The organism is Streptomyces sp. NPDC005784 (genome assembly GCF_042871525.1).
Classification (GTDB): domain Bacteria; phylum Actinomycetota; class Actinomycetes; order Streptomycetales; family Streptomycetaceae; genus Streptomyces.
In genome coordinates this window covers 205014-260280 of record NZ_JBIAIQ010000004.1, presented here as the reverse complement: position 1 = coordinate 260280, position 55267 = coordinate 205014, and the positions used below count along the sequence as shown (strand labels likewise).

52 protein-coding genes and 1 pseudogene (1 of these 53 running past the window's edge) are annotated in these 55267 nt (G+C 71.5%); 26 read left to right on the top strand and 27 right to left on the bottom strand.

The window, feature by feature from the left end; translation table 11 throughout:
- Positions 1–66: pseudogene (locus ACFYR3_RS09055) on the top strand (hypothetical protein) (its annotated part extends 174 nt beyond the left edge of the window); the annotation flags it as partial.
- 39 nt (positions 67–105) lie between these two features.
- Here ACFYR3_RS09055 and ACFYR3_RS09050 read toward each other — a convergent pair.
- Together ACFYR3_RS09050 and ACFYR3_RS09045 are read right to left on the bottom strand one after the other, a co-directional pair.
- Positions 106–1182 (bottom strand): sigma-70 family RNA polymerase sigma factor, encoded by a 1077-nt coding sequence (locus ACFYR3_RS09050; protein ID WP_355851792.1) that lies wholly within the window; start codon positions 1180–1182, stop codon positions 106–108.
- A 139-nt stretch (positions 1183–1321) separates the two neighbouring features.
- Positions 1322–2635 carry an MFS transporter gene (locus ACFYR3_RS09045; protein ID WP_355851795.1) on the bottom strand — a complete coding sequence of 438 codons (1314 nt, stop codon included), beginning with the start codon at positions 2633–2635 and terminating at the stop codon, positions 1322–1324.
- Positions 2636–2697: 62 nt separating this feature from the next.
- On the opposite strand from ACFYR3_RS09045, the gene ACFYR3_RS09040 reads away from it, so the two are divergent.
- The gene (locus ACFYR3_RS09040) at positions 2698–3660 is read left to right on the top strand and encodes a LysR family transcriptional regulator (RefSeq protein ID WP_355851798.1); all 963 of its coding nucleotides are present in this window, start codon (positions 2698–2700) and stop codon (positions 3658–3660) included.
- Positions 3661–3899: 239 nt separating this feature from the next.
- On the opposite strand, the gene ACFYR3_RS09035 is transcribed toward ACFYR3_RS09040, so the two are convergent.
- A complete protein-coding gene (locus ACFYR3_RS09035; RefSeq protein WP_356785531.1) occupies positions 3900–4661 on the bottom strand; it encodes an alpha/beta hydrolase in 762 nt (253 codons plus the stop codon).
- Positions 4662–4955: 294 nt separating this feature from the next.
- Here ACFYR3_RS09035 and ACFYR3_RS09030 point away from each other — a divergent pair, with 294 nt between their 5' ends.
- Together ACFYR3_RS09030 and ACFYR3_RS09025 are read left to right on the top strand one after the other, a co-directional pair.
- On the top strand, positions 4956–6110 hold the full coding sequence (locus ACFYR3_RS09030) for an adenosine deaminase (RefSeq protein ID WP_389282191.1): 1155 nt from the start codon (positions 4956–4958) through the stop codon (positions 6108–6110).
- Between the two features lie 143 nt (positions 6111–6253).
- On the top strand, positions 6254–6607 hold the full coding sequence (locus ACFYR3_RS09025) for an ATP-binding protein (protein ID WP_355851807.1): 354 nt from the start codon (positions 6254–6256) through the stop codon (positions 6605–6607).
- 205 nt (positions 6608–6812) lie between these two features.
- Here ACFYR3_RS09025 and ACFYR3_RS09020 read toward each other — a convergent pair whose 3' ends face one another.
- The 5 genes from ACFYR3_RS09020 to afsQ1 form a co-directional block, all read right to left on the bottom strand.
- Positions 6813–7016: a PspC domain-containing protein gene (locus tag ACFYR3_RS09020; protein WP_261709148.1), complete on the bottom strand. Its 204-nt coding sequence runs from the start codon at positions 7014–7016 to the stop codon at positions 6813–6815.
- Between the two features lie 113 nt (positions 7017–7129).
- Positions 7130–7681: a VanZ family protein gene (locus ACFYR3_RS09015; RefSeq protein WP_355851811.1), complete on the bottom strand. Its 552-nt coding sequence runs from the start codon at positions 7679–7681 to the stop codon at positions 7130–7132.
- Positions 7682–7744: 63 nt separating this feature from the next.
- Entirely contained in the window at positions 7745–8350 is a 606-nt protein-coding gene (locus tag ACFYR3_RS09010; protein WP_355851913.1) for a hypothetical protein, read from the bottom strand.
- 452 nt (positions 8351–8802) lie between these two features.
- On the bottom strand, positions 8803–10392 hold the full coding sequence (locus ACFYR3_RS09005; protein ID WP_355851814.1) for a HAMP domain-containing sensor histidine kinase: 1590 nt from the start codon (positions 10390–10392) through the stop codon (positions 8803–8805).
- Entirely contained in the window at positions 10389–11066 is a 678-nt protein-coding gene (afsQ1, locus tag ACFYR3_RS09000) for a two-component system response regulator AfsQ1 (RefSeq protein ID WP_355851816.1), read from the bottom strand. Before afsQ1 ends, ACFYR3_RS09005 begins: the two co-directional genes overlap by 4 nt.
- 296 nt (positions 11067–11362) lie before the next feature.
- Here afsQ1 and ACFYR3_RS08995 point away from each other — a divergent pair, with 296 nt between their 5' ends.
- Entirely contained in the window at positions 11363–12157 is a 795-nt protein-coding gene (locus ACFYR3_RS08995; RefSeq protein ID WP_389282188.1) for a SigE family RNA polymerase sigma factor, read from the top strand.
- Positions 12158–12479: 322 nt separating this feature from the next.
- Here ACFYR3_RS08995 and ACFYR3_RS08990 read toward each other — a convergent pair whose 3' ends face one another.
- Positions 12480–13118: a uridine kinase gene (locus tag ACFYR3_RS08990; RefSeq protein WP_355851822.1), complete on the bottom strand. Its 639-nt coding sequence runs from the start codon at positions 13116–13118 to the stop codon at positions 12480–12482.
- Positions 13119–13358: 240 nt separating this feature from the next.
- Here ACFYR3_RS08990 and ACFYR3_RS08985 point away from each other — a divergent pair, with 240 nt between their 5' ends.
- Positions 13359–13766, top strand: coding sequence for a hypothetical protein (locus tag ACFYR3_RS08985; protein WP_355851825.1), 408 nt, complete (start codon positions 13359–13361; stop codon positions 13764–13766).
- Between the two features lie 177 nt (positions 13767–13943).
- Here ACFYR3_RS08985 and ACFYR3_RS08980 read toward each other — a convergent pair whose 3' ends face one another.
- The 4 genes from ACFYR3_RS08980 to ACFYR3_RS08965 all read right to left on the bottom strand — a co-directional run bounded on the left by ACFYR3_RS08980 (position 13944) and on the right by ACFYR3_RS08965 (position 18357).
- A complete protein-coding gene (locus ACFYR3_RS08980; RefSeq protein ID WP_355851827.1) occupies positions 13944–14849 on the bottom strand; it encodes an aldehyde dehydrogenase family protein in 906 nt (301 codons plus the stop codon).
- Positions 14850–16307 (bottom strand): aldehyde dehydrogenase family protein, encoded by a 1458-nt coding sequence (locus ACFYR3_RS08975; RefSeq protein ID WP_355851830.1) that lies wholly within the window; start codon positions 16305–16307, stop codon positions 14850–14852.
- Positions 16308–16313: 6 nt separating this feature from the next.
- The gene (gene deoC / locus ACFYR3_RS08970; protein WP_389282392.1) at positions 16314–17309 is read right to left on the bottom strand and encodes a deoxyribose-phosphate aldolase; all 996 of its coding nucleotides are present in this window, start codon (positions 17307–17309) and stop codon (positions 16314–16316) included.
- A 136-nt stretch (positions 17310–17445) separates the two neighbouring features.
- On the bottom strand, positions 17446–18357 hold the full coding sequence (locus tag ACFYR3_RS08965) for a class I SAM-dependent methyltransferase (RefSeq protein ID WP_355851833.1): 912 nt from the start codon (positions 18355–18357) through the stop codon (positions 17446–17448).
- Between the two features lie 73 nt (positions 18358–18430).
- Here ACFYR3_RS08965 and ACFYR3_RS08960 point away from each other — a divergent pair, with 73 nt between their 5' ends.
- The 3 genes from ACFYR3_RS08960 (at position 18431) to ACFYR3_RS08950 (ending at position 20257) form a co-directional block, all read left to right on the top strand.
- Entirely contained in the window at positions 18431–18871 is a 441-nt protein-coding gene (locus ACFYR3_RS08960) for a helix-turn-helix domain-containing protein (RefSeq protein ID WP_355851836.1), read from the top strand.
- Between the two features lie 52 nt (positions 18872–18923).
- Positions 18924–19595, top strand: coding sequence for a PH domain-containing protein (locus ACFYR3_RS08955; protein WP_389282185.1), 672 nt, complete (start codon positions 18924–18926; stop codon positions 19593–19595).
- Between the two features lie 167 nt (positions 19596–19762).
- Positions 19763–20257 (top strand): PH domain-containing protein, encoded by a 495-nt coding sequence (locus ACFYR3_RS08950; protein ID WP_355851841.1) that lies wholly within the window; start codon positions 19763–19765, stop codon positions 20255–20257.
- A gap of 148 nt (positions 20258–20405) precedes the next feature.
- Here the strand turns inward: ACFYR3_RS08950 and ACFYR3_RS08945 are convergent, their stop codons facing one another.
- The 4 genes from ACFYR3_RS08945 to ACFYR3_RS08930 form a co-directional block, all read right to left on the bottom strand.
- Positions 20406–21626 (bottom strand): hypothetical protein, encoded by a 1221-nt coding sequence (locus ACFYR3_RS08945; RefSeq protein WP_355851844.1) that lies wholly within the window; start codon positions 21624–21626, stop codon positions 20406–20408.
- Between the two features lie 173 nt (positions 21627–21799).
- The gene (locus tag ACFYR3_RS08940) at positions 21800–23431 is read right to left on the bottom strand and encodes a phospho-sugar mutase (RefSeq protein WP_389282182.1); all 1632 of its coding nucleotides are present in this window, start codon (positions 23429–23431) and stop codon (positions 21800–21802) included.
- A 94-nt stretch (positions 23432–23525) separates the two neighbouring features.
- On the bottom strand, positions 23526–24350 hold the full coding sequence (locus ACFYR3_RS08935) for a purine-nucleoside phosphorylase (RefSeq protein WP_355851850.1): 825 nt from the start codon (positions 24348–24350) through the stop codon (positions 23526–23528).
- 297 nt (positions 24351–24647) lie between these two features.
- Entirely contained in the window at positions 24648–25085 is a 438-nt protein-coding gene (locus ACFYR3_RS08930; protein ID WP_261709132.1) for a gamma-glutamylcyclotransferase, read from the bottom strand.
- A gap of 107 nt (positions 25086–25192) precedes the next feature.
- Here ACFYR3_RS08930 and ACFYR3_RS08925 point away from each other — a divergent pair, with 107 nt between their 5' ends.
- Together ACFYR3_RS08925 and ACFYR3_RS08920 are read left to right on the top strand one after the other, a co-directional pair.
- Positions 25193–26641 (top strand): NAD(P)H-quinone dehydrogenase, encoded by a 1449-nt coding sequence (locus tag ACFYR3_RS08925; RefSeq protein ID WP_355851853.1) that lies wholly within the window; start codon positions 25193–25195, stop codon positions 26639–26641.
- Between the two features lie 203 nt (positions 26642–26844).
- Positions 26845–27777, top strand: coding sequence for a DeoR/GlpR family DNA-binding transcription regulator (locus ACFYR3_RS08920; RefSeq protein ID WP_389282390.1), 933 nt, complete (start codon positions 26845–26847; stop codon positions 27775–27777).
- Between the two features lie 96 nt (positions 27778–27873).
- Here the strand turns inward: ACFYR3_RS08920 and ACFYR3_RS08915 are convergent, their stop codons facing one another.
- Together ACFYR3_RS08915 and ACFYR3_RS08910 are read right to left on the bottom strand one after the other, a co-directional pair.
- Positions 27874–28419, bottom strand: coding sequence for a helix-turn-helix domain-containing protein (locus ACFYR3_RS08915; protein WP_355851859.1), 546 nt, complete (start codon positions 28417–28419; stop codon positions 27874–27876).
- Positions 28420–28998: 579 nt separating this feature from the next.
- Positions 28999–30771 carry a biotin carboxylase N-terminal domain-containing protein gene (locus tag ACFYR3_RS08910; protein ID WP_356785522.1) on the bottom strand — a complete coding sequence of 591 codons (1773 nt, stop codon included), beginning with the start codon at positions 30769–30771 and terminating at the stop codon, positions 28999–29001.
- A gap of 355 nt (positions 30772–31126) precedes the next feature.
- Here ACFYR3_RS08910 and ACFYR3_RS08905 point away from each other — a divergent pair, with 355 nt between their 5' ends.
- On the top strand, positions 31127–31714 hold the full coding sequence (locus tag ACFYR3_RS08905; RefSeq protein WP_356785521.1) for a hypothetical protein: 588 nt from the start codon (positions 31127–31129) through the stop codon (positions 31712–31714).
- Between the two features lie 376 nt (positions 31715–32090).
- Here ACFYR3_RS08905 and ACFYR3_RS08900 read toward each other — a convergent pair whose 3' ends face one another.
- The 4 genes from ACFYR3_RS08900 to ACFYR3_RS08885 form a co-directional block, all read right to left on the bottom strand.
- Positions 32091–32711 (bottom strand): nucleoside triphosphate pyrophosphatase, encoded by a 621-nt coding sequence (locus ACFYR3_RS08900; RefSeq protein ID WP_355851868.1) that lies wholly within the window; start codon positions 32709–32711, stop codon positions 32091–32093.
- 149 nt (positions 32712–32860) lie between these two features.
- Positions 32861–32989, bottom strand: coding sequence for a morphogenic membrane protein MmpB (gene mmpB / locus ACFYR3_RS08895; protein ID WP_355851871.1), 129 nt, complete (start codon positions 32987–32989; stop codon positions 32861–32863).
- Between the two features lie 174 nt (positions 32990–33163).
- Positions 33164–33373: an acyl-CoA carboxylase subunit epsilon gene (locus ACFYR3_RS08890; protein WP_355851873.1), complete on the bottom strand. Its 210-nt coding sequence runs from the start codon at positions 33371–33373 to the stop codon at positions 33164–33166.
- A 31-nt stretch (positions 33374–33404) separates the two neighbouring features.
- Positions 33405–34997 carry an acyl-CoA carboxylase subunit beta gene (locus ACFYR3_RS08885; protein WP_355851876.1) on the bottom strand — a complete coding sequence of 531 codons (1593 nt, stop codon included), beginning with the start codon at positions 34995–34997 and terminating at the stop codon, positions 33405–33407.
- 137 nt (positions 34998–35134) lie between these two features.
- Between ACFYR3_RS08885 and ACFYR3_RS08880 the strand changes: the two genes are divergently transcribed.
- Together ACFYR3_RS08880 and ACFYR3_RS08875 are read left to right on the top strand one after the other, a co-directional pair.
- Entirely contained in the window at positions 35135–36001 is an 867-nt protein-coding gene (locus ACFYR3_RS08880) for a biotin--[acetyl-CoA-carboxylase] ligase (protein WP_356785518.1), read from the top strand.
- A gap of 598 nt (positions 36002–36599) precedes the next feature.
- Positions 36600–37682, top strand: coding sequence for an adenylate/guanylate cyclase domain-containing protein (locus tag ACFYR3_RS08875; protein ID WP_355851919.1), 1083 nt, complete (start codon positions 36600–36602; stop codon positions 37680–37682).
- A 110-nt stretch (positions 37683–37792) separates the two neighbouring features.
- On the opposite strand, the gene ACFYR3_RS08870 is transcribed toward ACFYR3_RS08875, so the two are convergent.
- A complete protein-coding gene (locus ACFYR3_RS08870) occupies positions 37793–38320 on the bottom strand; it encodes a hypothetical protein (RefSeq protein WP_355851882.1) in 528 nt (175 codons plus the stop codon).
- 610 nt (positions 38321–38930) lie between these two features.
- On the opposite strand from ACFYR3_RS08870, the gene ACFYR3_RS08865 reads away from it, so the two are divergent.
- From ACFYR3_RS08865 to ACFYR3_RS08840, 6 genes are all read left to right on the top strand, one after another.
- On the top strand, positions 38931–39923 hold the full coding sequence (locus ACFYR3_RS08865; RefSeq protein WP_389282177.1) for a hypothetical protein: 993 nt from the start codon (positions 38931–38933) through the stop codon (positions 39921–39923).
- Between the two features lie 13 nt (positions 39924–39936).
- Positions 39937–40764, top strand: coding sequence for an enoyl-CoA hydratase-related protein (locus ACFYR3_RS08860; RefSeq protein WP_355851888.1), 828 nt, complete (start codon positions 39937–39939; stop codon positions 40762–40764).
- Between the two features lie 185 nt (positions 40765–40949).
- Entirely contained in the window at positions 40950–42104 is a 1155-nt protein-coding gene (locus ACFYR3_RS08855; RefSeq protein ID WP_355851891.1) for a sensor domain-containing diguanylate cyclase, read from the top strand.
- Between the two features lie 252 nt (positions 42105–42356).
- Complete coding sequence (gene hutH / locus ACFYR3_RS08850) at positions 42357–43895, top strand: histidine ammonia-lyase (RefSeq protein WP_355851922.1); 1539 nt, start codon at positions 42357–42359, stop codon at positions 43893–43895.
- Between the two features lie 265 nt (positions 43896–44160).
- Positions 44161–44364, top strand: a complete 204-nt coding sequence (locus ACFYR3_RS08845) for a cold-shock protein (protein ID WP_261702157.1) — start codon at positions 44161–44163, stop codon at positions 44362–44364.
- A 135-nt stretch (positions 44365–44499) separates the two neighbouring features.
- Positions 44500–46350: a DEAD/DEAH box helicase gene (locus ACFYR3_RS08840; protein WP_389282174.1), complete on the top strand. Its 1851-nt coding sequence runs from the start codon at positions 44500–44502 to the stop codon at positions 46348–46350.
- Between the two features lie 235 nt (positions 46351–46585).
- Here ACFYR3_RS08840 and ACFYR3_RS08835 read toward each other — a convergent pair whose 3' ends face one another.
- Both ACFYR3_RS08835 and ACFYR3_RS08830 read right to left on the bottom strand, forming a co-directional pair.
- Positions 46586–47338, bottom strand: coding sequence for a DUF2625 family protein (locus ACFYR3_RS08835; protein WP_389282172.1), 753 nt, complete (start codon positions 47336–47338; stop codon positions 46586–46588).
- A gap of 38 nt (positions 47339–47376) precedes the next feature.
- A complete protein-coding gene (locus ACFYR3_RS08830; protein WP_355858641.1) occupies positions 47377–47709 on the bottom strand; it encodes a hypothetical protein in 333 nt (110 codons plus the stop codon).
- 110 nt (positions 47710–47819) lie between these two features.
- Here ACFYR3_RS08830 and ACFYR3_RS08825 point away from each other — a divergent pair, with 110 nt between their 5' ends.
- From ACFYR3_RS08825 to ACFYR3_RS08805, 5 genes are all read left to right on the top strand, one after another.
- The gene (locus ACFYR3_RS08825) at positions 47820–48164 is read left to right on the top strand and encodes a hypothetical protein (protein WP_356785512.1); all 345 of its coding nucleotides are present in this window, start codon (positions 47820–47822) and stop codon (positions 48162–48164) included.
- A gap of 233 nt (positions 48165–48397) precedes the next feature.
- Positions 48398–49651: an Ig-like domain-containing protein gene (locus ACFYR3_RS08820; protein ID WP_355858647.1), complete on the top strand. Its 1254-nt coding sequence runs from the start codon at positions 48398–48400 to the stop codon at positions 49649–49651.
- 156 nt (positions 49652–49807) lie between these two features.
- Positions 49808–51283 carry an ABC transporter permease gene (locus ACFYR3_RS08815; protein WP_356785510.1) on the top strand — a complete coding sequence of 492 codons (1476 nt, stop codon included), beginning with the start codon at positions 49808–49810 and terminating at the stop codon, positions 51281–51283.
- A 41-nt stretch (positions 51284–51324) separates the two neighbouring features.
- The gene (locus ACFYR3_RS08810; protein WP_356785508.1) at positions 51325–52008 is read left to right on the top strand and encodes an ABC transporter ATP-binding protein; all 684 of its coding nucleotides are present in this window, start codon (positions 51325–51327) and stop codon (positions 52006–52008) included.
- A gap of 112 nt (positions 52009–52120) precedes the next feature.
- Positions 52121–52891, top strand: a complete 771-nt coding sequence (locus tag ACFYR3_RS08805) for an antibiotic biosynthesis monooxygenase (RefSeq protein ID WP_355858656.1) — start codon at positions 52121–52123, stop codon at positions 52889–52891.
- A gap of 69 nt (positions 52892–52960) precedes the next feature.
- On the opposite strand, the gene ACFYR3_RS08800 is transcribed toward ACFYR3_RS08805, so the two are convergent.
- Positions 52961–53890, bottom strand: a complete 930-nt coding sequence (locus tag ACFYR3_RS08800) for a helix-turn-helix domain-containing protein (RefSeq protein WP_389282168.1) — start codon at positions 53888–53890, stop codon at positions 52961–52963.
- A gap of 174 nt (positions 53891–54064) precedes the next feature.
- Between ACFYR3_RS08800 and ACFYR3_RS08795 the strand changes: the two genes are divergently transcribed.
- Entirely contained in the window at positions 54065–55105 is a 1041-nt protein-coding gene (locus ACFYR3_RS08795) for an NAD(P)-dependent alcohol dehydrogenase (protein WP_355858661.1), read from the top strand.
- Positions 55106–55267 lie beyond the last annotated feature (162 nt).

The following is a 55267-nucleotide window of genomic DNA, read 5'->3' as shown; positions in this document are numbered from 1 at the left end:
CCGCCCGGCCTCGCCACCGTCGACGCGCTGGCGCGCATGGAGCTGGTGGCCCGCCGGGCCGGAGGCCGGATACACCTGCGCGACCCGGACCCGGCGCTGCGCGCCCTACTCGATCTGGTCGGCCTCCGCTTCGAGACCTCCGACAGCTCCGGGTCCACCGGTTCCCCGTGCTCTGAGGGCCTCGGCTCCCTCGGGTCCGTCGAGGTGGAGGGGGAGTCCGAAGAGCGGGAACCAGCGGGCCGTGTCCAGGAAGCAGTGGAACCCGGTGATGCGGCCCTTTGAGATCTCCAGCGCCTGCACCGCCCAGGGCGTGTAGCCGCCCGCTTCCTCGTCCGGCTTGTACTGCGCGAAGCCCGGCAGGCCGTTGACCTCGACCGGGATCAGGCGCGAGCCGGCGCAGGCCGCGCCCAGCGTCGTCATGAAGCCGGTGATGTCCTCGGTGCCGCGCAGCCACAGGTCGAACGGCGGCATCGTCATGATCGCGTCCTCGTGGAGGAGCGCCGTCAGAGCCGTCATGTCGTACCCCTCGAACGCCGCCACATAGCGCTCCAGGAGCTTCTGCTGCTCCTCGTCGAGGGGGTCGGAGGTGGCGGCGTCCGCGCCCGCCCCGTCGTTCTCGGCGAGGGTGGCACGGGCCCGCTGGAGCGCGCTGTTGACCGACGCGACCGTGGTGCCGAGCAGCTCGGCGACCTCGCTCGCCTTCCACGCGAGGACCTCGCGCAGGATGAGGACCGCGCGCTGCTTGGGCGGCAGGTGCTGGAGAGCCGCCATGAAGGCGAGGCGCACCGACTCCTTGGCGACCGCCGCCTCCGCCGGATCACCGGCCGCCGGCAGCACGCGGGCGTCCGGCACCGGCTCCAGCCAGGTGTTGTCCGGGCGCGGGGTGAGCGCCGCCTGGGCGAGCGGTGAGGGAGCCGTGAGATCCATCGGACGAGCCCTTCGATTGCCCGCGTTGAGCATGTCCAGACACACGTTCGTCGCGATCCGGTACAGCCAGGACCGCATCGAGGAGCGGCCCTCGAACTTGTCGTAGCTGCGCCAGGCCCGGACCATCGTGTCCTGCACCGCGTCCTCGGCCTCGAAGGACGAGCCGAGCATCCTGTAGCAGTACCCGGTCAGCTCGACCCGGTGCTTCTCCAGCCGGACGTCCAGGTCCGCGGTCGTCGCCGTACCCTCGCTCATGGCCAACCCACCCCTGTGGCTGTTTCCGTTCAGCGCGTCATTGCGCCGGCACTTCGGAAGCTACCGCAGCCCACTGACAATGGCGTGCGGAGCGGGGAAAGGCGCAGGTCGAAGGGGGTGTGTCGGAGGGGTTCCGGGATCAGTGGGCGAGTGCCGGCCCGCGGCGGGAGGCGGTGCGGGCCGCGTGGGAGCCGAACAGGGTGATGGAGACGACGCCCAGCACCGCGAACAGCCCCATGGCCACCGTGCCCGCCCAGCCCCCCGCGTGGAAGGCGACCGCGCCGAGCGTGCTGCCGGCGCTTGAGCCGATGTAGTACGCGGACTGGTAGAGCGCAGACGCCTGCGCCCGCCCCTTCTTCGCGGTGTGGCTCACCGACGACGACGCCACCGCGTGGCCCGCGAAGAAGCCCGCGGTGATCAGGACCAGGCCGAGCAGGACCAGCGCCACCGAGTCGCCGAGGGTCAGGAGCAGACCGGCGGTCGTGGTGCCGCCCGCCAGATAGAGGGAGCCGCGGCGGCCGAGGCGGCCGGCCAGCCGGCCCGCCGTCGACGCCGACACCGTGCCGACCAGGTAGACCAGGAAGATCGAGCCGACGATGCCCTGCGGGAGCGAGAAGGGCGCCTCGCTGAGGCGGTAGCCGATGACCGTGTAGACCCCGCCGAACACCATCATGAACAGCGCGCCGATCGCGTACAGCCGGCACAGCAGCGGGTTCGCGAGATGGTCGCGCACAGTGCGGGCCAGCACCCGGGGCCGCAGCGAACCCCGCGCGAAGTGCCGTGGCGCCGGAAGCAGCAGCCGGAAGGCCGCCGCGCAGACCACGGCGATCAGTCCGATCGTGCCGACGGCCACCCGCCAGCCCCACTCCTGCGCGACCCAGCCGGTGATGACCCGTCCGCTCATCCCGCCCACGCTGTTGCCCGCGACGAACAGACCGATCGCGGTGATCAGCGCCTTGGGGCGGACCTCCTCCGCCAGATACGCCGTCGCCGACGCCGGAAGCCCCGCGAGCGCCGCCCCCTGCACCGCCCGCAGCGCCACCAGCGCGCCGATCGACGGCGCGAAGGGGACCAGGAGACCGACGGTGACCGCCACCGCCAGGGACGCCGTCATCAACGTACGCCGTCCGAAACGCTCCGACAGCGCGCTCATCGGGAGGACGAACAGCGCCAGGCCGCCCGTCGCGGCCGACACCGTCCAGCTCGCCTCGCTCGCGCTCACCCCGAAGTCCGCGGAGACCAGCGGGAGCAGGGCCTGCGTCGAGTAGAGGAGCGCGAAGGTCGCGACGCCCGCGAGGAAGAGCGCGAAGCTCATCCGGCGGTAGCCGGGCCCGCCGGGGGCCATGCGGGAGTCGGTGACGGTGACGGGGACCGAGGCGACAGCGGAGTCGGCGGCAGGGACGGAGGCGGCGGCGCCCACGGTGGTGGACGCCCCGGTACTGGCGGAAGGCATGCCTCGAACGTAGGGACCCGCCGTTCATCCGTCCAATGCATGGAATCGCCATAATCGTTCCCATGGCGCATCAGCAGAGGTCAGAGGCCCACCTGTCACCGTTCAGTGACACAGAAGACAGCGCGCACTTTTCGAGACTGCTCGCCCCACGCCTCGCGTACTTCGCCGGCGTCGCCCGCACCGAGCACGTCACCCGGGCCGCGGAGCAGATGCGGGTCCCGCAGTCGACGCTGTCCAGGGCCATGGTCCGGCTCGAACAGGACCTGGGCGTCGACCTGTTCGCACGGCGCGGCCGGACGGTGTCGCTGACCCCCGCGGGCCGCACCTTCCTCTCCTCCGTGGAGCGCGCCCTCGCCGAGATCGAGCGCGCCGCCGACGAGGTGCGCGCGGACGCCGACCCGGCCACCGGCAAGGTCGCGTTCGGCTTTCTGCACACGATGGGCTCGGAGACGGTGCCGGGGCTGATCCGCGCGTTTCGCGCCGACCATCCACGCGTCCGCTTCAGCCTCGTGCAGAACTACGGGGAGGCGATGCTGGAGGGGCTGCGCTCGGGCGAGCTGGACCTGTGCCTCACCTCGCCGGTGCCGGACGCACCCGATCTGGTGGGCCACCGGCTCGACGAGCAGAAGCTCCGCCTGGTCGTGCCCGCCGACCACCGCCTCGCCGCCCGCAGGCGCGTCCGCCTCGCCGAGGCGGCCGACGAGACCTTCGTGACTCTGGAACCCGGCTACGGGATGCGCCGTATCACCGACGACCTCTGCCAGGAGGCGGGGTTCCGGCCGCGTATCGCCTTCGAGGGGGAGGAGGCGGAGACGCTGAGGGGCCTCGTCGCCGCCGGACTGGGGGTCGCCCTGTTGCCGCCGCCGGCCGTCGCCCGCCCGGGAGTTGTCGAACTCACGGTCACCGCCCCGCGCGCCGTGCGCGAGATCGGCGTCGCCTGGCTCGACGGCCACCCGGACACCCCGCCGGTGGCCGCCTTCAAAAAGTTCCTGCTGTCCCGCCGCGGGCACCTGCTGCCCGACTGAGCCCGCCGAGCGGCTCCTCCCCGAGTGACCCCGTCAGCCAGGCCCCAGGGCCTGTCTGGCGATTCCCGCCGGGCCCGCGGCGCCCGGCACGTACTCCCGCGAGCGCTTCGAGCAGGGGGGACCCCCACGCCGCGTTGTCGGGCACGCCCGAGTACGTCCAGTACGAGGGCGACTCTCCGTCTTGCGACGCACGGCTCCGGACGCCGCGGCCTGATCCGACGCGAATCGTCAGGCAGGCCCTAGCGGCGCAACGACTGCCCGAAGCCCGCCGCCAGCGGCATCCGCAGGCCCAGTGGAGGCGGCGCCGCGAAGGCGTCCTCGACCGGGCGGGAGAAGGCGTGCCCGAACAGCGCGCCCAGCACGAAGTCCTCCGCGAGGGCGAGGACTTCGTGCCGGTGCTGGTGCAGCGCGTGCCCGTCCGAGTGGACCTCGAAGCGGCAGATGCCGCGGTTGGCCTTCTTCGCGCGCGCCGCGAGCCGGAAGGACAACTCCGGGTCGGTGCGCTCGTCGTTGGTGCCGTGCACGATCAGCACGCGCCGCCCGGCCAGCTGTTTCACCGGTTCGGGTGGCGCGGCGACATCGTCCTCGGGCAGCCAGGGTGCCAGCGCCAGCACGGAGTTGACGGCCGAGTGCCCGCCCGCGCGCAGCGCGGCCCGGCCGCCCATGTCGATGCCGGCCAGACACACGGGGACGTCGCCGTAGCGGCGGACGACCTCGTCCGCGGCCCAGGACGCGTCCGCCGCGAGATGGGCCTCGCTGCCGTTCCAGCCGCGGACCCGGTAGTGCACCACGTGGGTGACCAGGCCTTCCGCGCGTCCCACGCGGGTCAGCCGACGCCCCAACGCGCGTACGGAGGCGGTCGCCATCATGGGGGAGGGTCTTCGGGCCGAGGTCTCCTCGCCGCCCGGCAGCAGCAGAACAACCCCGCTGACCGCCGTCGGCTCCGGGCCGAGCGACCTCCCCAGCCGGGCCCTGCGAACCGGCGTCGCTTGCTGTGCCATCTCTCTCCTTGCGTGGGATCCCGGCCCCTAGGCCCGGGCGGGAAACGCACCGTGTGTGCCGGAGACGCTACGTGGCGCAGTACGCTCGGCGTCCGCCTTCGGCAGCGGTCAGGGCTTGGCCGTCATGAGGCTCCTTGGAGTTGAGTGAGAAGCCACCTCGTTCGCGAGGGGGAGGAGTCACGACAGAACAGTGTCAGAAGCAAGGGTGTACGCCACCCGTCTGCGCGGTCACCGTTACGTATCGGCGGACGGGTACGGCAGGAGATCTACGCGCGTAGGGGCTAGAGTGCGAAAATGACGAGCCAGATCCGGAACACCCCGAGCTCGGAGCAGATCCGCCGGGCGCCCAAGGTCCTGCTGCACGATCACCTCGACGGGGGACTGCGCCCCGGCACGATCGTCGAACTCGCCCGGGAGACGAGCTATTCGAACCTCCCCGAGACCGATCCCGGCAAGCTGGGGCTCTGGTTCCGTGAGGCCGCCGACTCCGGTTCACTGGAGCGGTACCTGGAGACCTTCGCCCACACCTGCGCCGTCATGCAGACCCGCGAGGCCCTGGTGCGGGTCGCCGCCGAGTGCGCCGAGGACCTCGCCGAGGACGGCGTCGTCTACGCCGAGGTGCGGTACGCGCCCGAGCAGCACCTGGAGGGCGGGCTCGGCCTCGAAGAGGTCGTCGAGGCGGTCAACGAGGGCTTCCGGGAAGGGGAACGGCTGGCCCGGGAGAACGGCCACCGCATCCGCGTCGGCGCCCTGCTGACCGCGATGCGGCACGCGGCCCGCGCCCTGGAGATCGCCGAACTCGCCAACCGCTACCGCGACTTGGGCGTCGTCGGCTTCGACATCGCGGGCGCCGAGGCAGGCTTCCCGCCCACCCGGCACCTCGACGCCTTCGAGTACCTGAAGCGCGAGAACAACCACTTCACGATCCACGCCGGTGAGGCGTTCGGGCTGCCGTCCATCTGGCAGGCCCTCCAGTGGTGCGGCGCCGACCGGCTCGGGCACGGTGTCCGCATCATCGACGACATCGAGGTGCGCGAGGACGGCTCGGTGCAGCTCGGGCGGCTCGCGTCGTACGTCCGCGACAAGCGCATCCCGCTGGAGCTGTGCCCCAGTTCCAATCTCCAGACCGGTGCCGCCGACTCGTACGCGGCCCACCCCATCGGGCTGCTGCGGCGCCTGCATTTCCGCGCCACGGTCAATACCGACAATCGCCTGATGTCGGGTACGAGCATGAGCCAGGAATTCGAGCACCTTGTCGAAGCGTTCGGTTATTCGCTCGACGACATGCAGTGGTTCTCGGTCAATGCTATGAAGTCAGCATTCATTCCTTTCGATGAACGACTGGCCATGATCAATGACGTGATCAAGCCCGGATATGCAGAACTGAATTCCGAATGGCTGTTCCGGCAGACTGCCTCCACCAGCGGTTCTGTAGCAGATCAGGCCTGATCGGGGCGGGCGGAAATCGGCCGGGTCTTCACTTCTTCTCCATGGCTCGGCCGCTTTTCGATGTTTGCGGAGGGCGGGTTTGCGTGTTTACGGTCTTGGATCGCTCACATCCCCGTCTCACCCATCCCAAGGACGCACTCACGATGAAGCAGTCTGCTGCCAAGACCCTCGGTGTCGCCGCTCTCGGCGCCGCTTTCGCCGCTGTCGGCGCGGGCGCCGCGAACGCCGCCCCGGCCGCGCCGGACACCTCCGCGGCCCTGGACACCGTCACCAGGACGCTGCCCGCCGAGACCGTCGCCTCGGCGCTGCCCGCTGCCGGTCAGGCGCTCGCCCAGGGCCAGAGCGCCCTCGGCACCGGCGTGGCCGCCTCGCAGCCCGCCGCCGCTGGTCTGCTCGCCGACAGGCCTGCCGCGCCCATGACCGGACTGCTCGGTGGGCTGCCGCTGCAGGGCCTGCCCACGCACGGTATGCCCGTGAACGGGATTCCGCTGGGCTGACGCTCTCGGCTCTCGGCTCTCCGCTCTCCGTCGGACGGAGGTCCCCCGCCTGTCCGAGCCCGGGGCCCTTCGGCTGTACGGAACGAGGGTCGGCGGTACGAATGCCCGCTGCCCGTACTCCGGCTGTACGAACGCCGGTGGGGCGCACCCTTGTCGGGTGCGCCCCACCGGCGTTCGCCGCGTGTCCGCCGGGTGCCCGCCCGGGTCACCAGGCGGTGCGGGAGGCCTTGTCCTCGGAGGGGAAGAGGATCCACAGCGCTATGTAGAGCAGGAACTGCGGGCCGGGAAGCAGGCAGGACAGGACGAAGACGACACGCATCGTCGTCGCGGAGGTGCCGAAGCGCCGTGCCAGCGCAGCACAGACTCCGCCGATCATGCGGCCGTTCGTGGGGCGGGCAAGGGCGGTCATGGTGGCTCCTTCGCGAACCGTCGTCGAGTGCCGGTGGACCGGCTTCGTCGTCCTCATCGGTGCCTTCACCGATGTCTTCAACGCTACGAGGACGAAGCGGGCGAAGCGTCGCTCTACGGAGCGATCCCGACCCTGGGAATCGTCGGGGTCCGACCCTGAGCGGGCTCCTCCCGAAGGACGGCGGCGCGGCGTCGCGTCTCCGCCCGGCGACGGAACCGGGCCCTGGCGGCGGGCGCGATCGCGAGGTGCGCGAGGGCCACGCCGACGGTGTTCAGCATGATCGAGTCGATGTCCACGACCTGGCCGGGGACACCGGTCTGGAGCAGCTCTATGCCCAGCGACAGCAGCGCGCCGGCGGCGGTCGTCCGCAGGAGGGAACCGAGGGGGGAGACCGCGAGCCTGCCCCCCGCCATCGGGAGCAGGACGCCCAGCGGGGCGAGCAGGCCGAGGCCCGCGGCGATACGGCGGGCCGCCACCTCGGGGCCCAGTGCGAGGTCGGCTCTGATACCCGCGAAGGGACGCAGGTTGGCGGCGCTCACCCAGGGGACGTCCAGCGGACGCAGCGTGATCCAGGCGACGAGCGCCAGGTGTGCGACAAGGAGGACACCTCCTGCCACACGGACGCGGGTGACGGCGCTGCCGCCGTCTGAACCTTGACGCTGCACGCCCCCCAAGACGCGGGGTCCGGCACGATCGGTTCCGTGGCCGGGGTTTTCGCCCCCGTCACGTCACGAGCCCTGGACCGCCGTCGACGCCGGGGACTCGTCGCCCGGGGCGGCACGCACCTCCGGGGTGCACTCGTAACTGCGCAGGGGAGCGGGGGCGGGACCGCCCAGGACGACGCTGCCGTCGTCCCGCGCCGCGGCCGAGTCCGAGAAGGTGCAGACGATCTGGGCGAGGGCCGTCGAGGTGAGGTCCTCCGGCGAGGTGCTCAGCCGGAGTGTGTCCTCCGGGTCCCCGTCGTGGGGCCCGCTGACCGTCATGCCGCCGCGCACGTCCGTCGTGTACCCGGCCTGCTCCTCGGGCGTCGACGGTGTCTCCGCGAGTTCGTCCAGCAGCGCCTGGGCCACCAGGACCCGGCGCGCCGCCTCCGCCGTGCCGTCCGGGATGCGCACCGACCGGTCGACGGTCACCAGCTGCGCCGAGCAGAGCAGGAAGACCTGGACCGGCACCCCGTGCGCGGACTGGCTGGAGATGTCGGGGCCGGAGAGGGCGCAGGGCACCCGCGAGGGCGCCGGACCGAAGTCGGTCGGCACCTGCGTGGAACGGATACCGCACCCCGTGACCAGCACGGCGAGCAACGGAAGGGCCAGCCAGGGCCGCACCCTCCGCAGCCGCGAGCGTCTGGACCGGCGTCCGGGTCCCGCGGAGTCCGTCGCCCGGGGGTGCCCGTCCTGCGGGGAGCCGGTGGTCCGGGGGCGGTTGGTCCCCGGCGAACCGGTGGCCTGCTGGCGGATGGCCTCCGCGGAGTCCGTCGCCCGGGGGCGCGCGGCTTGCGGGGAGCCGACGGCCCGAGGGTGGCTGGTCCCCGGCGAACCGGCGGCCTGCTGGCGGATGGCCTCCGCGGAGCCGGTGGCCTGTGTGGAGGTGGCCTGTGCGGATTGGGGTGCCGACGGGCGGTTCGTCCCTGGGGAGTCGGCGGCCCGCGCGCGGGTGGCCTCCGTGGAACCGGTGGCCTGCGGGCGGACGGTCTTCGGGAGGTCGGTGGCGTGCCCTGGGGTTGTCTGCGGGGAGCCGTTGGCCCGGGACGGGTGGGTGGGCCGTGGGTCGGTGGGGTGTGCGGTGGTCATCCGGCGGTGCCTTCCGTGCCGTTCCCGTGCGCGGAGCCGTCACGGCCCTGCGGGTCGTCGGCGAGCAGTTCCGACGCGTCCTGGGGCAGGCGCAGCGTGAAGACCGCCCCGCCCTTGGGCGCGTTCGCCGCGATGATCTCGCCACCGTGGATGTGAGCGTTCTCCAGGGCGATGGAGAGGCCGAGGCCGCTGCCCTCGGAACGCGGGCGGGACGCGCTGGCCTTGTAGAAACGGTCGAAGACGTGCGGCAGGACGTCCTCGGGGATACCGGGGCCGTGGTCCTGCACCTCGATGACCAGCTCCTCGCCCTCGCCCTCCATACGCACCGACACCCGCACCGGCGAACCGCCGTGCTTGAGCGCGTTGCCGATCAGGTTCGCGAGGATCACGTCGAGTCGGCGCGGGTCGAGCCGGGCCGTCATGCCGCGCTCGGCGTCCAGGTCGACGGCGTCCAGCCAGGCGCGCGCGTCGATGCACGCGGTGATCTGGTCGGCGATGTCCACGTCGTCGAGGATGAGCCGGGCGGTGCCCGCGTCGAAGCGGGTCACCTCCATCAGGTTCTCGACGAGGTCGCCGAGGCGCCGGGTCTCGCTGACGACGAGCCGTACGGCCGGCTCGATCATCGGGTCGACGCTGCCGGTCTCCGCGTCCAGTTCCTCCTCGAGGATCTCGGTGACGGCGGTGATCGCGGTGAGCGGCGTACGGAGTTCGTGGGACATGTCGGCGACGAAGCGGCGGGACGCCTCGTCCCGCGCGCTCATGTCCGCGACCCGCTTCTCCAGGGCCTCCGCCGTCCGGTTGAACGTCCGTGACAGATCGGCGAGTTCGTCCGTGCCGGAGACCCGCAGCCGGGTGTCCAGCTTGCCCTCGCCGAGCCGGCGGGCCGCGGTGCCCAGCCGGTGGACCGGCTTGAGGACCGTGGTCGCGGCGGCCTGGGCGAGCAGCGCCGAGCCGATCAGCGCAAGCCCCGTCGCGATCCCCAGTGACCAGGCGAGGGAGTTGAGATCCTTGGCCTCCGGCTCCAGGGACTTGAGCATGTAACCGGTCGTGCTGCCGTCGATCACCCGCGCGCCGCCCACGAGATACGGCTTGTCGTGTTCGGTGATCCGCTGCCAGTACAGGTGGTACGCGGACGTGTTGGTCGAGGACAGCGGCTGCTGCTTGTTCACCGCCTTCTGGAGGGACTTGGGCACGTCCTCCAGTGTGAAGGTGTCCAGCTCGGAGTTGCCGGTGATCATCCTGCCGCCCGCGTCCTCGGCGGTCAGCAGCACACTGAAACGCTGGCTGCTGTTCGCCATCTGTCCGGCCGTGCGCTGGAGTTCGTCCTGCGCGGGGTGCACCGGCAGCATGCTCGCGTGGTTGCGCATCTCCTGCTGGAAGTCGCGCAGCACCGCGTCCTGGGTACGCGTCAGCACCGCCTCGCGGTTGAGCCAGTACGCGATGCCCGACGCGGACACGGCCGCGGTGAGAGCGACGAGTCCGAACACCACGACCAGGCGCAGCCGCAGACTGGTGAAGCGCAGACCGGACAGCAACGCCTTGCGCGCCGCGGCCCAGCCGCGGAGCTTGTCCTGCGGTTTGGTCACTGAGGGTTGTCCAGCCGATAGCCGACGCCGCGCACGGTACGGATCAGGGTGGGCGAGGACGGCACGTCCTCCACCTTGGCGCGCAGCCGCTGCACACAGGCGTCGACCAGGCGCGAGTCGCCCAGGTAGTCGTGCTCCCACACCAGGCGCAGCAACTGCTGGCGGGACAGGGCCTGTCCGGGCCGGCGGCTCAGCTCCAGGAGCAACCGCAGCTCGGTGGGCGTCAGTTGCAGATCCTCGCCGTTCTTGGTGACCGTCATCGCGGCACGGTCGATGACCAGCGAGCCGAACGCCGCCGAGTCGTTCGCCTCCCGCTCACCGCGGCGCAGCACGGCACGGATCCGGGCGTCGAGCACCCGGCCCTGCACCGGCTTGACGACATAGTCGTCCGCGCCGGACTCCAGTCCGACCACGACGTCGATGTCGTCGCTGCGCGCGGTCAGCAGAATGATGGGCAGCTGGTCGGTGCGCCGGATGCGCCGGCACACCTCGAATCCGTCGATGCCGGGCAGCATCACATCCAGCACGATCAGGTCCGGCCGCTGCTCGCGCAACAGCTTCAGACCGTCCTCGCCGGTGGCAGCGGTGGCCACACGGTGTCCCTGGCGGGTCAAAGAGAGCTCCAGGGCCGTACGGATGGCGTCGTCGTCCTCGATCAGCAACAGGGAAGGCACGGACGTCATTCTGGCCCATGTCATGCTCGGGTATCGACCGTTGGAGCGCTCCCACTCGTCTCCTGCGTGCAACGAAGGCCCTCGCGGGCGGCGGCCGGGGCCCAAGTGGCCATCTGCGTAGTCGTACCGCTCTTCTCTGTGATCGCGCTGTGCCGCGCCCGGGAACGGGCCCTGTGACAGGTCTGTGACAGTCGGCGGACACGGCCATGAAGTGGGCCCGGCAAGCTTTTGGTCACAAGGCAGGACGCACGACGGAACGAACCGAAGAACCGGGACTCCACGACGGGGGGCGCGAGATGAACACGCTGCACAGCACCAGCACTGGCGCAGTTGTCACGCGGCTCCATGACGTCAACAGGGCCACGGAGAAGTCCGGCGCCGTGATCGGGCGGGGGTGCGATCGCGGCGCCGGGCGTCAACACACGACGTACATGACGGTGGTTGACGCCTTCACGGGGGAGAACCCGGCGGCGACAGCCGCTGTGGGTACGGCCGGGGGGAAGGCTCACGGGGGAGCCGCGTACGGGGAGGTCACGGGGGAGCGTCACTCCGGGGCGGGGACGGGGGACGCCGAAGCGGCGTTCACCGCCTACGTCCAGGAGCGCCGCGCCTCCCTGTACGCAACCGCCTACCACCTGACCGGTGACCGCTTCGAGGCCGAGGACCTGCTGCAGAGCGCGCTGTTCTCGACGTACCGGGCCTGGGACCGGATCAGTGACAAGGCCGCGGTCGGGGGCTACCTCCGACGCACCATGACCAATCTGCACATCAGCGCGTGGCGCCGCCGCAAGCTGAACGAGTACCCGACCGAGGAACTGCCGGAGACGCCCGGTGACACGGACGCGATGCGCGGCACCGAGCTGCGCGCGGTCCTGTGGCAGGTGCTGGCCCGGCTGCCCGAACTCCAGCGCACGATGCTGGTCCTCCGTTACTACGAGGGCCGCACCGACCCGGAGATCGCGGAGATCCTCGACATCAGTGTCGGCACGGTGAAGTCCAGCATCTGGCGGTCGCTCCGCCGGATGCGCGAGGACGAGGTCCTCAGCTTCGGCCGTGACGAGGAGGAGTCCTTCGGGGAGCTTGTCGCCTGAAGGTCTGAGGGGGAGCGGTAACGAGTAACAAGTAGGACGGGGAGCCGGTTCCGGGGGGAGCCGGTGACGGGGGTGTCGGTTCCGGGGGGAGCCGGCACGCAACGGGGTCACGGGGAAACGGGTCACGGGGAGACAACCGTGTCACGGGGGACCACGGGGGAAACGGAAGAAGGTCCAGGCGGACGGGGGTTCGCCTGGACCTCTTTTCATTGCCCGGTTGCCCGGCAGGTTGCCCGGGAGCCGACGGGCGCGGCCCCACCGGGAGTCGGGCCCGTGGGACCCGTCCACCGGGCGGTGCTGCCCGCTCGGGGCGAGGCTTTTGCTACGCGACTGTCGTGCGGGCGGACGCCTGTCGTCCGGTCGCGGCGGCGGTCAGCCGGCCGAGTGCCTCGTCCCGGTCGCAGGGGTGGGCGCCCAGAGCCGCCTGGCGGGCCACGATGGAGCGCTCGGCACGCATCAGCCGCCAGCCGCGGCGCAGCAGGAAGGGCACCGACTTGCGGCCCTCCTTCAGATCCCGCACGAAGCGCCGCCGGAACGTGGTGAGGGCGCCCCGGGACAGGCACAGCGCGTCGGCGAGCACGCCGAGTTCGCGGCAGCGCTCGACGATCTCGGCGGCGAAGATCCCCTCCGCGATGAACAGCGGTGCCGGCTCGATGCTCAGGGCCTCGGTCCCGGTGCGGGCGCTCAGCGAGATGTCGTAGACGGGGATGGTCGTACGTCCCGTACGGCACAGTTCCTCGATCGCGGCGACGGCGGTGTCCGCGTCCCAGGACAACGGGTGGTCCCAGTCGATGTCCTCGCTGCCCTCGACCTGGGGCAGTGTCGGGTCCGTGCCCTCCTTGTAGAAGTCGTCGAGGCGGAGCACGGGGAGCCCGGAGTCGGCGGCGAGAAGGGACTTCCCGGAGCCGGAGGGACCGCAGAGCAGCACCACGCGGGCGGGTATCGGGGGAGGGGAACCCAATGGTCTGTACCTTCTGTGACGGGTCCGGCGGCGCCGCACGTCGGTGCGGCTCCCGGCCATTATCGCTGGCTCCGGCGCCCGGCTCCGACGCCCGGACCGACTGGCGCTGATATGCCTGTTGACCCGCAGGGGCGAATCGGATGCCAGGACCGTCCCGAACGCGACCTCCCTCAACTACTCTGCGTGTCGCTTCAATTGCTCTCCGATTTCCGCTCTCCGCTAGTCAAAGAGGAAAACCTGATGGCGCGACACGCAGCCCAGCAGAACACCCTGGCCCGTACGACCGCGCGGATCGCCGTGGCGGTCGGTGTGGTCGCTGCCGGTGCGGCCGCGGCCTCCCCGGCCTTCGCGGTCACGGCCCCCGACGTGGACGCTCTGCGCACCCGGCCCGCCTCGCTCGGTGACGTCGACCCGCAGGCGGGTCTCCAGGCCCTGACCGGCACCGTGGGGTATGTCACGGGCCCGGTCTCGGCCCTCAAGCCCAACCCGCTGGCCGGCACCGGCGTGGACCCGCTCGACAACGCCGTGGGCACCCAGCTCGCCGACTTCAAACCGCTGTCCTCGAAGGCCCTGACGGGGCCGGTGGCGGAGGCGCAGTCGATCGGCGACATTCCGGTGCTCGGGCAGGTGACCGGGCTCCCGCACTAGAAGCCCCCACATGGGCCGTCGGCGGCCCATGGGCATGAGAGAGCCGCGCTCCCCCCGGACGGAGGGGAAGCGCGGCTCTCTCGTGCGCGGGGCCCCGGGGACACGGATCGGGGCCCCGACATCTCAGCGCGTCGGCGTGTCAGCGCGTCAGCACGCCGAGAGGCGGGTGGGCGCGGCTCAGTAGGACGAGCCCGAGGCGCCCAGGGAGCCAGTCGGGTGCCAGACCGTCTTGGTCTCCAGGAAGGCCGTGAGGCGCTCGGTCCCGGGAGTCCGCACGTAATCCACAGGCTGTGGACGAAGAACGCGCTTCAGGTTGTCCGCCGCGGCGATCTCCAGCTCTTTCGCCAGGACGTCGTCCGCGCCGGCGAGGTCGATCGCGTTGACGTCCTGGTGCGCGGCCAGCGGGGCCGCGATCTCCGCGGTCCTGCCGGACAGGATGTTGACCACTCCGCCCGGCAGGTCGGAGGTGGCCAGCACCTCGCCCAGCGACAGGGCCGGGAGCGGGGACTTCTCACTGGCGATCACGATCACCGTGTTGCCGGTGGCGATCACCGGGGCGATCACCGAGACCAGACCCAGGAACGACGACTCCTGCGGGGCGAGCACGGTGACGACACCGGTCGGCTCCGGGGAGGACAGGTTGAAGAACGGGCCCGCGACCGGGTTGCCGCCGCCCACGACCTGGGCGATCTTGTCGGTCCAGCCCGCGTACCAGACCCAGCGGTCGATCGCCGCGTCGACGACGGCCGCCGCCTTCGCCTTCGACAGGCCCTCCGCGTCGGCCACTTCGCGGACGAACTGCTCCTTGCGGCCCTCCAGCATCTCGGCGACGCGGTACAGGATCTGGCCGCGGTTGTACGCCGTGGCGCCGGACCAGCCGCCGAACGCCTTGCGCGCGGCGACGACCGCGTCACGGGCGTCCTTGCGGCTCGACTGCGGCGCGTTCGCCAGCCACTTGCCCTTGGAGTCGGTCACCTCGTACACCCGGCCGCTCTCGGAACGCGGGAACTTCCCGCCCACGTACAGCTTGTAGGTCTTGAAGACGCTCAGACGCTGCTGCTCGGACTTCTCGGCTGCACTCATTTATCGCTCGCCCTCCGGGCTCGACGGGGCGAGGTACGCCTCCAGGCCGTGACGACCGCCCTCGCGGCCGAAGCCCGACTCCTTGTACCCGCCGAACGGCGAGGTCGGGTCGAACTTGTTGAACGTGTTGGACCAGATGACACCCGCGCGGAGCTTGCTCGCGACGGCGAGGATGCGGGAGCCCTTCTCGGTCCAGATGCCCGCCGAGAGGCCGTACGGGGAGTTGTTGGCCTTCGCGACCGCCTCGTCCGGGGTGCGGAACGTGAGGACGGACAGCACCGGACCGAAGATCTCGTCACGGGCGATGGTGTGCGCCTGCGTGACGTTCGTGAAGAGCGTCGGGGCGAACCAGTAGCCGGAGGAAGGGAGTTCACAGGCCGGGGACCAGCGCTCGGCACCCTCGGCCTCGCCCTGGTCGACGAGTGTGGTGATGCGGGAGAGCTGCTCGGCGGAGTTGATCGCGCCGATGTCCGTGTTCTTGTCGAGCGGGTCGCCGAGGCGCAGCGTCGACAGACGGCGCTTGAGGGAGTCGAGCAGCTCGTCGTGGATCGACTCCTGGACCAGCAGACGCGAGCCCGCGCAGCAGACCTGGCCCTGGTTGAAGAAGATGCCGCTGACGATGCCCTCGACGGCCTGGTCGATCGGGGCGTCGTCGAAGACGATGTTCGCGCCCTTGCCGCCCAGTTCGAGCGTGACCTTCTTGTGCGAGCCCGCGATCTGGCGGGCGATCGCCTTGCCGACGGCGGTGGAGCCGGTGAAGGCCACCTTGTCCACGTCCGGGTGCGCGACGAGGGCCGCGCCCGCGTCGCCGTACCCGGGAAGGATGTTGACGACGCCCCTGGGCAGGCCTGCCTGGCGGCAGATGTCCGCGAAGAACAGCGCCGACAGGGGAGTGGTCTCGGCGGGCTTCAGGACGACCGTGTTGCCGGTCGCGAGGGCCGGGGCGATCTTCCAGGCCAGCATCAGCAGCGGGAAGTTCCACGGGATGACCTGGCCGGCGACACCCAGCGGGCGCGGGTTCGCGCCGAAGCCCGCGTGGTCGAGCTTGTCGGCCCAGCCCGCGTAGTAGAAGAAGTGCGCGGCGACCAGGGGGAGGTCCGCGTCGCGGGTCTCCTTGATCGGCTTGCCGTTGTCCAGCGTCTCCAGGACGGCCAGCTCGCGGCTGCGCTCCTGGATGATCCGCGCGATGCGGAACAGGTACTTGGCACGCTCGGAGCCCGGCAGCGCGGACCACTTCGCGAAGGCCTTGCGGGCGGCCTTCACCGCGCGGTCGACGTCCGCCTCGCCCGCCTGGGCGATCTCGGAGAGGACCTCCTCGGTGGAGGGGGAGACGGTCTTGAAGACCTTGCCCTCGGCGGCCTCGGTGAACTCACCGTCGATGAACAGGCCGTAGGAGGGCGCGATGTCGACGACGGAGCGGGACTCGGGCGCCGGTGCGTATTCGAATGCGGAAGCCATGATGGATCAGTCCACCGTCACATAGTCGGGGCCGGAGTAGCGGCCGGTGGCCAGCTTCTGACGCTGCATCAGCAGGTCGTTCAGGAGCGAGGACGCGCCGAAGCGGAACCAGTGGTTGTCCAGCCAGTCCTCACCCGCCGTCTCGTTCACCACGACCAGGAACTTGATGGCGTCCTTGGTGGTGCGGATGCCGCCGGCCGGCTTCACGCCGACCTGCACCCCGGTCTGGGCGCGGAAGTCGCGGACGGCCTCCAGCATCAGCAGTGTGTTCGCGGGCGTCGCGTTCACGGCCACCTTGCCGGTGGAGGTCTTGATGAAGTCGGCCCCGGCCAGCATGCCGAGCCAGCTCGCCCGCCGGATGTTGTCGTACGTCGACAGCTCGCCGGTCTCGAAGATGACCTTCAGGCGGGCGGCACCCGAGGCCTCCTTCACGGCGACGATCTCGTCGTACACCTTCAAGTATCTGCCCGAGAGGAAGGCCCCGCGGTCGATGACCATGTCGATCTCGTCGGCGCCCGCGGCGACGGCGTCACGCACGTCGGCCAGCTTCACACCGAGGGCGGCGCGGCCCGCGGGGAAGGCGGTCGCGACGGAGGCGACCTTCACCCCGGAGCCGGCGACGGCCTCCTTCGCGACGGCCACCATGTCGGGATAGACACAGACCGCCGCCGTGGAGGGCGCCGTGCGGTCGGTCGGGTCCGGGAACACCGCCTTGGCGCCGAGCGCCCGGACCTTGCCCGGGGTGTCCGCGCCTTCCAGCGTCGTCAGGTCGACCATCGAGATGGCGAGGTCGATGGCGTACGCCTTCGCGGTGGTCTTGATGGAACGGGTGCCGAGCGAGGCGGCTCGCGCCTCCAGGCCGACCGGGTCGACGCCGGGCAGCCCGTGGAGGAAGCGGCGCAGCGTGCTGTCGGACGCGGTCACGTCGCCGAGTGCGTGGGTGGGGGCACCACCCTGCTCGAGCGGAGCCGAGAGCTTGGGGGAGGGTGCAGAGGTGGGCATGGTCACCAGACGAGCATATCTACGCGCGTAGCGGCTGTACAGCCCCGGGTATGACCAAGGGATTTTTTGCCCGCCGGGGCCGCCGCCCGGGCGGCGGGGCGACCGCGCTCACGTGGGGGAACGGGGAGTAGCGGTTCTACCCGGCGGGGTTGGGGCCGGATGCGTGGGCGTCGATCTGCCAGCAGGCCGCTGTGAAGCGGACCTCTGTGCCATGCACGAACGGGTTGAACGCGGCACGGACCGTGTCGACGACCCGCGCCCGGGTCCGTTCGTCCGTCCCGGGCAGGGCGAGGCCGACCGGGCCGAATCGGCTGAAGTACGGGACCAGCTCCTCCTCGGGCAGGACGCAGGCCGGATCGACGGGCCGGATGTCGATCCCGGCCCACCCGCTCTCCTCCAGCAGCCGGCGCACCCTGTCCGCGTCCGACAGGGCGAACTGACCCGGCGCGTCCGGCCGGCGCTTCGGCAGGTCGGGCAGGAGCGGTGCCGCGGCGTGTTCGGCCGTCGTCATGAAAGGGTTCTCCGCGATGTCGCGCCAGACGATGAACCGCAGTCGGGCATCTTCCTTCGCGGCCCGCCGCAGGTTGGTGAAGGCCCGTACCGGATCATCGAAGAACATGACGCCGAAGCGCGAGACGACCGCGTCGAAGACCGTCGGCTCGAAGACGTGGTCCTGCGCGTCGGCGCGGACGAAGGAGGCCCCCGCGCCCTCCCGAGCCGCACGGGCCCGGGCGGCCTCGACCATCGGCCCGGAGATGTCGACGCCGACACACTCGCCCCCGGCGCCGAGCCGCCGCGCGAGGGCCACCGTGGTGCCGCCCGTGCCGCAGCCGACGTCGAGCACCCGGCCCCCGTGCCCGGCCGGAACCGCTTCGACGAGCAGCTCCTCCAGCGGCGCGAACAACGCGTCCACCACGTCCTGGGCCTCGACCCAGGCGTTCCCGGCCGGGCCGTTCCAGCGCGCGGCCTGTCCGTCGCCCGCCTTGCCCCCGGCCTCGCCGTCCGCCTCGCGGTCCGTCCTGTCGTCCGCCCCGCCGGTGGGTTCCATGGCGCCTCCTGTGCTTGCCCTCACGACCTGGAGATGACACCGTCCTACTTCAAGCCGACTTGAGGTCAAGAGGATGCCGGACCTGGATATCGCCGAAGTGGCACGCCGCGCCAAAGTGCCCGCTTCGACCCTGCGGTTCTACGAGGACAAGGGGCTCATCGCCCCGACCGGCCGGCGCGGTCTGCGCCGCCAGTTCGACCCCGGTGTGCTGGAACGGCTGGCGCTGATCGCCCTCGGGCGCTCCGCCGGGTTCTCGCTGGACGAGATCGCCCGGATGTTCGCGCCGGACGGGCACCCGCGCATCGACCGTCAGGTGCTCGCCGACAAGGCCGACGAACTGGACCGGACGATCCGCGAACTCGGAGTGCTGCGCGACTCCCTGCGGCACGCCGCCGCTTGTCCCGCGCCGAGCCACATGGAATGTCCCACCTTCCGCCGGATCCTGGGGGCCGTCGCGTCCGGCGCGGTCGCGATGCCGGGGAAGGGATCGGCGCGAGGACTTTCGCGACCTTAGTGAGACCCCACCGAGCTCAAGCGCGTGGCGCACGTCGTGCACAATCGGGACCATGACCACCCCCGACCACCAGTCACCCCTTCCGGACGCCTCGCGACCCGAGGCCAGGGACCGGATCTACCGGTCGCCCGCCGGTATCGCGGGCGGCGTCCTTCTCCTGTTCCTCGTGGGCTGGCTCGGCGTCGACGCGCTGATCTCCGGACACGGCCGCACCCCTTGGCTGGCGCTCGCCGGGCTGATCCTTGCCGTCCCTGTGGTGGCCGCCTTCACGCTGCGCCCCGCCGTCTACGCGAACGAGGACCGGCTGCGCGTCCGCAACCCGCTCCGCGTGATCGTGCTCCCCTGGGGCAAGGTCGCCTCGCTGCGCTCGCACTACTCGAACGAGGTGGTCGACACCTCCGGCACGAAGTACCAGCTGTGGGCGGTGCCCGTGTCGCTGCGCGCACGCAAGAAGGCGGCCAGGCAGCCGGTGCCGGGCGCGACCGGCCGCGAGGGCCGTCTGTCGTCGCTGGGCCGTCCGTCCGCCCTCGGCCGGGGAGCCGTCACCGACGCGCCGACCCGCCCCGAGACCGACCGGATCATGGACGAACTGCGCGGGCTGGCCGAGGCCAGGGCCACCGCGGACAGCGCGCAGGGCGAGGTCACGGTGCGCTGGGCGTACGAGGTGATCGGCCCCGTACTCGCGGGTGCCGTGGTTCTGGCCATCCTGCTGATCGTGGGCTGACCAACCCCTTCGCGGGGCCGTGCCCCGCCTCGGACGCGAACGCCGTTCCCCCATCCGGAGACGAAGCCGAGGGCCTGCCGTAACACCGCCCCGTGGCCCGAGTCTCTGGGAAACGATGAACACCGACGTCCGGCGGACACTGCCCGGACTGGCTGGCCGGTTTCCTGATGGTGCCGTGGGGCTTCCTCGTTTGCTGGGCCGCGTTCACCGACGAGGACCCCGGCCTCTGGAGGCAGGTCGTCAGCTTCCTCCTCGGTCTGTTCGGCGCCGTCCGCATCCCCGTGAAGCTGTGCTGGCGCATCACCGCCGACCGCACCGGGCTCTGGCTGAACGGCCTGCGCGGGACCACCCACATCCCGTGGGACGACATCCGGTCGGTCCGCCGGGAGTCCCTCGAGCTCAAGCTGCGCTGGCGCGGCGACGGGTCCTGGGCGGTCGCCGCACCCCGCTGGGCCTGGTTCCAGCGCGTAAGCGGTGTGACCCACCCGTACGACGCCCTGGCCGCCGAGGTCACCGCCATGCACGCCGACCCCGCCCTGCGCCCCACCGGCGACAGCGAGGAGCGCGAGCGGGGACGCCCCCTGTGGCCGCTGGCGGTGCCGTTCGTCCTTGCGTGGCTGACGGCCGTGCTGGTCGCTCTGGTGGGGTTCCCGGACCGGTGAGCCGGGGCGTGACCGCCGGAGATCCCGCGAGGCGGGGACGGCCCTCCCGCAGCCGCTCGGTGCGACGGCGGCTCCGGCCGTGCACACGCCCTCGGCAGCGGAGTCGGACGTGGGCCGGCCCTAGGACGGCCGACGCCTCGGACAGGCCCTAGGGTGCGCTCGGCCACACCAGCAGCATGTACGCGCCGCAGTACGCCGAACCGAGCACCGCGGCCGTGAGGAACAGGGACCGGAAGCGACGTGAGGCGCGGGCCAGGTGCAGGGCCGGGGGGAGCAGCAGCGGGAAGCCGGGGAGCAGGAAGCGGGCGCGCGGGAAGTAGACGCCGCCGCTGCCGAGGACGATCAGCAGCAGGATCCCGGTGAAGACCAGCAGCGGGAGCGGCTGGCGGTCCGCCGCGGAGAGCGCGTACAGCACCACCGCCGCCACCAGGGTCACGGTCACCATCACCAGGAACAGTTCGGGCGAGGAGTTCTGCGCCAGCACCTCCCGCATCCGGCGCACGGTCTCCGCACCGCCGTCCCACTCGTTGTGCCACAGCCGCTGTACGGCGAAGTAGCCGTCCCAGCGGCCCACCCGCAGGCCCACCCAGCCGACGTACGCGAGCCAGCCGGCCGGGGCCAGGGCGGCCGCCGCGAGCGCCCGGACCGAGAAGCCCCGGCGCAGCGACAGCAGCGCGGTCACGGCGACGGCGCCGGCCACCGCGACACCGGTGGGCCGGGTCAGCCCCGCCAGCGCCGCCAGCGAGGCGGCCCACAGCAGACGTCCGGTGAGCACCGCGTACAGCGCCCACGCGGCGAACGCCGTGAACAGCGACTCCGTGTAGCCCATCCACTCGACCGGGCCCACCGGCAGGGCCGCCCACAGCACGGTCAGCAGCACCCCAACGCGGCGGCCGTGCAGATGACTGCCCACCACGTGGATGCCCCACGCGGCGAGGAACGAGCACCCGACCCCGATCGCCAGTCCGGTCGTCGCGCGCGAGCCGGGTGTCAGGGCCGCGACCGCCTTGACCAGGACCGGGTAGAGAGGGAAGAAGGCCAGGTTGTTCGCGTCGAACGCGTGGCCCAGGTGATGCGCGTAGCCGTGGTCGGCGATGCCGAGGTACCACTTCGCGTCCCACTGCGCCGCGAGGAGCGGCCAGACGCCGTGATGTCTGCGGTGGGCCCAGAGCGCGAGCGCGATCAGGCCGGTGAGGCGGACGGCCGCGTAGCCGAGGAGAGCGGGGGCCGCGTGCCGCAGAGAGGCGCGGAGCGCGGTGAGGAGTCCGGCCGCGCCCGGCGCGCGCCGGGCGGTCGGAACGCCGGGGGCGCTCCCGCCCGGGACGCTGTGGGGCGGGGCGGACGTCGGCCGGGACTCGGTCGAGGGCACGCGGCAGCTCCTGGGACTCGATGGTGCGCTACCTGTAACCGTTCCTCGGTCACCCGGCGGCGCACGGGAGCGCTGCGTCAACTGCCGTGCGGAAGTCACCCGTAAGGGGGTGGATGTGCGTGTCATGGCCCGGCGGGAGGCGGCGGACGGGCCGCCTCCCGCCGGGCTGGGGCTCAGATGCCGGCCGCGGCCGACAGGTCCCGCTTGATCGCCGTCAGCAGCTCGGCGGCCCTCGCGTGGGCCGCCGCGAGATCGGCGTGGCCGCCCACGGGCAGCACGACCTCCAGGTAGCACTTCAGCTTGGGCTCGGTGCCGCTCGGGCGGACGATGACCCGCGCGCCGTCCAGGGTGTAGCGCAGACCGTCCGTGGGCGGCAGCCGGTCCGTCCCCTCGTTCAGGTCCTCGGCCTTGGTGACGGCCAGGCCCGCGAGCTCCGCGGGCGGCCGCTCGCGCATCCGGCGCATGGCGTTCGCGATGACCGACAGGTCCTCCACCCGGACCGAGAGCTGGTCGGTGGCGTGCAGCCCGTACGCGACGGCCATGTCGTCGAGCAGGTCGAGCAGGGTCCGGCCCCGCTCCTTGAGCTCGGAGGCCAGCTCGGTGATGAGGAGGGCGGCGGTGATGCCGTCCTTGTCCCGTACGCCGTCGGGGTCGACGCAGTAGCCGAGCGCCTCTTCGTACCCGTACCGCAGACCCTCCACGCGGGCGATCCACTTGAAGCCCGTGAGCGTCTCCTCGTACGGCAGGCCCGCGCCCTCGGCGATCCGGCCGAGCAGGGAGGAGGAGACGATCGACTCGGCGAAGGTGCCGCGCGCGCCCCGCCGCACCAGGTGCTCGGCGAGCAGCGCGCCGACCTCGTCGCCGCGCAGCATCCGCCAGTCGGCACCGGCCTTCACGGCCACGGCGCACCGGTCGGCGTCGGGGTCGTTCGCGATGATCAGGTCGGGTTCCGCCGCGCGGGCCGCCGCGAAGGCGAGGTCCATCGCGCCGGGCTCCTCCGGGTTGGGGAAGGCGACGGTCGGGAAGTCCGGGTCGGGCTCGGCCTGTTCGGCGACGAGCACCGGCTCCGGGAAACCGGCCCGGGCGAAGGCCGCGAGCAGCACGTCCTTGCCGACGCCGTGCATGGCCGTGTAGACGGTGCGGGCGGTGCGCGGCGAGCCCTCGGCCAGGACGGCGTCCGTACGGGCCAGGTAGGCGTCCAGGACGCCCTCGTCGAGGGTCTCCCAGCCGGAGTCGGGGCGGGGCACGTCGGCGAGCGCGCGGACCGCGTCGATCTCGGCGGCGATCTCCGCGTCCGCCGGCGGGACGATCTGCGAACCGTCGCCGAGGTAGACCTTGTACCCGTTGTCGCGGGGCGGGTTGTGGCTGGCGGTGACCTCCACGCCCGCGACCGCGCCGAGGTGCCGTATGGCGTAGGCGAGGACGGGGGTGGGCAGCGGCCGGGGCAGGACGGCGGCGCGCAGGCCCGCGCCCGTCATCACGGCCGCGGTGTCCCGGGCGAAGTCCGCGGACTTGTGACGGGCGTCGTAGCCGATCACGACGAGTCCGCCGGTCTCGCCCTTGGCCGACAGATACGCGGCGAGTCCGGCCGCGGCCCTGATGACCACGGAGCGGTTCATCCGCATCGGTCCGGCGCCGAGTTCACCGCGCAGGCCCGCGGTGCCGAACTGGAGCGTGCCGCTGAAGCGGGCGGCCAGCTCGGTGACGTCCTCGGCGTCGACGAGCTTGGCGAGTTCGTCACGGGTCTCCGCGTCGGGGTCCTCGGCCAGCCAGGCCTTGGCCCGCGCGATGAGTTCGTCCTGCACCTCGGGTGCACCTCTCTTCGGTCGTACGGTTCAGTGGTTCCCGGATGTTCCCGGTCGTTCCGCCCCCCCGGTGCCGGGGCGGACACTCCGTCGCCTACAGACGATCCAGTACCTGGGTCAGAAGTTCCCCCATGCGCGAGGCCGAGTCGCGGCCCGCCTGGAGGACTTCCTCGTGGTTGAGGGGCTCGCCCGTCATACCGGCGGCGAGGTTGGTGACGAGGGAGATGCCGAGCACCTCGGCGCCCGCCTCGCGCGCGGCGATGGCCTCGAGTGTCGTCGACATGCCCACCAGGTCGGCCCCGATGACCCGGGCCATGCGGATCTCGGCCGGCGTCTCGTAGTGCGGGCCGGGGAACTGCGCGTAGACGCCCTCCTCCAGGGAGGGGTCGACCTCCTTGCACAGCGCGCGCAGCCGCGGTGAGTACAGGTCGGTGAGGTCGACGAAGTTCGCGCCGATGATCGGCGAGGTGGCCGTCAGGTTGATGTGGTCGCTGATCAGCACGGGCTGGCCGGGGCGCATGCCCTCGCGCAGCCCGCCGCAGCCGTTGGTGAGGACGATGGTCTTGCAGCCGGCGGCGACGGCGGTGCGTACGCCGTGCGCGACGGCGGCGACACCGCGGCCCTCGTAGTAGTGGGTGCGGCCGAGGAAGACCAGGGCGCGCTTGTCGCCGATCCGGTACGAGCGGATCGTGCCTCCGTGGCCCTCGACCGCCGGCGGCGGGAAGCCGGGCAGCTCGGTGACCGGGAACTCGGCCTCGGGGGTGCCGAGGGCGTCCACGGCGGGAGCCCAGCCGGAGCCCATCACGAGTGCGACGTCATGGGTCTCGGCGCCCGTGAGCTCGCGCAGGCGCGTGGCGGCGGCGTCAGCGGCGGCGTGGGGGTCGCCCTGGATGTCGTCCGGAAGAAGAGATGCGTTCACGCGCAAGAGGGTAGCCGGTCTGGGCCTACGCGCGTAGATGACGGAGCTCACGGTCTTGCGATCGTTGTCTTGTCGTTTCCGACAAAGAGGTGTTGAGAAGAGGGTGCCCGGACGGAGTGCCGCGCCGGACGAGCGGCTGGGAAACGACCCCCGGAGCGGCGCCCGGAGCGGCGCCCGGGGAGGTGCGCGGAGAGATGCGCGGCGGAACGGGTCGAGTCGGGCAGGTGTCCGGGAAGACACCGCGGAGCTGCGCGGGAACGGCCGCGGAGCGGCGGGGCGCGCCGGCGGAGGCGGACCTCAGCAGGGTCGCTTGCGGAGCTCCATGACGTAGTCGTGCGGGGCTCCCGCCGACTCGGCGGCGTCCGCGAGTTCGCCCAGATAACGCGCCGAGGGCAGTCCCCCCTCGTACCCGTTCAGTACGTAGACCCACGCGGCTTCCTCACCCTCCAGCGTGTGCACCCGTACACGCATCCGACGGTAGACGTCGAGGCCGACGCCCTCCCAGCGGTCCATGGAGTCCTCGTCCAGCGGCGCGATGTCGTACAGCGCCACGAAGACCTGGGACCGCGGCGCCTCGACGATCGTCGCGAGCGCGCCCTCCCAGCCCATGTGCTCGCCACCGAAGGTCAGCCGCCAGCCGTTCAGCCAGCCCGTGGCGCGCAGCGGCGAATGCGGGGCGCGGCGCGTCATGAGCCGCGGGTCGAGATTGCCGGCGTACGCGGCGTAGAGCGACATGGGGTCGAGGGTACGGCAGCGACACGTACGCCTCTCGCGTAACAAAGTGGCTCGGATGCCCCGGACTCGGGACCCCTGGGCGGAAGCACCTTGAAGCGTGCGGGACAATGGAGTACGTGACTCGGATCGTGATCATTGGTGGCGGACCCGGCGGGTATGAAGCGGCGCTGGTAGCCGCGCAGCTCGGCGCGGAGGTGACCGTCGTCGACTGCGACGGTCTGGGCGGGGCGTCGGTGCTCACCGACTGCGTGCCGTCGAAGACTCTTATCGCCACGGCCGAGGTGATGACGACCTTCGACTCCTCCTACGAGGAGCTGGGGATCATCGTCGCCGACGACACCCCTCCCATGGAGCAGGCCGCTCGTGTGGTCGGGGTCGACCTCGGCAAGGTCAACCGCCGGGTGAAGCGCCTCGCGCTCGCCCAGTCGCACGACATCACGGCCTCGGTGACCCGCGCCGGCGCCCGCGTCCTGCGCGGCCGCGGACGGCTGGAGGGCATGCAGTCCCTGGACGGCTCCCGCAAGGTCGTCGTGAGCGCCGCGGACGGCACCGAGGAGACCCTCACCGCCGACGCCGTACTCCTCGCCACCGGCGGGCACCCGCGCGAGCTGCCCGACGCGCAGCCCGACGGCGAGCGCATCCTGAACTGGACCCAGGTCTACGACCTCGACGAGCTGCCCGAGGAGCTCATCGTGGTCGGCTCCGGTGTCACCGGTGCCGAGTTCGCCGGCGCATACCAGGCGCTCGGCTCCCGCGTGACGCTCGTCTCCAGCCGCGACCGTGTGCTGCCGGGCGAGGACCCGGACGCCGCCGCCGTCCTGGAGGACGTCTTCCGCCGCCGCGGCATGAACGTCATGGCCCGCTCCCGCGCCGAGTCCGCCAAGCGGGTCGGCGACCGTGTCGAGGTCACGCTCTCCGACGGCCGGGTCATCAGCGGCACGCACTGCCTGATGGCCGTCGGCGCCATCCCGAACAGCACGGGGATGGGGCTGGAGGAGGCCGGCGTCAGGGTCCGCGACTCCGGGCACATCTGGACGGACAGGGTCTCGCGCACGACCGCTCCTGGCGTGTACGCGGCCGGTGACGTGACCGGCGTCTTCGCCCTCGCGTCCGTCGCCGCCATGCAGGGCCGTATCGCCATGTACCACTTCCTCGGCGACGCGGTGGCCCCGCTGAACCTGAAGACGGTCTCCTCGAACGTCTTCACCGACCCCGAGATCGCCACCGTCGGCTACTCCCAGGCCGACGTCGACGCGGGCAAGATCGACGCCCGGGTCGTGAAGCTGCCGCTGCTGCGCAACCCGCGCGCCAAGATGCAGGGCATCCGCGACGGTTTCGTCAAGATCTTCTGCCGTCCCGGCACCGGCATCGTGGTCGGCGGTGTGGTCGTCTCCCCGCACGCCTCGGAGCTGATCCACCCCATCTCGATCGCGGTCGACAACAATCTGACGGTCGAACAGATCGCGAACGCGTTCACCGTGTACCCGTCCCTGTCCGGCTCGATCGCCGAGGTGGCACGGCAGTTGCACACAAGGAAGACCACGAGCGAGGGCTGACGGCCCCGGGCGACTCTCCGCTGGTCACAGCGAGTTGGTGACCGTGCGCACGGCATAGGCGGCGCGAGTAGGCACGTATACCACTCAGCTCCCTGCCATGCGAACAACTTCTGTTATTCGGCGCAAACTGCTGAAAGCAGACGGTCGTTGGGGTTACTGTCAGTTTCGTGTTCGCTGCAGAACGTCGCCAATTGATCCTCGAAATGGTGCGAGCGAATGGGGCCGTGTCGCTCCGTGAGCTCGCCCGCGTCGTCCAGACCTCCGAAGTGACCGTACGGCGGGACGTGCGCGCACTGGAGGCAGAAGGACTCCTCGACCGCCGGCACGGCGGTGCGGTATTGCCGGGCGGGTTTACGCGGGAGTCCGGCTTTCCGCAGAAATCGCATCTCGCGACCGCCGAGAAGACGGCCATCGCCGATCTCGCCGCGAGTCTCGTCGAAGAAGGCGAGGCCATCGTGGTCGGGGCGGGTACCACCACGCAGGAGCTGGCTCGCCGGCTCGCGCGGGTGCCCGGACTGACCGTCGTCACCAACTCCCTGCTGGTGGCCCAGGCGTTGGCCCACGCCAACCGTGTGGAGGTCGTGATGACCGGCGGCACCCTCCGCGGTTCCAACTATGCCCTGGTCGGCTCGGGTGCGGAGCAGTCCCTCCAGGGGCTGCGCGTCTCCCGGGCGTTCCTCTCCGGGAGCGGTCTGACCGCCGAGCGCGGACTCTCCACGTCCAACATGCTCTCGGCGTCCGTGGACCGCGCCCTCGTCCAGGCGGCCGCGGAGGTCGTGGTCCTCGCCGACCACACCAAGCTCGGGACGGACACCATGTTCCAGACCGTGCCGACCGACCTCATCACGCGCCTGGTCACGGACGAGCCGCCCGCCCACGACGACCGCGCGGCCACCGAACTGCAGGCCCTGGCCGATCAGGGCGTACAGATCACGGTGGCCGGGTCATCGGCATCGGGCGGCGCGGGAGGAGATCCGCTCCCGGCGGGGCGCCAGCCGCGCCGGGACGTACCGCTCCCGGGCCCGCGCCGCGGCCAGGTGGTCCCGGGCTCGGGACCGCAACTACGGAGCGCGACGGTGATGGGGGACCAGCCCCCGGCCGAAAGGGCGCGGGTGGCCGACCTTCGACGCCGCTGAGCGGTGTCGGCGGGACGTGGGGCCGACTGGTCTCCTCGTCAGGTCGGTCAGGTCCGGTCGGGTCCGGTCAGGACGGGTCCGGTCGGTCAGGTCGGCTCACGGCTTCAGGCCGCGCAGTGTCAGGCTCAGCAGGCGGTCGGCCAGCGCGGGGTCGTCCGCGGTTTCCTCCGCCGCCAGCGCGATCGCGTTGGTCAGCTGGAGGAGATCACCGATCGAGACGTCGGGGCGTACGGCCCCCGACTCCTGGGCGCGGAGCAGCAGGGCGCTGCCCGCCTCACGCATCGGGCCGCTGCACCGGGCGAGGTGTGAACCGTCGTCCTGTGAGGCCGACAGGAGGGCGCGTGCGAGCCCTCGGTACTCACTCGCGTGCGTGATGATCTCGCGCAGCCACTCCACCAGGGCTGTGCACGGCTGCGGGGCGTCGAGCAGCTCGCGCGAGCGGGCCAGCAGATCGCTCACGGCCTCCTCGAAGACCGCGCTCATCAGGGCGTGCCGATTCGGGAAGTGGCGGTACAGCGTGCCGATTCCTACGCCCGCGCGGCGCGCCACGTCCTCCAGGGACGCGTCGGTGCCATGCTCGGCGAACGCGGAGCGCGCCTCGGTGAGCAGCCGCCCGTAGTTGCGCCGGGCGTCCGCGCGCATGACGCGGCCCGCTCCTGGACCCGGAGCGGGCCCGGACGTCCCGGCCCGCTCCCCCGTGGTCGCGCCCACCATGGCTTCCACCTGCCCTCCACCTGCCCTCTCCCAACGCCCGGCTGCGCTCCAGGATGCCACCGGCAGCTTCCGGACGGACGCCCGCGGATTGCGCGGTGGACGGCTCGAAGCATCATTCCCGGTTGCGCGGACGGGGGGTCGAGCGCCGTCGTCGTGGTGGGGACAGAGTCGTAGGGCGCTGTCGTCGGGGCGGGGACAGGGCTACGGCGTCGGCGGGTTGCGCGTCGGCAGACTCGTACGGCGTCGTCGGGGTGGGGGCAGGCTCGTACGGCGTCGTCGTGGTGGGGCAGAGTCGTACGGCGTCGGCGGGGCGGGGACAGGGGCTACGGCGTCGGCGGGTTCCGGCGTCGGCAGGCTCGTACGGCGTCGGCAGGGTCCTGGGTTGTCGGCGGGTTCGTATTTCGACGCCCGCACGGCGAAGCGCCCGGCGGGCCGCAGATGCGGTTCGCCGGGCGCTTCGGATGAGATGAGACGGGCGAGTCACCCGTCCGTGTCACTCAGTGTTGCTCAGTCCTTGATTTCGCAGATGGGGGCGCCGGAGGTGACGGAGGCGCCGACCTCCGCGCTCAGGCCCTTGATGGTGCCGGAGCGGTGTGCGTTCAGGGGCTGTTCCATCTTCATGGCCTCCAGGACGACGATCAGATCGCCCTCCTTGACCTCCTGGCCCTCCTCGACGGCCACCTTGACGATGGTGCCCTGCATCGGGGAGGCCAGCGTGTCGCCCGAGGCGACCGGGCCGGACTTCTTCGCGGCGCGGCGCTTGGGCTTCGCGCCGGCGGCCAGACCGGTGCGGGCCAGCGACATGCCCAGCGAGACCGGGAGGGAGACCTCCAGGCGCTTGCCGCCGACCTCGACGACCACCGTCTCGCGGCCGGGCTCGTCGTCGGTGTCGGTGACGGCCGGTGCGGTGAAGGGCTTGATCTCGTTGACGAACTCGGTCTCGATCCACCGGGTGTGGACCGTGAACGGGGCGCTGGAGCCGGTCAGCTCGGGGGCGAACGCCGGGTCGGTGACCACCGCGTGGTGGAACGGGATGGCGGTGGCCATGCCCTCCACCTGGAACTCCGCCAGCGCGCGGGCGGCCCGCTGCAGGGCCTGCTTGCGGGTCGCGCCGGTGACGATCAGCTTGGCGAGCAGGGAGTCCCAGGCCGGGCCGATGACGCTGCCGGACTCCACGCCCGCGTCCAGGCGGATGCCGGGACCCGAGGGCGGGGCGAAGGTGGTGACGGTGCCGGGGGCGGGCAGGAAGCCGCGGCCCGGGTCCTCACCGTTGATACGGAACTCGATGGAGTGACCGCGCAGTTCGGGATCGCCGTAGCCGAGCTCCTCGCCGTCCGCGATCCGGAACATCTCGCGCACCAGGTCGATGCCGGCGACCTCCTCGGTCACCGGGTGCTCGACCTGCAGACGGGTGTTGACCTCCAGGAAGGAGATCGTGCCGTCCGTGCCGACCAGGAACTCCACGGTCCCGGCGCCGACGTAGCCGGCCTCCTTCAGGATCGCCTTGGAGGACGCGTACAGCTCCTGCACCTGGGCGTCGGAGAGGAACGGCGCGGGTGCCTCCTCGACCAGCTTCTGGTGGCGCCGCTGCAGCGAGCAGTCACGCGTGGACACGACGACCACGTTGCCGTGGCTGTCGGCCAGGCACTGCGTCTCCACATGCCGGGGCTTGTCGAGGTAGCGCTCCACGAAGCACTCGCCGCGCCCGAAGGCCGCGACCGCCTCACGCACCGCCGACTCGTACAGCTCCGGCACCTCCTCCAGCGTCCGGGCCACCTTCAGACCACGCCCGCCGCCACCGAAGGCGGCCTTGATCGCGATCGGCAGACCGTGCTGCTCGGCGAACGCGACGACCTCGTCCGCACCCGAGACCGGGTCCGGGGTACCGGCCACCAGCGGCGCACCCGCGCGCTGCGCGATGTGCCGGGCGGCGACCTTGTCACCCAGGTCCCGGATCGCCTGCGGCGGCGGACCGATCCAGGTCAGCCCCGCGTCGAGAACGGCCTGGGCGAAGTCCGCGTTCTCCGAAAGAAAGCCGTAACCCGGATGAACGGCATCCGCGCCGGAGTCCTTGGCGGCCTGCAGCACCTTGGCGAAGTCCAGGTAACTGGTGGCCGGGGTGTCACCGCCCAGCGCGAACGCCTCGTCCGCCGCACGGACATGCAGAGCGTCCCGGTCCGGTTCCGCATACACGGCAACGCTCGCGATCCCGGCATCCCGACACGCTCGGGCCACGCGGACAGCGATTTCGCCACGGTTGGCGATGAGCACCTTGCGCACGATGGCTCCCTCCTTGAAAACAAGCCGAGTTTAGGGACAGCCAACACGACGTTTCGACCTGTCCCCCGTGGTGAGCTTGCCCACACGGAGCGTGATACGAGGCTCGCCCTACCCGCGAAATCCCTTGTCGTGCCAAGGCACGCCGGAATCCTTCCCTGAACCCTAGCCCGCAGGTGTGTCCAAGGTCTCTATGACTCCGTGCTGCGGCCCACAACGATTCTTTGTGGAGTCCCTACGAATGGCCCAACGATTCTTTGCCCTCGGCAGAACCCTTGTCCCGGGGTTTACCCGTTAGTAGCGTTCGGGATGTCTCGAACGTACTTGGGGTAACAGCACGCGGAAGTGGGTGGGGCCGGTGGTGCGCAGACCGGTGGTGTGGGTGGCGGCGATCGTGCTCTTCGTGGAGGCGATAGGTATCGCACTCCTCAACTGGTTCCTCGGCGTGGTCGTGGACCGCCAGGACATGTCCCTGGCGGGACTCGACTCCGACATGATGTCGCTGTCGTCGAAGGTCGGCGGACTGCTCTTCGGCCTCTACTTCGTGGCGTGCGCCGTGTCGGCCCTGCTGGTCGCGCTCCGCGAACGCCCCCCGGGGCTTCTCGGGCGTGTCCTGCTGATCAGCGCCGCCGTGGTGCACGGGCTGCTCGGCGCCTTCACGGTGGGCCTGGTGGGCTGGGGTGCCTTCATCTTCATGATGGTCGTGCTCGCGCTGGTCGTGTTCACCCTCCTGGCGTACGACCGTCGGGAGACCGGCCCTGTCGACGCCGCGCCGGAGATCGGCGGGAACGGCGACGGCGAGGGGGAGGGCGCCGAAGCGGGGAGCGCCGGCCCGGGGGAGCGTGTTGCCGCCGGGAGCGTCGACCTGGGGAAGGGTGCCGACGCGCAGGGCGCCGCCGAAGCGGAAGCCGCGCCGACACCGCCTCCGGCGCCGTCGGCCTCCTGACGGCTCCCTCGGCCACCTCATCGCTCGCTCGGCCACCCTGGCCGCCCTCCGGGCGCGGCCAGGGTCTTCGCGTCGGCCGACGCCCTTCCGGCCGGTCGGAACCTTCCGCCGGCTGCCCGACTGCCCACCCGACTGGACGGCGGGCCGTCCCCCTGGCTGTCCGGCTGTCCCGGTCCGGCTGTACGGCCGTTTCCGTTCCGGCTGCCCGACTGTCTCTGTTCCGGGTGTCCGGCCGTTTCCGTTCACGGTGTTCGGGGATCCGGCCAGTTCCGTTCACGGTGTTCGGGCAGCCGGACGGCAACAGCCTTCGGCTGTCCGGCCGTTCCCGTTGCGGTCGGGCGGGGCCGGCCCTGACGGGCGCCCCGCGCCGCGGTACTCACTGCTCCCGGGGTGTCCACAACTCCGTGATGCCGACGCCCAGTTCGGCGAGCAGCCTGCGTACCAGCGGGAGCGAGATGCCGATGACATTGCCGTGGTCGCCGTCGATGCCCTCGATGAAGGGGGCGGAGCGGCCGTCGAGGGTGAACGCGCCCGCCACGTGCAGGGGTTCGCCCGAGGCGACGTACGCGGCGATCTCCGCGTCGGTCGGCTCGCCGAAGCGGACCACGGTCGAGGCGGTGCCGGACTCCCACCGCTTCTGTGTCGTGTCCCAGACGCAGTGCCCCGTCTGGAGGGTGCCCGCCCGGCCGCGCATCGTCTTCCAGCGCGCGGTGGCCTCCTCGGCGTCCGCGGGCTTGCCGAGGGCCTCGCCGTCCAGGTCCAGCACCGAGTCGCAGCCGATCACCAGCGCGCCCTGGACCTCGGGCCGAGCCGCCACGACGGAGGCCTTGGCCTCGGCCAGCGCGAGGGCGAGTTCGGCGGGGGTGGGTGCGGTGACGGCGTCCTCGTCGACCCCGCTCACGATCACTTCGGGGGCGAGTCCGGCCTGCCGCAGCAGGTTGAGCCGGGCGGGGGACTGTGAGGCGAGCACGAGACGGCGGCGCGGCTGATCGGTCATGCGATCAGGGTATCGGCGCCGATCGACCCCTGCCTCGGCTGCCGTTCGCTCGACGGGGGCGTGGCGGGCGGTGGTGATGCCGACCGCGGCCCGGATCGACGGGACCTCTGGTGTCGGCCGGATCTGCGGGACCTCTGGTGTCGGCCGGGTCAGCGGATGCCCACCAGGGTCATCGCGACCACCATGGCCACTGCAAGGAGAACGCCCAGGCGTCGCAACATGTCCTGCATGTCGCGGAGATCCTTGGGGGGTTCGTTCTCCGGGTCGGACCACAGCATGCCCCCGATCGTGCGACGGAGGGGCCGCCGGGCGCCTGAGTACGCGTACTCAACTTGCGTACATCCTGTGAAAACGGGTCTCAGGTGCGGTCGTGAAGTGCCTTCCACCGCGGCACGCTCCGCCGTCCGGGCCGGGCCGGGGCAGTCCCTGGCCCGGCCCGGACGGGACAGTCCCTAGCCCGGCCAGTAGCTCCGGCCCCACGTCGTCGGGCCCGGCTGCGGGAGCCGGTGTGCGGCGATGCGGGCGGGGTCGGACCAGGAGTCACGCGGCCCGGACGCGCCGGACGGGGCGGATGCCACCGTCGCGGCGCGTACCCGAACCACCGCCAGTGCGGCGGCCAGCTCCTCCGGGGTCGGATTGCCCCGTACGACCTTGATCGTCATGTCTGCTCCCAGGATCCGGGTCTGCGGGGTTCTAGAGCGGGATGTTGCCGTGCTTCTTCGGGGGCAGTGACGCCCGCTTCGTGCGCAGCTGACGCAGGCCGCGTACGACGTGGGAGCGGGTCTGCGACGGCATGATCACGCCGTCGATGTAGCCGCGCTCGGCCGCCGTGTACGGGTTCAGCAGCGTGTCCTCGTACTCCTGGATCAGCCGGGCCCGGGTGGCTTCCTGGTCCTCGGCGGCCGCGATGGTGCGGCGGTGCAGGATGTTCACCGCGCCCTGCGCGCCCATGACCGCGATCTGCGCGGTGGGCCAGGCGAGGTTGAGGTCCGCGCCCAGGTGCTTGGAGCCCATGACGTCGTACGCGCCGCCGAAGGCCTTGCGGGTGATGACCGTGATCAGCGGGACCGTCGCCTCGGCGTACGCGTAGATCAGCTTGGCACCGCGGCGGATGATGCCGGTGTGCTCCTGGTCGACGCCCGGGAGGAAGCCGGGCACGTCCACGAAGGTGAGGACGGGCACGTTGAACGCGTCGCACGTCCGCACGAAGCGCGCGGCCTTCTCGCTCGCGTCGATGTCCAGACAACCGGCGAACTGCATCGGCTGGTTGGCGACGATGCCCACCGGGTGGCCCTCGACCCGGCCGAAGCCGGTGAGGATGTTCGGCGCGAACAACGCCTGCGTCTCGAAGAACTCGGCGTCGTCCAGGACGTGTTCGATCACCGTGTGCATGTCGTACGGCTGGTTCGCGCTGTCCGGCACGATCGTGTCCAGCTCGCGGTCCTCGTCCGTGAGGGTGAGGTCCGCCTCCTCCGGGAACACCGGGGGCTCGCTGAGGTTGTTGGACGGCAGGTACGACAGCAGCTGCTTGACGTACTCGATGGCGTCCTTCTCGTCGCCCGCCATGTGATGGGCCACGCCCGACACGGCGTTGTGCGTACGGGCGCCGCCCAGCTCCTCGAAGCCGACGTCCTCGCCCGTCACCGTCTTGATGACGTCCGGACCGGTGATGAACATGTGCGAGGTCTGGTCGACCATGACCGTGAAGTCGGTGATGGCGGGGGAGTACACCGCGCCGCCCGCGCACGGGCCGACGACCAGGCTGATCTGCGGGATGACACCGGACGCGTGCGTGTTGCGGCGGAAGATCTCGCCGTACATGCCGAGCGCGCTGACACCTTCCTGGATCCGCGCGCCACCCGAGTCGTTGATGCCGATGACCGGGCAGCCGGTCTTCAGCGCGAAGTCCATCGCCTTCATGATCTTCTGGCCGAAGACCTCGCCGAGGGCACCGCCGAAAACGGTGAAGTCCTGGGAGAACACGGCGATCGGGCGCCCGTCGACCGTGCCGTAGCCGGTGACCACACCGTCGCCGTAAGGGCGGTTGTTCTCCAGCCCGAAGTCGGTCGACCGGTGCCGCGCGAACTCGTCGAACTCGACGAAGGAACCGTCGTCCATCAGCAGTTCGATGCGCTCACGAGCCGTCAACTTGCCCTTGGCGTGCTGCTTTTCGACGGCGCGCTCCGAGCCGGCGTGCGTCGCTTCCTGAATGCGGCGCTGCAGATCCGCGAGCTTGCCCGCGGTGGTGTGGATGTCGGGGTGTTGCAGCTCTTCCGGCTCGGACATCGGGGTGCGGCTCCCTGCCTGCTCTAAGGGGACGTGGGAAATCAGGTGCTCAGAAGGGGGGCTTGCTACTCATCCGTAGAGTAGTGGCGTGCCTACCGATCGGCAGTGCGGCGTTTACCACACCTAGGGTGGGTTGCATGACGCCGCGAGATGCAGCAGACGCGAACGACAATCGGTGGTCCGACCTGGACCGTCCACCACTGAACGGGGCAGCCCTGCGCCGGGCGCTGGTCCGCGACGACGGCCTCTGGTGCGACGTGGAGGTGGTGGAGCGCACCGGGTCGACCAACTCGGACCTGGTCGGCCTCGTCACCAAGGAGAACGCCGACGAGGGCGCCGTCCTCGTCGCCGAGGAACAGAACGCCGGGCGCGGCCGTCTGGACCGCCAGTGGACCGCACCGGCCCGCTCGGGCCTCTTCTTCTCCGTGGTGCTGAAGCCCGTCGGCGTTCCCGTGACCCGCTGGGGCTGGCTGCCGCTGCTCACCGGCGTAGCCGTCGCGACGGCGCTCTCGCGCTCCGCCGGGGTCGACACGTCACTCAAGTGGCCCAACGACCTGCTGGTCACCGTGGACGGCGAGGAACGCAAGGTCGGCGGCATCCTCGCCGAGCGCGCGGGCACCGACGCGGTCGTGGTCGGCATCGGCATCAACGTCTCGCTGCGCGCCGACGAGCTGCCCGTGCCGGGCGCCGGATCCCTGGCGCTCGCGGGTGCGACGACCACGGACCGTGACACCGTGCTGCGGGCCGTACTGCGCTCCCTTGAGCAGTGGTACGGGCGGTGGCGCGACGCGGCAGGCGATCCCGCGGCCTCCGGGCTCCAGGCCACCTACGCGACCGGCTGCGCGACGCTCGGGCGCACGGTCAGGGCCGAGCTGCCGGGAGGCCGGTCGCTCGTCGGGGAGGCGGTGGCCGTGGACGGCGACGGTCGGCTCGTCATCGCGACGGAGGACGGCGTGCAGGAGCCGGTGGGAGCCGGGGACGTGGTGCATCTGCGGGCGGTGTGAGGGGATGGCTCTGCGAGTGGTGTGAGGGATCGGTCCGCGAGCGGTGTGAAGAGGTGGCTCGGGGGCGGTGTGACGGATGGGTCTGCGAAGGGTGTGAGGGGATGGTTCCGTGGGCGGTGTGACGGCGTGGGCCGACGGGCGGTGTGAGCCCTCGGCACCGTCTCCGACCTCGGTCGCGCCATCGGGAGTGAGCCAGCGCACACCTGCCGTAGAGTTGAGCGCGGTCGATACCTGACCACGGCAGATCGGAAGGGCAGCAGGAGTGACCGTCGACGACACCGGCTCCGGCACGGGCGCCCACCCCGCCCCCGACGGCGAGCCGGGACGTACCGCCGGGCCGGTCACGGACGCGACACCCGCACGGGCCGCCGCGGACGGCGACGCCCGGCAGGACGCCCGCCCCGACGCCGGGAGCGGCACCCGCCCGGGGGACCGCTTGGACCACCGCCCGGAAGACCGCTCGGACGCGGGAACCGGCATCCACAGGGACGACCACTTCGACGTGGGGAGCGACATCCGCAGGGACGACCGCTGGGACGACCGGGCCGACGCACGGCCGGACGTCCGGCGCGACGCGCGGCACGAGGCGAACGGCCGGGTGGACCCCCAGGCCGAGCCGGACTCCGGGGAGGACCCGCTCGCACTCCGCCTGGAGGGGCTCATCCTCGGCGCCGAGCGGCGCTACACCCCGTTCCAGGCGGCCCGCAGCGCGGGCGTCTCCATGGAGCTGGCCTCCCGCTTCTGGCGGGCGATGGGCTTCGCCGACATCGGCCAGGCCAAGGCGCTGACCGAGGCGGACGTACTGGCTCTGCGCCGCCTCGCCGGTCTCGTCGAGGCGGGCCTGCTGAGCGAGGCCATGGCCGTCCAGGTCGCCCGGTCCACCGGGCAGACCACCGCCCGTCTGGCCGAATGGCAGATCGATTCCTTTCTGGAGGGTCTGACCGAGCCCCCGGAACCGGGGATGACGCGCACCGAGGTGACGTACCCCCTGATGGAGCTGCTCCTGCCCGAACTGGAGGAGTTCCTCGTCTACGTCTGGCGCCGCCAGCTCGCCGCCGCCACCGGCCGGGTCGTGCAGGCGGCGGACGACGAGGAGATGGTCGACCGCCGCCTCGCCGTGGGCTTCGCGGACCTGGTCGGCTTCACCCGGCTGACGCGCCGCATGGAGGAAGAGGAGCTCGGCGAGCTCGTCGAGGCCTTCGAGACCACCGCGGCGGACCTGGTGGCGGCCCACGGGGGCCGGCTCATCAAGACCCTGGGCGACGAGGTGCTCTACTCCGCGGACGACGCCGGTGTCGCCGCCGAGATCGCGCTGCGGCTCATCGAGACGATGGCGAACGACGAGACGATGCCGGAGCTGCGCGTCGGCATCGCCTTCGGCACGGTGACCACCCGGATGGGCGACGTGTTCGGTACGACCGTGAACCTGGCGAGCCGCCTCACGTCGATAGCGCCGCGCGACTCCGTCCTCGTCGACGGAGCCTTCGCGGAGGAGCTGACCCGCACCGGTGACGCTCCCGCCTCCGAGGCGGAGGCCGCCGAGGCCGCGGCCACGGCGGAGAAGGAGGGCGAGGAACCCCCCTCGTACCGCTTCGCGCTCCAGCCGATGTGGCAGCGGCCCGTTCGCGGACTCGGCGTCATCGAACCGTGGCTGCTGGCCCGCCGCGCCAACGAGACGTAAGACTTCCCCTCAACGGAGCCGAGTAAGGCCTTACGAGCAGGGCCTTTGCCGGGCACGGCTGTGGCGTGTCCAGCCGTGTCGAGCTTTGCCCGCCGGGCGCCTCGCCCGGGTCATTCGCCGTGGCCGGGTGACAGCAACCCGTTCACGCAGATTCCTACGATCGGTACGCACACGTCCGGCGGCTGGTGCGGCGGCGCCGGCGCGGGGGTGGTCGGGGACGGCGTGTGCCGCGGGGCCGTAGGGGTGGGGGTCGGCGTCGACGGCCGGGGCGGTGGTGTCGTCATGGGGGCCGTGGGGATGCCGGTGCTGCCCGGTGCGGTGGTGACGGGGGCCTCGCCGCGGGCCGCCGGGATGACGGCGGGGGTCGTCGGGATCGACGCCGGGATCTGGCCGGCGTCCGAGGTGGGCGCCGGGCTCGTCCCGCCCATCGCGGCGCTCGCCGGTGCGGCCCCGGGGTGCGAGGGAGTGGGCATGGCCTCGACGGTTGGGACGGCGTCGCCCGCCGCGTCGTTGTCCGTGGCCGTCGCGACCGGCTCCGCCTCCGTGTTCCCTCCGCCCCCGGTCACCGAGTCCGGTGTCATCCGGGCGAGGCTCAGCACTCCCGCGGCGAGCGCGAGTCCTCCTACGGCGAAGAGCACCCGGCGCGGCCGGGGTCGGCGGTGCCGGCCCCGGCCGGCACGGAGCCGGACGGGTGCGGGGTCGTTGAGTCCGGCCTCCGCGGGCCCGCGGAGGCCGGACGACCGCGGTGCCGGAACGATCCCTCGCCCCCGACCAGCGCGATCCGCCCCGACCTCCACCCTCAGAGCAACTGCGGCGGCCCCGGCCTCCGGCCTGTGGGTGCTTGCGGCGGTCTCGGCCTCCGGCCTGTGGATGCCTGTCGCGGCCCCGGCCTCCGGCCTGTGGGTGCTTGCCGCGGCCCCGGCCTCCGGCCTCTGGGTGCTTGCCTCGGCCTCGGACTTCGGCCTCTGGGGGCCTGTCGCGGCCCCGGCCTCCACCCTCTGAGCGCCGGCCGCCGCCCCGGTGTCCGGAGCCCCTTGAGTGCCTGTCGCAGCCCCGGCCCCGCGTGTTTGCACGGCTGCCGTGGCGTCGGTCTCCCGGGCCTTCGTGCGCGCCGCAGCCTCGGCCCCTTGCCCTTGGGCTCGTGCGCCTGTCGCGGCCCGAGCCCCCGGTACCTGAGCGCCTGTCGCCGTTCCGGCCCCGCGTGCGCGCGCGGCCGCTGCGACGCCGGCCGTCAGCCCTCTGGGCGCGGTGGCCCAGATCTTTGCGGCCCTGGCCGGCAGGGCCGCGGCACTCCCGGAGCCCGCCGCCCCGGAGCCGGACTCCGCCGTGGCTCCAGTTGCCGCAGCCCGGGTTTCCGGGCCGCTGGTCTCAGCGACGCTGACGTCTGCGTCCGCGGCTCCCGCCCCGGCCTTCCCGGTGCCGGCCGCCGGTGCGGGCCGGGTCGCCGTGGCCTGTGCGCCGATGACGCCCGACGTCGTTGCGCCGACCGTCATGGGTCGGGTGGCCGTGGTGTCGGACTTCGTGGCTCCTGCCGGGGCGGGCCGAACCGCCCCGGCCCCGGTGTTCACGCTCCCGGTCGGTGCGGCACCGACCGCCATGACCCCTGAGCTGTTCGCCCGCGCGGCGCCGCCCGTCGTGGCCCCCGCTGGCGTCACGTCGTTCTTCGTGGTGGCGGACCCGGTGGTGCCCGTCCGCACGGTGGTCGTTCGCACGGTGCGCGCGTTCAGGGCGCCGAACGCGGTGGCGCTGAGCGGCTTGGGGGCGGACATCGCCCTGCTGAGCGGCGTGACGCGGATCCACTGGGTATTCGCCGGTGGTGCGGCGGCCGTCGTGGCCCCGGCCGCCGTGGAGTGGGACCGCTGGGGGCCCACTGCCGTGGCGCGGGACGCCGCCGAGTTCGACGGTGCCGCTGTGCCGGTCGGTGGCGGGCAGCCCGGCGAGGTGCCGGGCGCGATGGCCTCGGACGGCGGCCTCGGGGCCGGCGGTCGCGTGAGTGTGGGTCGCGGGCCCGGCCGGGTGCTGGTGGCCTGCGGTGTTTCGCGGTTCGTCATGGTTGTCCCTCCCCGGTGTGCCGGTGTCCCGAATGCGCTGCGGCGGTGCGCAGGTTATGCGCGGTCTGGGGGCGGAGAAACGGAGTTGGGCGGTATGTCACTCGAACGAGTAGGTGCGGCACGAGGGGGCGGGTTTCGCCGGACGGCCTCGGCTGCGATGATCGGGGCGTCGATAGTTAACCCGCGTTAACCGGGAGGGTGTCATGGCGCAGCAAGGGGCGGACCAGGGGACGGAGTCGGACGAGCGGAGGTTCGGGGAGTTCGTCGCCGTACGGCGGCATGGGTACGTCGCCGAGCTCGTCCTCGACCGGCCCAAGGCCATGAACGCCGTGTCCACGGACATGGCGCGTTCGATCGCCGGTGCCTGCGACGCCCTCGCGGCCGACCGGGACGTACGCGTGGTCGTGCTCACCTCCACCCACGAGCGTGCCTTCTGTGTCGGCGCCGACCTGAAGGAGCGCAACTCCTTCACGGATGCCGAGCTGGTGCGTCAGCGGCCGGTCGCGCGGGCCGCGTACACCGGTGTCCTGGAGCTGCCGATGCCGACCGTCGCCGCTGTGCATGGCTTCGCGCTGGGTGGCGGGTTCGAGCTGGCGCTGTCCTGCGACCTGATCGTGGCCGACCGTACGGCGGTCGTCGGCCTGCCCGAGGTGTCCGTCGGCGTGATCCCCGGAGGCGGCGGTACGCAGCTGCTGCCGCGCCGCGTCGGTGCCGCGCGCGCGGCCGAGCTCATCTTCTCGGCGCGGCGCCTGGAGGCGGCCGAGGCGCGGGAGTTGGGGCTGGTGGACGAGCTGGTGGAGGCGGGGCAGGACAGGGCGGAAGCGCTCGCACTGGCGGCCCGTGTCGCCGCGAACTCCCCGGTCGGGCTGCGCGCCGCCAAGCGCGCCCTGCGGCTCGGACACGGACTCGACCTGCGCGCAGGCCTGGAGGTCGAGGACGCGGCCTGGCGGTCCGTCGCCTTCTCCGGGGACCGGGCGGAGGGGGTCGCAGCGTTCAACGAGAAGCGCAAGCCGGAGTGGCCGGGGCAGTAACCCCTCCCTGGTCCGCCGCTTTCCGGCCCGCTCCCGGTTCGGGTCGCGGCACGGTCCGCGGCCCGTTCCCTGGTTCGGGCCGCAGCACGGTCCATGGCCCGTTCCCTGGTTCGGCCCTCGCGGCCCGGGCCCCTGTTCGCCCTACAAATGTCCCGAATATGGGCAAATATCCCTAGCCTGGGGTGATGGGTGAGGACAGTCGGCTGAGGGCCGTGGTGACGCTGGCGCAGGGGATGGCGGCGGCGCGCACCCCGCGGGAGTCGTGGCGGGCCGCGGCGCTCGGCGCGTGTCACGCGCTGGCCGGGAGCTTCGCCGCGCTCTCCCTGTGGGAGCGCGAACTCGGCCGGCTGCGGGTGCTCGCCAACGTGGGCGACCGTGCCCCGGACGAGGACGAGTTCCCCGACGGGGAGGCGTACCCGGTGCACCAGTTCCCGGAGATCACCGAGTTCCTGCACGAGCGATGGGCGGGCGGCGGCGGGCCCAACGCCTGGGTCGAGACCGCCGACGGCCCGGCGGCCGGTCCCGCCGGATACTGCCACCAGCGTGTCGCCGCGCTGCGCAGGCGCGGGCGCGGCTGCTGTGTCGTCGCGCCGATCGTGCTGCACGGGCGGGCCTGGGGCGAGCTGTACGTGGCCCGTCCGGCCGGCGCCCCCGTCTTCGGCCGGGCCGACGCCGACTTCGCGACCGTCCTCGCCTCCGTCGTCGCTGCCGGGATCGCCCAGACAGAACGCCTGGAGGAGGCCCGGCGCCTCGCCTACACCGACGCCCTGACCGGACTCGCCAACCGCCGCGCCGTGGACGTACGTCTCGACGAGGCCGTCGAGCGGCACAAGGAGGACGGTGCCGTGGTCAGTCTCGTCGTCTGCGACCTCAACGGGCTCAAGCGCGTCAACGACACCCGGGGGCACGCCGTCGGCGACCGGCTCCTCGAACGGTTCGGGTCGGTGCTCTCCCTGTGCGGGGCCATGCTCCCTGGCACCCTCGCCGCGCGGCTGGGTGGCGACGAGTTCTGTCTGCTGGCGGTGGGCCCGCCGGCGGACGACGTGGTCCGTATCGCCGACGAACTCTGCCGCCGCGCGTCCGAGTTGGAGCTGGGGGAGGGCGTGGCGTGCGGGGTCGCCTCGACCGAGGACCCGATCGGCCCCGTACGGTCGGCGCGCCGGCTGTTCCGGTTGGCGGACGCGGCCCAGTACCGCGCGAAGGCCGTCCGGGCCGCGAAGCCCGTGGTCGCCGGGCGCGAGGGCCCCGACGATCCCGTCGTACGCCTGGCGGACGCACCGTCGCCCACGGTGGGCGAACGCCGCAGGTTCCGCGGCCGGCACGACCGGCCCCGTGCGTGATGACGCCACGACCGACCCCGTGCGCGATGACGGCACGACCCCTCATGCGCGATGACGGTACGACCGGCCTCGTACGTCATGACGGTACGACAGGCCTCGTACGCCATGACGATGTGAGCGGGCTCGTCGGTGATCGGGTCCCGTCCGTGAGGCGGCGCGGGTGTCCGCTGTGACGTGCGCCGGGGTAAGGGGCCAACCGGTCACCCGCTAGTGACATCATCGAATTCACTGCGTACGCTCCTGAATATGGATATGCACACTGTGGTGGTGGGGACGTCCGGAGTGACCGCGTCCGACGTTCTCGCCGTGGCGCGCGACAGCGCCCGGATCGAGCTCTCCGGCGAGGCGGTGGCGGCCCTCGCCGCGGCCCGCGAGATCGTGGACGCGCTGGCCGCGAAGCCGGAGCCCGTCTACGGCGTCTCCACCGGCTTCGGCGCCCTGGCAAGCCGGCACATCAGCCCGGAACTGCGCGCCCAGCTGCAGCGCAACATCGTCCGCTCGCACGCCGCCGGCATGGGCCCGCGCGTCGAGCGCGAGGTGGTCCGCGCGCTGATGTTCCTGCGGCTCAAGACCGTCTGCTCCGGGCACACCGGCGTGCGGCCCGAGGTCGCGCAGACCATGGCGGACATCCTGAACGCGGGCATCACCCCGGTCGTCCACGAGTACGGCTCGCTCGGCTGCTCCGGCGACCTGGCGCCGCTGTCCCACTGCGCCCTGACCCTGATGGGTGAAGGGGACGCGGAGGGTCCCGACGGAGTCGTGCGGCCCGCGGGCGAGCTGCTCGCCGAGGCCGGGATCGTCCCCGTCGAACTGCGCGAGAAGGAGGGCCTCGCCCTCCTCAACGGCACCGACGGCATGCTCGGCATGCTGGTCATGGCCCTCGCCGACCTGGAGATGCTGTACAAGTCGGCCGACGTCAGCGCCGCGCTCTCCCTCGAGGCGCTGCTCGGCACGGACAAGGTTCTCGCCCCCGAGCTGCACGCCATCCGCCCGCACCCGGGCCAGGGCGCCAGCGCCGCCAACATGCTGGCCGTGCTGAAGGGTTCGGAACTCACCGGCCACCACCAGGACGACGCCCCGCGCGTCCAGGACGCCTACTCCGTACGGTGCGCCCCGCAGGTCGCCGGCGCCGGCCGGGACACCCTCGCGCACGCCCGTACGGTCGCCGAGCGCGAGCTGGCCTCCGCCGTCGACAACCCGGTCGTGCTGCCCGACGGCCGCGTGGAGTCGAACGGCAACTTCCACGGTGCCCCGGTCGCCTACGTCCTGGACTTCCTCGCCATCGCGGCGGCCGACCTCGGCTCCATCGCAGAGCGCCGTACCGACCGGCTGCTCGACAAGAACCGTTCGCACGGCCTGCCGCCGTTCCTCGCGGACGACGCCGGCGTCGACTCGGGTCTGATGATCGCCCAGTACACGCAGGCCGCGCTGGTCAGCGAGATGAAGCGGCTCGCCGTTCCGGCGTCCGCGGACTCGATCCCCTCCTCCGCCATGCAGGAGGACCACGTCTCCATGGGCTGGTCGGCCGCACGCAAGCTGCGTACCTCCGTGGACAACCTGACCCGCATCGTGGCGATCGAGCTGTATGCCGCCACGCGCGCCATCGAACTGCGCGAGGGCCTGGCCCCGGCCCCGGCGTCACGGGCGGTCATCGACGCCGTCCGCGCGGCCGGCGTCCAGGGCCCCGGCCCGGACCGCTTCCTCGCCCCCGACCTGGCGGCGGCGGACGCGTTCGTACGCGCGGGCGGCGTGGTGGCCGCGGTGGAGCCGGTGACCGGCCCGCTCGCCTAGGACCTGTAGGACCCTGTAGGACCTGCACCGACGGTGTTCCGTCGTACGTGGGCCGGGCACTCCCCGGCCCACGTGCCAGGCCCAGGCACCTCGCCTCGCACCCTCGCCCCAGCGTGTGCTACTGTCTCATTGATACGTTTTTGGTACCCATTTACTTTGTGCGCCTGATCGGAATCCTCCGCAGGCGCGTTTTGTTTTACCGGCATCTCCGGCATTACCCGGTGCATCTCCGGATGGGGGCCCACTACCTGTTCAGGAGAACAACATGGCTACTGGCACCGTGAAGTGGTTCAACTCGGAAAAGGGCTTCGGCTTCATCGAGCAGGACGGCGGCGGCCCCGACGTCTTCGCCCACTACTCGAACATCGCCAGCTCCGGCTTCCGTGAGCTCGTCGAGGGCCAGAAGGTCTCCTTCGAGGTCACGCAGGGCCAGAAGGGCCTGCAGGCGGAGAACATCCTCCCCGCCTAGTTCGAGGCGCGCTTTTCCAGAGCCGGGTCCCGCCCCTTCGGGTGCGGGTCCCGGCTCAGCGCTGTGACAGCTCATGCAGTCGGTGAGCGCTGTGTGCGCAGTCCGTGGGGCCCAGGAAGGAAATCCAGATCCAGCATGACTCGATCCGAACGTCCCGTCCGTAAGCGGCCGGCAAACGCACGCGCCGCGCAGACCGCCGGCTCCGCGAAGAACGCAGGCCGGGGCGCCGGCCGAGGTGGCGCCACCCGCAAGGTCACGCCGCCGCAGGAGTTCTCCCTGCCCGAGACCGTCACACCGGCGCTGCCCGCCGTCGAGTCCTTCGACGCGCTGGACATGCCGGCCGCCCTGACGAAGACCCTCGCGGCCCAGGGTGTCACCGATCCCTTCCCGATCCAGGGCGCCACGCTGCCCAACTCCCTCGCCGGGCGCGATGTGCTCGGCCGGGGACGCACCGGCTCCGGCAAGACGCTCGCCTTCGGGCTCGCGCTCCTCGCCCGCACCGCCGGCCGCCGTGCCGAGCCGCGGCACCCGCTCGCCCTGGTCCTCGTCCCCACGCGTGAACTCGCCCAGCAGGTCGACGACGCGATCACGCCGTACGCCACCGCCGTCAACCTGCGCGTGGCCACGGCCGTCGGCGGGATGTCGATCGGCCGGCAGGCCGGTTCGCTGCGCCGCGGCGTCGAGGTGCTCGTGGCGACTCCCGGACGGCTCAAGGACCTCATCGAGCGGGGCGACTGCGCCCTCGGCCAGGTCGCGATCACCGTGCTGGACGAGGCCGACCAGATGGCCGACATGGGCTTCATGCCGCAGGTCACCGCGCTGCTCAAGCAGGTCGAGCCGGGCGGTCAGCGGCTGCTCTTCTCGGCCACGCTCGACAAGAACATCGACAAGCTCGTCAAGATGTTCCTCACCGACCCCGTGGTGCACTCCGTCGACCCGTCCGCGGGCGCGGTGACGACCATGGAGCACCACGTGCTGCACGTCGCCGACGAGACCGACAAGAAGGCGGTCGCGACGCGGATCGCCGCCCGCGACGGCCGGGTGATCCTCTTCGTCGACACCAAGCGCGGCGCCGACCGGTTCACCAAGCGGCTGCTCGCCAGTGGTGTCCGGGCCTCCGCCCTGCACGGCGGGCGCAGCCAGCCGCAGCGCAACCGCACCCTCGACCAGTTCAAGACCGGTCAGGTCACCGCGCTCGTCGCCACCAACGTGGCGGCCCGCGGCATCCACATCGACGACCTCGACCTCGTGGTCAACGTCGACCCGCCGACCGACCACAAGGACTACCTCCACCGCGGCGGCCGTACGGCCCGCGCCGGAGAGTCCGGCAGCGTCGTCACGCTGGTGCTCCCCGAGCAGAAGCGTGAGATGACCCGGCTGATGGCGGACGCCGGCATCACGCCGCGCACCGCCCGCGTCAAGTCCAGCGACGAGGAACTCGCCCGCCTCACCGGCGCCCGCGAGCCCTCCGGGGTCCCGGTCGTCATCGAGGTCCCGCAGCAGGCCGAGCAGCCGAAGCAGCGGCCCAAGGCGCGCCGTGCCCCCACCGGGGGCGGCGCCAGGCGGCCTTCGGTCGCGGGCGGCGGCACGGCCACGCGCTCGGGCGCCGGGTCGGACGGCCAGGGCGGCCGGCAGCGCGGCGGACGTCAGGACACCGGCGGCGCGGCGGGTGGCGCGGCCACCGGGCGTCGCACCGGCACGGGCGGAGCGGCCGCAGGCCGTCGTACGGAAGCGGGCGGCAGCGCAGGCCGTCGCACGGAATCCGGTGGCGGCGCGGGCCGTCGTACGGAGGCCGGCGGTAGCGCGGGTCGTCGTACGGAGGCCGGTGGCGGCGCGGGCCGTCGTACGGAGGCCGGCGGTAGCGCGGGTCGTCGTACGGAGGCCGGTGGCGGCGCGGGTGCCGGTCGCTCCGGCGGTCGCGGGCGTGCTCCGCAGCGCGGTGGTCAGAGCGGCGGCCAGAGCGGTGGCGGCCGCAGGGCCGCCTGACCGGATCGGATCCGTTCGGCTTCGCGGCGGCCCCGCGCCCCCTCAGGGACGCGGGGCCGCCGCATGCCCGGCCTTCGCCGCATGCCCGGCCTTCGCCGCATGCCCGGCCTTCGCCGCATGCCCGGCCTTCGGCCCTGGCCGTTCCCAGTCGTGACCGGTCGCAACTGGTCGACTTCGGACCGCGGTTGTCGTGGTTCGTGCGGCGCTCGGGAACCGGGCTGCGTGTTGCGGGGGTTCAGACGTCGCCGAGGAACCCGGGGTCCACGCCGTCGAGCTTGAGGGCGAAGTCCCGGTGCAGGCTGAGGATTTCGGCCAGCGGCACCGCGCGGCGGCTCGTCGACATGAGGTCGCGTCGCGCCTCCGCCGACCACAGGAACGGCAACACGGACAACCCCTGCGTGCCCGTCAGGGCGCCGGACTCGGCGCGCCAGCCGGGCCAGCGCAGTGTGTCGTAGAACTGGTCCGTGCCCTCGCTGAGGAACCACTGGAGCCATGCTCCGTGTCCGACTTCGAGCGCCTCCCACTTCAGTGAGTCCGGCGCGAAGTACACGACCTCGCCGGGATGCCCGGGACGCCCCACGGACTCCGGGTCGGCGCCGTTGAGCACGAACGCCCCGCCCAGTACGTCGTGGCCGACGACGAGTCCGCCGTCCCGTGGGCGCCAGTCCGGATCGAACCGCTCGGGGAATCCGTTGACCTCGGCCAGCGAGGGAAGGTCCGTCGAGCCGCCCGGCAGCCCCGTCGGCAGGTCCTCGCCCGGACTGCCGTAGATCCGCAGCCAGCCGCTGTCCAGCACCACACCGCCGCAGTTGAGCACCATCCCGCCCAGCCAGGACCGCGCGGTGATCTGTAGTTGGTGCAGGCTCGCACGGCCAAGTTCGGGGTCCACCGGAGGTATCTCCATGGACACCCCGCTGGCGGCGAGCGCCTTGGACAGCAGCGGCCAGGCCGGTTCCTCGACGTCGGTCAGCTCGCTCAGCTCTCGCATGGCTTCCCTGTGGGTTGTCCGGAGCGCGGTCGATGCGCTCAGTAGGCAATCATGCGCTCACGGCGCACGGAGTACGTCACGAATCCGGCGCCGAGGCAGAGGAAGAGCGTGCCGCCGACGAGATACGGCGTCGTGTCCACGGCGCCGGTGTCGGCGAGCCTGGTCCCGTCACCCCCGGACAGCGTGTGCGCCCCGGTGACCGACTCCGTGGATATCCGTGCCGTGGTGGTGACCGTCGGTGCGGATATCGGCGCCGTCGCGCTCGGAGTGGGTACGTCCTGGGTCGCGTTGGCGGACGGGACGAACCACAGGGCACCCAGGAGGGTCCCCGCTGCGGTGGCGGTCAGCAACGATCGACGTGCGGCGGACACGAAATATCGATCCCCTTGTGGCGCTTGCGAATTGGCCGTGTGGGGCGATGCTAATGAAAGGCGCGGGTCGCGGGAAAGTCGCGCATCCCATGGGCCGTACGCTCCCTCCCATGAGTACCCCTGAGACATCACAGTTTGTCCGGCTTCGTGTCGAACTTGTGCTGGAAATCGATGACGCCGACGCCGTCACCAAGGCCGCGCTGCGCCGGATCGGCGACGACGCGGACATGCCGGCCGACGAACGGTCGCACGCCGAGGGCGCAGTGACGGAAGACACGGCTGAGGCCCTGGCCTATCTCGTGGACCCGTTCGACCTGGTCAGTGAGGTGCCCGGGATCGAACTCGCCCAGGCTTCCTGGAGCAGTGAGCCCATTGACTACGATCCCGATTCGCCGGATTGGGACATCGACGAGGATGATGCTGACGAGGACGGCGAGGAAGACGCGCACGGCTGACTCGGTTCGGGAAAAGTGTGACCCCGGCCGGCAGTCGCCGTCCGGGGTTCCTCGTGTCCGGTGACGCACTGCCCACCCCCGCACCACTTCGGTCCGCGTGTCCGTGCGCGGTGGGCGTGGCGTGGGCCACACTTCCACGGGAAGTGGAACGGGGTGAACCGGTTGCGGCGTTGACTCTACTTACGGGGCTCCCGTGGTCCTTTCGTGATTCGGCAACGATGGAGAAGCGTGTGATGACGGACAGTAAGCGGCGCAAGGGTCTGATGACCGCGTCCGCACTGCTCGGCGGGGTGCTGGTGCTCTCTGCGTGCAGCGGAGGCGGAAGCAAGGCCGGCGCGTCGGACGGCGGCGACCCCACGTCGCAGGCCAAGGTCGACGAGGCGGCAGCCAAGAAGACCTCCGAGGCCCTGATCAAGATCACGCCCGCGGACGGCTCCGACAACGCCTCGATCAACAACGGCACCGCGGTCACGGTCAGCAAGGGCTCGCTCACGTCCGTCTCGATGAAGACCGAGTCCGGCACGGCCGTCGCCGGTCAGATATCTGCGGACAAGAAGAGCTGGAAGCCCCTCAACCAACTGGCCCGCGCCACCACGTACAAGATCGCCGCCGTGGCCGCCGACTCCGCGGGCCGCACGGCCAACGAGAACGCGTCGTTCACCACGGTCTCCCCGGCCAACAGCTTCATCGGCAACTTCACGCCGGAGGACGGTTCCACGGTCGGCGTCGGCATGCCGGTCTCGATCAACTTCAACAAGGCGATCACCAACAAGGCCGCGGTGCAGAAGGGGATCACCGTCTCCTCCAGCAGTGGCCAGGAGGTCGTCGGGCACTGGTTCAACGCCAACCGCCTGGACTTCCGCCCCGAGAGCTACTGGACCGGCGGCTCCACCGTCACCCTCAAGCTGAACCTGGACGGTGTCCAGGGCGCGAGCGGTGTCTACGGCGTGCAGCAGAAGACGGTCACCTTCAAGATCGGCCGCAACCAGGTCTCCATCGTCGACGCCCAGACCAAGACGATGAACGTCACCCAGGACGGCAAGGTCGTCAAGACCATCCCGATCTCCGCGGGTGCTCCGGACCACACGACGTACCAGGGCCAGATGGTGATCTCCGAGAAGTTCAAGGAGACCCGGATGGACGGCTCGACGGTCGGCTTCAAGAAGAACGACGGCAAGGGCGAGTACGACATCAAGGACGTGCCGCACGCCATGCGTCTGTCGAACTCGGGCACCTTCATCCACGGCAACTACTGGGGCGCGAAGTCCGTCTTCGGCTCCGTCAACACCAGCCACGGCTGTGTCGGTCTGTCCGACACCAAGGGCGCGGGCGACCCCAACACGCCCGCCGCGTGGTTCTTCAACAACTCGCTGATCGGTGACGTCGTGGTCGTCAAGAACACCGGCGACAAGGCCATCGCCCCGGACAACGGCCTCAACGGCTGGAACCTGGACTGGGCGGCCTGGAAGGCCGGTTCGGCCGTCTGATACCGAGGCACCACCTGACGCCGATGCGGCGGCGGCCCCCACGGGCTGCCGCCGCATCGGCGTTTCTCAAAGATTTCTGGGCCCGGCCACAGCCTTCTCATCATTCTCTTATTTCGGCCTTATGCCTTCATCACGCGCCGTACCTAGCTTGCGGCCATGTTCTTCACCTACCTGAGGCGCGAACTGCGCCGCCGCAGAAAGGCGGCCCTCGTCGTCGCCTCCGGGCTCGCCCTGGGCATAGCCCTGGTCATCGTGGTCAGCTCCGTGTCCTCGGGCATGGAGAAGGCCCAGGGCAAGGTCCTCCAGTCGCTGTACGGGCTGGGGACCGACATGACGGTCACCAAGGCCGCCGCGCCGGCCACCAGCACCAGCCAGCGCCCGCGCTTCAACTTCGACGCGAACGACAGCGGTTCCGACAAGGAGCAGAGCAGCGACCGCGTCATGGTCCGGGGCTTCGAGACCCTGGCTTCCTCGACCGTCGCCAAGGTCGACTCCCAGAACGGCGTCGCGGACGCCGTCGGCGGACTGAGCCTCCAAGTCGTGCGGATCAACGGCCAGTTCACCCGCGGGCAGTTCCAGCAGAACCCCAACAGCGGTAGCGGGCAGCGCGGTCGGGGCGGCGCCCAGCCTTCGCCGCAGGGCACCGTCAAGGGCGGCGGCGCCAACTTCGACGTCAACAACTACTCGGTGTTCGGCACCGACGTCACCAAGCCCGCCCTGGGCCCGCTGACTTCGTCGAAGATCACCAGCGGTCGTACGTTCAAGACCTCCGAGACGAACGCCAAGGTCGTCGTCGCGGACACGTCGTACGCCAAGGAGAAGAAGCTCAAGGTCGGTGGCACCGTCACCATCAAGAGCGTCAAGTACAAGATCGTCGGCATCGCGACACCCGACAGCGGTGACGCGGCGGCCAACCTCTACATCCCGCTCCAGCAGGCGCAGACGCTCAGCGACTCCAAGAACAAGGTCACCACGATCTACGTCAAGGCGTCCGACTCGCAGCAGATCTCCGGCGTCAAGACCACCATCCAGAAGAACATCTCGGGCACGACGGTCACCACCTCCGCGGACCTCGCGAAGACCGTCTCCGGCTCCCTGTCCACGGCCTCCAACCTCGCCTCGAACGTGGGCAAGTGGCTGTCGATCGCGGTGCTCGTGGCCGCGTTCCTGGTCGCCGGTCTGCTCACCTCCTCCGCCGTCTCCCGCCGGGTTCGCGAGTTCGGCACCCTCAAGGCGCTCGGCTGGAAGTCGAGCCGGGTGACCCGGCAAGTGGTCGGCGAGGCCATCGTCAACGGCCTGGTCGGCGGCGCCCTCGGCATCGCCCTCGGCCTCGCGGGCGCCTATGTCGTCACCGAGATCAGCCCCAACCTCCAGGCACAGCTGGGGAACACGGGCGGTGGCCAGGGCGGCGGACCCGGCGGTGGCGGAGGCTTCGGCGGAGGCGGCTTCGGCGGCCCGGGGCGGCAGACCGCCGCCAAGACCCTCGACGTCGTGCTCACCGCGCCCGTCAGCGTCGACATCATCGTCGTCGCGGTGGCCCTGGCCGTCGCCGGCGGTCTGATCGCCGGCGCCTTCGGCGGCTGGCGTGCGTCCAGGCTGCGTCCCGCCGACGCCCTGCGCCGCGTCGAATAAGCCCCGCCCCTTACGTACTTACGTATCCCAGGAGTTGCACCATGTACGAACTCAGAGGCGTCACCAAGCGCTACAAGCGGGGCAAGGAAACGATCGACGCGCTCGCCGGGGTCGACCTGACGATCGCGGACGGTGACCGGCTCGTCATCCAGGGCCCCACCGGCGGCGGCAAGTCCACCCTCCTCCAGATGCTCGGCGGGCTCGACCGTCCCACCGCGGGCAGTGTCGAACTCGACGGCACCGACATGGCGAAGCTGTCCGAGGGGAGACTCACCAAGGTCCGCAGCGAGAACATCGGCTTCGTCTTCCAGAGCTTCAACCTGATCCCCACGCTCACCGCCCAGGAGAACGTCGAGACCGCGCTCGTACCGCTGCGCGTGAAGGCGAGGGAGCGGCGTGAACGGGCCGCCGCGGCACTGGAGTCCGTGGGGCTCTCCGAGCGGCTCGGACATCTGCCGGCCGAACTGTCGGGCGGTCAGCAGCAGCGTGTGGCCATCGCCCGCGCCCTGGTCAAGCAGCCCAAGGTCCTGCTGGCGGACGAGCCCACCGGAAACCTCGACGAGTCCATGCGCGACGAGATCATGGACGTACTCGAAGCCATGTGGAAGGAGCACGGGCTCACCTTCATCATGGTCACGCACGACTCCTCGATCGCGAAGAAGGCCCCGCGCGTCGCGACGATCCGCAAGGGGAAGATCACCGTCAAGGAGAACGCGGGAGCGTAGCGGGGACGGGCCGACGACCTCGGTCCCCGATACACGGCGGGGGAAGTGAGCCCGCAGCGAACGAGCCACCGGAAACAGAGCTTCCGGTGGCCGTTCGTGTTTGTGTGGGGACATGACCGTTTCGACAGTCGAATACATCCGTTACCGCATTCCCGAGCAGCAGTCGGCCGAGTTCCTGGCCGCCTACACCCGGGCCGCCGTGCAGCTCGCCGCGGCCCCGCAGTGCGTCGACTACGAACTCGCGCGCTGTGAAGAGGACTTCGAGCACTTCGTCCTGAGGATCACCTGGACCTCGACGGAGGACCACGTCGAGGGCTTCCGCAACTCGGAGCTCTTCGCCGACTTCCTCGCCGAGATCCGCCCCTACATCGGCAGCATCGAGGAGATGCGCCACTACAAGCCGACATCGGTGCGCGGCCGGGGCGCCTCCGTGCCCACGCTCTACGCCTGGGCGGGCGGCGCCGAGGCCTTCTCCCGCCTCACGGAGGCGTTCTACGACAAGGTCCTCAAGGACGACCTCCTCGCGCCCCTGTTTGCGGACCTCGCGCCCGAACACGCCGTACACGTCGCCCTCTGGCTCGGCGAGGTCTTCGGCGGACCGCCGGCGTACTCCGAGACCCAGGGCGGTCACGGCCACATGGTCGCCAAACACCTGGGCAAGGGCATCACGGAGATCCAGCGCCGCCGCTGGGTCAACCTGATCCAGGACGCCGCCGACGACGCGGGCCTTCCCACCGACGCCGAGTTCCGCTCCGCCTTCCTCGCGTACACCGAGTGGGGCACGCGGCTGGCCGTCCACTACTCCGGCCCGGACGCCAAGCCACCGGCGGAGCAGCCGGTACCGAAGTGGACCTGGGGGGCCGCACCGCCGTACCAGCCGTGAGCCGTGATCTGCGATCCGAGGACTGGTTGCCGGGGTGTCGGGGTTGTCGGTTGCCGGGGTGGGTGTCGGCTACTGGGATGTCGGTTGCTGGGGTGAGGACGTGCCCGCGCGGGTCGCGTCCGTTCCCCACGACGCCAGCAACCGCAGCGCCTCCGCCGAGCTCGACCCCGGCTCCGCGTGATAGGTCACCAGCGCCAGCTCGGTGTCGCCGACCAGCCGGAACGACTCGAACTGCAACGCGAGGTCGCCCACCAGGGGATGCCGCAGCAGCTTCACCCCGTGGCTCTTCTCCTTCACGTCGTGCGTCGCCCACAGCCGCCTGAAGTCCTCGCTCTTCAGGGACAGCTCCCCGACCAGCGCGGCCAGCCGCGGATCGTCCGGATGACAGCCCGCGTCCATGCGCAGCAGACAGACGATGTCGATCGCCTTCTGCTCCCACTCCACGAACAGGTCCCGGTACTCGGGCCGGAGGAAGACCATCCGCGCCCAGTTCCGCTCCTGCGGCGGCAGCTCCGACCAGTCCCCGAAGACGGCCGCGGCCATCCGGTTCCAGACGAGCACGTCGGAGCGCCGCCCGGTGATGTAGGCCGGGACGCCGTCGAGTGTGTCGAGCAGCTGACGCAGGGCCCCGCGCACCTGCTGCGGCCGGGCCGCCTGCTTCTTCTTGTGCTGCTTGGGCTTCGCGAGGTGGGTGAGGTGGTTGTGCTCGGCATCCGTCAGCCGCAGCGCCCGCGCGATGGAGTCCAGCACCTCCGCCGACACATTGCGCCCGTTGCCCTGCTCAAGGCGCGTGTAGTAGGCGACGGACACTCCGGCCAGCTGGGCCAGCTCCTCGCGGCGCAGCCCGGGCACCCGGCGGTGCCGCCCGAAGTCGGGCATCCCCACGTCCTCCGGCTTCAGCCGGGCGCGGCGGCTGCGCAGGAACTCGCTGAGCTCGGCGCGCCGGTCCAGCGGGTGGGCCGACTCCCCGGCGGGCCCCACAGAAAGCTGTTCATCCATCCATCCAGTATTCACGGTCGTACGCTGCGGAGCCTGACCCCGCCAGTGGTAGGACCAGCGGACGTACGCAGAGCCGTGGCCTGGGTGAATCCTGGGGGATCGGGCAGGCTGATTGCCGTGCCCGACGGAAGACAGCCGGGCACGTTCCACCCCCCTCCCGAGGAGAACCCCGGCATGACCACTGTCGTTGCGTACGCCGCTCCCGCCGCCAAGGCTCCGCTGGAGCGCACCACCATCGAGCGTCGCGAGGTCGGAGAGCACGACGTCCTGATCGACATCAAGTTCGCCGGCATATGCCACTCCGACATCCACCAGGCCCGCGAGGGCTGGGGAGAGGCCACCTTCCCGATGGTGCCGGGCCACGAGATCGCCGGCATCGTCTCCGAGGTCGGTTCCGGCGTCACCAGGTTCAAGGTCGGCGACCGTGTGGGCGTCGGCTGCCTGGTCGACTCCTGCCGCGAGTGCGACAACTGCAAGGCCGGTCTGGAGCAGTACTGCACCGGCGGCGGCGTGGGCACGTACAACTCCGTCGGCAAGGACGGCAAGCCCACCTACGGCGGCTACTCCGAGAAGATCGTCGTCGACGAGAACTACACCCTGCACATCCCCGACGGCATCTCCCTCGACGTGGCCGCGCCGCTGCTCTGCGCCGGCATCACCACGTACTCCCCGCTCAAGCACTGGAACGCGGGCCCCGGCAAGAAGGTCGCCGTCCTCGGCATGGGCGGTCTCGGCCACATGGGCGTCAAGATCGCCCACGCGCTCGGCGCCGAGGTCACGGTCCTCTCCCAGTCGCTGCGCAAGAAGGACGACGGCCTGAAGCTGGGCGCCGACCACTACTACGCCACCAGCGACCCGGAGACCTTCAAGGAACTGCGCGGCACGTTCGACCTGATCCTGTCCACCGTCTCCGCCCCGCTGGACCTGGACGCCTACCTCGCCCTGCTGCGGACGGACGGCGCCTTCGTGAACGTGGGCGCGCCCGAGGAGCCGGTCCGGCTCAACCTCTTCTCGGTGATCGGCGGCCGCAAGACCCTCGCGGGCTCCGGCATCGGCGGTATCCAGGAGACCCAGGAGATGCTGGACTTCTGCGCCGTGCACGGCTTCGGCGCCGAGATCGAACTGATCGACGCGACCGAGATCAACGAGGCGTACGAGCGGGTGCTGGCGAGCGACGTCCGCTACCGCTTCGTGATCGACACGGCCACGATCTAGTCTGATCGCGCCGTCCTGACACGCAAGGCTCCTGGGCGCCGGGGGGGGGGGGCCCCCCGCCCCCCCCCCCCGGGGGGGGCGGCGGGGGGGCGCGGGGGGGGCGGGGGGCGGGGGCCCCCCCCGGGGGGGGCCCCCCCGGGGGGCGCGGGGGGGGCCCGCTGA

What these genes read in the sequence shown, in the direction of transcription:
- ACFYR3_RS09050 (WP_355851792.1), bottom strand. Translation starts at nt 1,182, where the DNA reads ATGAGCGAGGGTACGGCGACGACCGCGGACCTGGACGTCCGGCTGGAG.
- ACFYR3_RS09045 (WP_355851795.1), bottom strand. Translation starts at nt 2,635, where the DNA reads ATGCCTTCCGCCAGTACCGGGGCGTCCACCACCGTGGGCGCCGCCGCC.
- ACFYR3_RS09040 (WP_355851798.1), top strand. Translation starts at nt 2,698, where the DNA reads ATGGCGCATCAGCAGAGGTCAGAGGCCCACCTGTCACCGTTCAGTGAC.
- ACFYR3_RS09035 (WP_356785531.1), bottom strand. Translation starts at nt 4,661, where the DNA reads ATGGCACAGCAAGCGACGCCGGTTCGCAGGGCCCGGCTGGGGAGGTCG.
- ACFYR3_RS09030 (WP_389282191.1), top strand. Translation starts at nt 4,956, where the DNA reads ATGACGAGCCAGATCCGGAACACCCCGAGCTCGGAGCAGATCCGCCGG.
- ACFYR3_RS09025 (WP_355851807.1), top strand. Translation starts at nt 6,254, where the DNA reads ATGAAGCAGTCTGCTGCCAAGACCCTCGGTGTCGCCGCTCTCGGCGCC.
- ACFYR3_RS09020 (WP_261709148.1), bottom strand. Translation starts at nt 7,016, where the DNA reads ATGACCGCCCTTGCCCGCCCCACGAACGGCCGCATGATCGGCGGAGTC.
- ACFYR3_RS08995 (WP_389282188.1), top strand. Translation starts at nt 11,363, where the DNA reads ATGAACACGCTGCACAGCACCAGCACTGGCGCAGTTGTCACGCGGCTC.
- ACFYR3_RS08985 (WP_355851825.1), top strand. Translation starts at nt 13,359, where the DNA reads ATGGCGCGACACGCAGCCCAGCAGAACACCCTGGCCCGTACGACCGCG.
- ACFYR3_RS08980 (WP_355851827.1), bottom strand. Translation starts at nt 14,849, where the DNA reads ATGAGTGCAGCCGAGAAGTCCGAGCAGCAGCGTCTGAGCGTCTTCAAG.
- ACFYR3_RS08975 (WP_355851830.1), bottom strand. Translation starts at nt 16,307, where the DNA reads ATGGCTTCCGCATTCGAATACGCACCGGCGCCCGAGTCCCGCTCCGTC.
- deoC (WP_389282392.1), bottom strand. Translation starts at nt 17,309, where the DNA reads ATGCCCACCTCTGCACCCTCCCCCAAGCTCTCGGCTCCGCTCGAGCAG.
- ACFYR3_RS08965 (WP_355851833.1), bottom strand. Translation starts at nt 18,357, where the DNA reads ATGGAACCCACCGGCGGGGCGGACGACAGGACGGACCGCGAGGCGGAC.
- ACFYR3_RS08960 (WP_355851836.1), top strand. Translation starts at nt 18,431, where the DNA reads ATGCCGGACCTGGATATCGCCGAAGTGGCACGCCGCGCCAAAGTGCCC.
- ACFYR3_RS08955 (WP_389282185.1), top strand. Translation starts at nt 18,924, where the DNA reads ATGACCACCCCCGACCACCAGTCACCCCTTCCGGACGCCTCGCGACCC.
- ACFYR3_RS08950 (WP_355851841.1), top strand. Translation starts at nt 19,763, where the DNA reads ATGGTGCCGTGGGGCTTCCTCGTTTGCTGGGCCGCGTTCACCGACGAG.
- ACFYR3_RS08930 (WP_261709132.1), bottom strand. Translation starts at nt 25,085, where the DNA reads ATGTCGCTCTACGCCGCGTACGCCGGCAATCTCGACCCGCGGCTCATG.
- ACFYR3_RS08925 (WP_355851853.1), top strand. Translation starts at nt 25,193, where the DNA reads ATGGAGTACGTGACTCGGATCGTGATCATTGGTGGCGGACCCGGCGGG.
- ACFYR3_RS08920 (WP_389282390.1), top strand. Translation starts at nt 26,845, where the DNA reads ATGGTGCGAGCGAATGGGGCCGTGTCGCTCCGTGAGCTCGCCCGCGTC.
- ACFYR3_RS08915 (WP_355851859.1), bottom strand. Translation starts at nt 28,419, where the DNA reads ATGCGCGCGGACGCCCGGCGCAACTACGGGCGGCTGCTCACCGAGGCG.
- ACFYR3_RS08900 (WP_355851868.1), bottom strand. Translation starts at nt 32,711, where the DNA reads ATGACCGATCAGCCGCGCCGCCGTCTCGTGCTCGCCTCACAGTCCCCC.
- mmpB (WP_355851871.1), bottom strand. Translation starts at nt 32,989, where the DNA reads ATGCTGTGGTCCGACCCGGAGAACGAACCCCCCAAGGATCTCCGCGAC.
- ACFYR3_RS08890 (WP_355851873.1), bottom strand. Translation starts at nt 33,373, where the DNA reads ATGACGATCAAGGTCGTACGGGGCAATCCGACCCCGGAGGAGCTGGCC.
- ACFYR3_RS08885 (WP_355851876.1), bottom strand. Translation starts at nt 34,997, where the DNA reads ATGTCCGAGCCGGAAGAGCTGCAACACCCCGACATCCACACCACCGCG.
- ACFYR3_RS08880 (WP_356785518.1), top strand. Translation starts at nt 35,135, where the DNA reads ATGACGCCGCGAGATGCAGCAGACGCGAACGACAATCGGTGGTCCGAC.
- ACFYR3_RS08860 (WP_355851888.1), top strand. Translation starts at nt 39,937, where the DNA reads ATGGCGCAGCAAGGGGCGGACCAGGGGACGGAGTCGGACGAGCGGAGG.
- ACFYR3_RS08855 (WP_355851891.1), top strand. Translation starts at nt 40,950, where the DNA reads ATGGGTGAGGACAGTCGGCTGAGGGCCGTGGTGACGCTGGCGCAGGGG.
- hutH (WP_355851922.1), top strand. Translation starts at nt 42,357, where the DNA reads ATGCACACTGTGGTGGTGGGGACGTCCGGAGTGACCGCGTCCGACGTT.
- ACFYR3_RS08845 (WP_261702157.1), top strand. Translation starts at nt 44,161, where the DNA reads ATGGCTACTGGCACCGTGAAGTGGTTCAACTCGGAAAAGGGCTTCGGC.
- ACFYR3_RS08840 (WP_389282174.1), top strand. Translation starts at nt 44,500, where the DNA reads ATGACTCGATCCGAACGTCCCGTCCGTAAGCGGCCGGCAAACGCACGC.
- ACFYR3_RS08835 (WP_389282172.1), bottom strand. Translation starts at nt 47,338, where the DNA reads ATGCGAGAGCTGAGCGAGCTGACCGACGTCGAGGAACCGGCCTGGCCG.
- ACFYR3_RS08825 (WP_356785512.1), top strand. Translation starts at nt 47,820, where the DNA reads ATGAGTACCCCTGAGACATCACAGTTTGTCCGGCTTCGTGTCGAACTT.
- ACFYR3_RS08820 (WP_355858647.1), top strand. Translation starts at nt 48,398, where the DNA reads ATGACGGACAGTAAGCGGCGCAAGGGTCTGATGACCGCGTCCGCACTG.
- ACFYR3_RS08815 (WP_356785510.1), top strand. Translation starts at nt 49,808, where the DNA reads ATGTTCTTCACCTACCTGAGGCGCGAACTGCGCCGCCGCAGAAAGGCG.
- ACFYR3_RS08810 (WP_356785508.1), top strand. Translation starts at nt 51,325, where the DNA reads ATGTACGAACTCAGAGGCGTCACCAAGCGCTACAAGCGGGGCAAGGAA.
- ACFYR3_RS08805 (WP_355858656.1), top strand. Translation starts at nt 52,121, where the DNA reads ATGACCGTTTCGACAGTCGAATACATCCGTTACCGCATTCCCGAGCAG.
- ACFYR3_RS08800 (WP_389282168.1), bottom strand. Translation starts at nt 53,890, where the DNA reads ATGGATGAACAGCTTTCTGTGGGGCCCGCCGGGGAGTCGGCCCACCCG.
- ACFYR3_RS08795 (WP_355858661.1), top strand. Translation starts at nt 54,065, where the DNA reads ATGACCACTGTCGTTGCGTACGCCGCTCCCGCCGCCAAGGCTCCGCTG.